The sequence below is a fragment of the Cupriavidus necator genome (assembly GCF_013141915.1).
Classification (GTDB): domain Bacteria; phylum Pseudomonadota; class Gammaproteobacteria; order Burkholderiales; family Burkholderiaceae; genus Cupriavidus; species Cupriavidus necator_B.
In genome coordinates this window covers 1-54,788 of record NZ_SROX01000026.1, presented here as the reverse complement: position 1 = coordinate 54,788, position 54,788 = coordinate 1, and the positions used below count along the sequence as shown (strand labels likewise).

Below are 54,788 nucleotides of genomic sequence, written 5' to 3'. Positions count from 1 at the left end.
GCTTTTTTGTATGCAACACATCAGAACAGCGACGGTTGCGGTGTGGCGGCCTGCTGCCAGGCCATCCGGCCTTCGGGCGGCAGGCTTTCGAAGGGCACGGCGCGCGCGCATAGTGCGTCGACGTCGTATTCCAGCGTGAGGCTCAGTCGATCCTTGTACGCGGTGCGGCGGGCGATCTCGTCATGCTCGGCCCTCTGCGAATGTGACAGCGTGAGACACCCATACTGAGCATACCAGCGGTAGCCTGCAGTGACCTGGCCCGGCGCGATGCCGGCGTCATGGACGTCCAGCAGCCGATCAAGCTCGAACTCGGCAATCAGCAACGCCGCCTCCGCGTCGACGGAGAACTGTTGGGCAGTGGGCAAGGCCCAGACCACGCGACCATTGGTTGTCGCCTGCAGGGCAGGACCGCAGGCGGCGTCGGCCGTGAAGCTCTCCAGGTAAGGATCTCGCAGGCCCGACCATTCCGCCGGCGCCGCGGTATCGTCCCATTCCTTCCCCACATGCAGGAAGCGCGCCGCCGGCACGGCGGTCTGCGGCACCTGAGGCACCTCGGGAATGTCGTACCGGAGGCCCCGCAGACGAATGTCGCGCCAGTCCGCCCAGACCGCGAAGGGTCTGGCGAGCCCATTGAGGGACTGCAGCGCGTCGACCGCGATCAGCAGGTCAAGCGGCAGCAGCTCGAACTTCGGACGCTCTCCTGCCCGTTCAGCGCGGCACTGCTCGTCATAGTCCAGCTGCAACATGTACCGGACCAGCTCGCGCAGCATGGCGGGGTGGTAGGTATCGGGTTGGATCTTGATGAAGCCGCCGCGAATCGTGCGCCCTACCCAGTGCCGCCGCTTCCAGTCGAACCGGGTATGGCGAATGAACCGATTGAGCCGCTGAAGGCCTGCCGCATAGGCGTAGCGCGCGTCGTACTCGACCATGTTGGCCAGGCTCTTGTCCTCGGCCATCTGGCAGACGTGGCACCCGAGGCGCGCGCCGCATTTACCTTGCCGCCGCGAACCAGCGCCCTCGAGGATCGCGTCGGCCACAACGGCGCAGGACGTTCCAACGGCGTGGGCGTAGATGCGCCGCATGTCCTCGAAATCCGAGTAGCTGGGACGTCCTCCGCTTCCATACAGTGCGATGCCTTCCCAGATATCGTCGTCCTGCCAGTGACAGACCGGGCTCAGCACCAGGTCTCCGTCCTGATTGCGCGCCGGCTGAATCGCCGACTCGCCACGCTGCCGCATGGCCAGGTTGCGGCGGGTACTTTCCCCATACCGGGTCCCAAGCAGCGTTACCGGCTCCGCGAAGCCTTCCTCAACCAGGGAGCGAAAGAGGCTTCGCCGGAACGCGCGTTGCGGGAGGATCTTCAGGTCGCTGCTGCAGTCGCCATGGGTTCCGGGGAAGCTCGGCAAGGCCCGGCCGGACAACACCTTCACCTGGAAAGTGGCGGCCATCGCCGGTTCGACAATGCGGGTGATGATGCGAACGCCATGCCGGGCACCGAATTTGCGCATCCGGCCCAGTTCATTGCGGTAGTGCTCTGCCACCTCTGGCGATTCCACCAGCGTATCGCCGGTGGTGACCACCACCAACGGCTTGCCGCCGGCGGCGCGGTGCTCGACAGCGGCATGCAGCGCGAGCGCTGCAACCATGCTGCTGTCCTTGCCGCCGCTGTATGCGATCACCAGCGGATGACCAGCCTCGAGCAGTCGCCGGATGGCCTGGATGGCTTCGTCCGCCCGGTCCTCGATGGAATCGAGCGCGCCGGCGGGAAAAAGTGAAATTGTTTGCATCGTGTCCCTTCGGGAATGGGACACGGCCCCAACGGGGGCTGTGCCCCCATGGGTTGGTAGAAAGTCCGGCTCAGAGATCGACGAGATACGCCACGCGGCTGCAGTCGTCCTGCGATCCGGCAATGCGCTGCCCTTCCGGGCACGTCGCAAAGTCCGCGACATTGGTCTCGAGCTCGTCGGCGATTTGACGAAGCCGGCGTGCCGCCTCGGCGGGACCACCGGCGCCGCGGAATTCCGGCGCGTGCAGCGAAATGCTAACGATCAAGTCCATTCGCCCTCCCGGCTGCACCCAGTTGCGGGCACCGCTTGTGCAGGGCCTTCTGGTTGGTGTCGATGTACGTTCGCACGCCGTCCATCATGACGGCAAGCTGGTGCTGCAAACAGGCGGCGTCTTGCGAGACTTCCACCTCCTTTGCGGTCTCGAAGGCAGCCAACACCTTCTCGCGCGCGACATCAGCGCCCATCCAGGCCATCACGCGGATGAACGTGTGCACCTTCTTGCCGCGTGGTAGCAGCTTGGCAGCTTCGGCCGCCGGGATCATGATCTTTTCCATCGTCTACGGAACCAAAAAAAGAAATGCCCTCCGAAGAGGGCGATGAATGGGGCGGTACCGCTCAGAGCCAGGCCGGACGGACCAGCTTCATCACGCTGCGGGTCCTGCGAAGCTTGCGCACACGCGACGCGAACCACAGCATACCGATCAGCGCAATCGCCAGACCACAGCCGAAAAGCTGAAGCCGCAGCAGACCTGCATCCGGAGCAGTAACAACAAAGAAGAGCGCGACGAACAACACGGCAACGATCGCGAGAACCGCACCGGCAGACGTGCGAGACTGAATCACCATGGCAAGACTCCTGTGAGACGGAAGCCTTGCCCATAGGGACAAGGCCCCTATGGGTAAAAGAGAAAGCTGTGCTGGCAAGGCCAGCAAGGTCGATGCGTCGAAGACGCGGTAAGCACGGCCATTCTAGCGCCCAATTTCTGTTGGTTCAAAAGAAAAATGCCCGCTCCCCTTTCGGGGAAGCGGGCGTGGGCAAGGCTTAGGCGTGTGTGCAACTACTGCGCGGCCAGGGCCACGACATCGATGACGCCGTCGGCGTCGTCAACGAGCTCCGGCGTCTGGGAGATGAAAAATTCCCGCTCATAGCCGCCGACCCGCAGCACCTCGCGCTTCATCTTCATGAAGGCACGCTTGCGCTCCGGATCCAACGGCCCGTCCGCCTCGTCGGTGAACAGCGTCTGGAAGGCATGCTGCGCGTGCTGCGCCCGGTAGAGTGCAATGCCGCGCGTGAGGCATTCGTTAATCCACACCTTCTGGCCCCCACTGATTACGCTGAATTCCTTCGAGCTATCGTTTTCAGCATCCAGCACAGCGATGGAAAAGCTCTCCCGAGCTTCGCCACTGGCAAGTGTCGTCTGGGTCTGGATCGCGATGGTGAATCGCGGCCCATAGCAGGCGAGCAGCAGATCATTGACGATGCCGGTAATGACTGGTCCCGCGTCGTCGATCGACAACGCGATCAAGCCGTCGTTGCCAAGGCCCTTGCCGAGCAGCTTCCACTGCGCGATCTCGTCGGACAGGCGCTGAACCTGCGCTTCAAGAGCGGGCAGACCGGCGAGCTCGCGTTCGATGCGGTCACGATCGGTGGCCAGCGCGCTTTGTCGGCGGATCAGCGTTTCGATCCTGCCGTCGGCTGCACTTACCGCCTCACGCACCCCCACAATACTGCGATCCAGGTCCGCAATCAATGCCGTCACGTCCGTGATGGCCAGCGCATCCACCTCCCGCTGCACCGCGCCCAGTTGAGATTCAACGTCTTGGACGTCCCGGGCGTGCCGGCTGTTCCGTTCAGTCTCCTCCTTCGCCAGCACAGCCATGTCGCTGCGAGCGCTCTTGAGCGCGGCCGCGGCAGTGTCGAGCAATGGTCGCTGAGCCGCCAGAGCGGTCAAACGCTGCAGTTCCTGGTTGTCCCGCGTGATATCGCGCTGCAGGACCGCCACCGCCTCCCGAGCCGCGGGCAAACGCTGTACGCTCACTTCCATGGGCTTCAGGGCTTCCTGCTTCTCCCTGTAGCTGGTGCGCAGCTTCGTTACGACGACAGCCTGTTCCGCATACTGTCCCTTTGCCTCGCGGGCCTGGGCTAGCAACGGGCATTGGCTGTGCATCGAATGCCCGGTGCAAGGCACCGTGTCCATCACGTCGGTCTGGGCCTTGAGCGTGCGGGCCAGCTGCGCTGCCACCGAGCCCCGCTGTTCCATCTCGCGAAGCTCTGCTGCCAGTGTCGCGTGCCGCGTTGCCACGGCCTCCACCTCGGCAAGTTCTCGCTGCCTGTCGGCAAGTTGCGCTTGCCGCTGGCCAAGGGCCATCTGGACAGCGTCGCGTTGTGCAGCCGCTTCGGTAATCGCCTCGGATTTGGCAACGGTCGCCTGGTGGGCGGCCGCGGCCTGTTCAAGTTCCCGGCGGCGCATCGCTGCCTTGGCGGCTGCCGCACGCTCATCCGCAGCCAGCTGCTGACCACGTGCCCCTAACTCCCGCTTGCGCTGATGCAACTCACGCAATCGGGCCTCGGTACCGGCTGAGGCCGCCTGCTTGGCCGCGAGCGTCGCACGCTCCTGCTCCAGCTTGCTGCCGCGGCTCAACTGCTCCGCGCGCAGGACTCGCGCCGATTCGAGCGCCTGGTCAATCTCGCGAATCTCACCAGTCATCGCCACCGCGGTGTCACGCTTGCCCGACAGCACAAGCAATTCCCGCTGCAGCGTATCGAGCGACCGGCTCAATGCCTTCGCCACATCGCCAGCCTTCGCCGACAACTCGCGCAGGTGGTCGATGCCAAGCAATTCCGCCAGCAGCCGCTTGATCTCGGTCGGCTGGTAGCTGGCCAAGGGGCGACGGTTCTGGGCGGAAAAGACGCTGGTAAAAAAGGCTTCGGCGGAGCCAAGCACCGCGTCGAGGCATCGGCCGTAGGTGTCGGCCTTGCCATCGGACACGGTGCCGTCGGGCAGCTGTACGGGATTCCAGGCGCCGGCGGCATCCTTCTCGAACAAGTAGTACTCCGCCTTGCGGCTCTTGCCCGGGTTGCGAAATGCGAACGCTGATCGATACACCTTGCCACCGTGCTCCCACTCCAGGTCCTTCTCGGCGCGCGGGGCGCAAAGGTGGTCCCAGTACGAGAATGCATCGGCCGACATCTTGCTGGCGTGGCTTGGCATGATGGGATAGGGATGCAGATTGTCCATGATCGTCGTCTTGCCGGCGCCATTCGGGCCAACAATCGCAATCAGGCCGCCTGGCAGATCGGTCAGATCCACCGTCACGCTTTCCCGATGCATGCCATCGCGGATGCCGTGAAAACCTGCGAGGGTCAGTTTCAGTGGGCGCATTCGACAACCTCCGCTCCGGTGAAGGAATGAAGGTAATCAGCCGGCACCTCCATCGGTTCGCCCTCGAATACGGTCAGCTCAGGCACATCCGGCACGTCCTCCTCCGGGTGGCCAGCCATGGCGCGCTCGACAGAGCGCACCGCGGCAGAGAACTGGCTTGCGGCCATCTCGAGCAACGCCTTCCAGTCATCCAGACCGGCAATGGCCTTCAGCTCCAGGGCGCTCCACTGCCCGGCAAAGCCGTTCGAGAACGACCAGATCAGGTCTTGCAGCTCCTTGGACGGTGCGACGGAGAACCAGGTGTTACCACCCTCGGCGCCGATCGTCATCACCAGCATATGCCCGCGTTTGGCGATCACCGCTCCGCGATCGCGCCCGAAGGGTTCGTACAACATGCACGGCGTGAAGCCGTGTTGATCACATAGGCGCTTCGCCAGTTCGGCGCGCGTCAGGGCAGACTCGGCGACATGGACCCACGAAGGGCCGGCGTGGTAAAGGATCATCTTGCACTCCAATGTATGGGCGGAGCGCGCCCCTGACGGGAAGCACCCGCCAGGGTAAGAAGAAAATGGATACTGCTGGGTCGATGCGTCAAAGACGCGGGTGAAACCGGGTTTCGACAGCCCTTGCGGCTGTCGGAACATGGCTTGCGCATGCTCTAGGGGTTAGGCGGATTGCTCCGCAAACAGGTCATCGGTCAGCCAGTCCATGCTGGATTGCTCCGGCGAAGGGGTCTGGGTGATTCGCGAATCAGCCGAACTGCTTTCGACAACGATAGGGGCCTCATGGATACCTTGTGTTGCCTCGGCCGGCACAGCACGTAGCTGCGCCAGCACCGCATCGGCGATCGATTGCGCATCGAGCGTCTCCAGCATCGCCAGGCGGTCCGACAACGGGCCCGTGTCCACGCCAGTCAGCTCACCCCACCGGGCCAGCTTTTCCGGCAGGCTCGCGGCACGGCTGATGCCTTCAGCACGGCTGCGCACTGCCGGCAGAACCCGTGCCTCGATCTTGAGCTCAGCGCTGCGGGCGAAGAGTGCCTGGATGGCATCGCGGTCGACCAGCTGACGGTGCTCTTCGTTGACGGTCCAACGCACCCGCACGAACTTGTCAGCCGCTTGTGCAGCGACCTCGGCCAGCTTCGTCATGTCCGGCGGGCCGTCAAAGTCCACGCACACCGTCTCGCGCGCCGGCGTGGCCACCAACGACGCACTGGCGCGGCCGGCGGCCACTTGCCATTGCAAATATCCCTTCTCGCCGATCTCGCCGTAGTGGAATCGCCCGATGGAGCCCGGATAGGCCACTATCCTGCCCTCCCGTTCCCATTGCTGGGCACGGTGAATATGACCGAGCATGAACCCGTCGCATTCCGCGTCGAAGAGCGCGCCGATGGTGAACTCATGGTCAAAGCCAGCCATCGGCACGCCATGCTCAGTCTGGCAGCCATTGACCGTGCCATGCGACACACCGACCGTTGGCACACCTTGCGAGCGCCACTGCCGATTGACGGCGCCGGCGGCGGCCAGGTAGTTGGCCAGATAGTCGCCAACCGCCGTCGCTGCATGGACGACGCCCACAGCGGCCGCGAGAACCGCCTTGTTGACGGTTGGCACGCAGGTGAACACAACGGTGGGCATGCCACGCTGCGCCAGGATCGCGTCAATCTCAGCGCCGGAAAAGACCGGCCCATCCGACGGTACGAACTGCCCGTTGCAAAGCGCTACCTGATGGATGCGGTCTGCCACGTAGACCGGATACTGCGCCCCGATCAGGCGGAACAGATCCAGCGTGCCCTGCGGTTCATGGCTGAACGTGCCTTGGAGCATCAAAACGGGCATGTGAGCCGAAAGCAGATGGATGCGGCGCGCCAACGCCGACAAGGCCGGCGTGTGCGCGTCCAGGCGGTGATCGGTGGAATCTCCCGACACCACCCCCACATGACAGCGCGATGCAATCGCGTCGTCGACCGCAAAGCCGAAGCAGCGGTCCGCCTCGGCCAGATGGCCGGGCGAGTAATGCAGATCTGAGAAGTGTCCCAGACGCAGGCAATCGCCTTCGTTGAGCATGCTACCTCCTTGAAAATGGGTTGCGCCCGCGCAAGCGCTGGCGCGTGGAAAAGAAAAAGGACGCCACAAGGGCGTCCATGAAGTGAGCCAGTCGGGAAGTCCGGCTCAGGGGGCAATCTCTGCCGCGATGGCTTTGACCTGTTCGCGATAGGCAACCGGGTTGTTCTCCAGCGCAACACGCATATCGTGAACGACCTGCCGGACCGCGGCGGGCCGCTTGGTCCAGCCGACGCCGAAGCTCTCCTGCAGAAAGGCGCGAAGATCCTTGCGATCCGGCTCGTTGTCGAAGCCCAGCCGCGCGGCCAGCTCGTTGAACGCTGCGGCCAGGTCCGCGGTAGCCGAGGTGTCGGCACGTTGCTCCAACGGCAGGCTTGGCTCCTCGTTGTCCAGCGGAGGGGCACCGGCCGACTGATCCGGCGGAACCTCGGGCGCGCTTTCGAGCGCCGCGACCGCCTGCTGCGCGGCTTCGACATGCGACAGCCGCGGCCGATCCGACCCGTCGAGAAGCCCGGCCAGGTCAAGATCGGCGTCGAGCGTGATGAGCCATTGCATCTGCCGCACCGGCTTGCCGGATTCGGGATCGATACGGCTGATCTCGACCTCCTGCTTGCTCACGAAGAACTGGACGCCGACCAGGCGGCCGCGCGCCAGCGCAACCGTCTGCATCGCGGCGTGGGCCTTCTGGAGCACGTAAATGGAGGTGGTCGGCATCTGGATCAAACCGAGCCCCCGGGTCGAAGGAACCGCAAAATAGAACGCCGCGGAGAGGTTGCAAACGCCCTGCTGGTACTGCGGGCAGCTGTGCGGGTCGCACCGTCCGTCGGGGATGGCGTCATCCTGCCGCAGAATGATCGGGCGGCCGCCCCACACGCGTTTCGCTCGGCTGGCGCGCGCATCGCGCTGGACCGGCGCATACGTCTTGCAGTAGCGCAAACCGTCAGGACCGTACTCGGAGAAGTACTGCTTGCCGCTGGCGGTGTAGGTCACCAGCTCGTTGGGCATGTTGCGCAGCCAGTCGTCGAAGGCAAAGACCACGGGAAAGCGCCACAGCTTGTGGCCATTGCCGTCGCCGCGGTCTTCGCCGTAGCGCTGCACGATCTCTTCGGCCACCGCTGGGTTGGTGAAGTCCGACCCGCGGCAGGTGAACCACGGCACGTTCTTCGGCACCAGCGCATTGCGCAACTGGGTTCTGCGCTCGATTTCCAGGCCGATGGCTTCGTAGGAGTGGCCCTGCGCCACCATGGCGTCGTGGATCCGCACGGCTTCGGGATTGTCCCGAGCCTTGCGGGTCAGGACTTTGATCCCCGGGCGGATCTTGCCGATGATCGGCGGGCGCATCGGCCGCTCTTCTAGCAGGCTTCTGGGTCCGTCGAAGCCACCGTAGGTGATGGGTGCATGCATACGTTCAATCTCCTTTCAGAGAGAAAGCGAACGACGCTCGCCCGGATGGACGCAGCATGCTCCCGAAGGCGCAAGGCTGTGTCTGCCCCGCGCTGGGTCGTTACGGTGTTGAGGAAGGCCGCTCGCGCGGCTTCCGGAAGAGTGGCGACGTGTGCCGCCTCACAGAGGTTGCGCCAGGCTGCCGGCATATCCTTGTACAACGGACGTCGGCGTTCCAGCGTTGCCGCGATCACGGCGCAAATCTCGGAATCCTGATGCATGGCAGCTTCTCCCGAAACGGTCTCTCACAAACAACAAAAGCCCGCGTCCCGGGTACGCCGGAAAGCGAGCTTTGCTAGAGAGACCTGGATGCCACGCCCCTTCCGGGGGCGTGGCACTCAGGGAGCCGCGCACAAAGCGCGCCGCTCATGCGGAGGACGTAAAGTCGTCCTCGTGCAGCATGATCACGCTGCACAACAACCCATTTCGCGAACCCACAGGTTCGGCCGCAGGTTCACGGATCGGCTCGACGTCAGCCGTTCTGCCTAGGAGGGGCCTGGAGAGAGACGCCACATGGTCCCAGGCTCGAACGGTGTCCGGCGTGCACTCATGAAGAGGCACAGCCAAAGACGCGTATTACGAGCTGATGAGGGAAGTGCTCGGCGAAAACACTTATCACAAGGAATATCCACACCGGTAGCCAACCGGTCGGCGCGTGCGCAAGGTGCACGACTTGAAGCAGAAGATGGACTCTCGGGGAGTCAGGGTCGATGCGTCAGTGACGCGAGGTGTGAATGAATTGTGGCACATCGCTAGCCGCGCAAATGGCAGAAAGCTCGCGAATTTGGCACCGCTTTCTCCGAGCATGCCCGGTGCAATGTATCTCACAATTCCATGTGAGAGAGATTCCACAACATGACATGGCCGAACTTTTCCGTCCGCTCCCCGATGGCGATTCGCGTCCCATACCGCCAGTTTCATCCCTGGACGCGCCCCCAGACAGCTCGGATGCCAACGCTGGCCCGAAGCCTATTCGGCGCATGCTCAGCGAGGGACGCGTTGCAAAAATTGTCCCGCAAACGGACAGCGGTACTGAGGTGTCGTATTGCACTGACTTCGTGCGTAACTTCTTACGTAGCGACTACAACTACATCACTTCCAAGTTCTCGGTGGCCAGCAAAGGCAAGATCATTGCGCTTGACGAAGCCTTCCGGCTGGCACAGGAATGGATGGATGCGAGACTGCAGTGGATCGAATCCAAGCCCCGGCGCCATCTCAGCTTGAAGTTCGACCATCGGCAGATCGTCGTGACGCACTCTTTGTCAGGCCGGCTCATACGACTTCTGAACCAGCACGACAGGCTCTTCCATCGCACGCTCGGCGCATACATCGCGCAATCCATTTCGGATACGGAGAAGGACGACGCAATCGTCGGCGCGGCCAAGCACATTCGTGCAATCCATCACCTTTGCATCCCTGACAACGATCGGTTCGCCCCAGACGGCCAGCTGATAGAACAGGCCTGAAAACCGCTCCAGAGACCGATATGGACATTAAGGAAATTGAGCGCCTGCACGCGCAGTACGCGGCCACTCCCGTGACTATTGAGATGGACGCCTCTGGAAAAGCCAGTCTTGATGCAGCTGCACCGGCCGCAAGCCAGCTACCTCCCGATCGTAACGCGGCGATCGTGGCGCACATCAAGCCGATCCACTGGCAATGCCTCGGGATCCTGGCCGTTGCCGTTCTGGCGTTCGGCGGAGGGCGCTGGCTCGCATCCAGCGACGCGCGCAAGCCACCCGAGAAAGCTGTAGCCGCACAGCCGGAAGCCGCCGGCTCGCGGTCCGTCGAAAACGGCCATGAATGGCCTGCGTCACAGCCATCCGTGTCGCAGCCGCCAGCGGCATCGGGTACGCCAGCACCGTCCGCAGCCCCTGTCGCCAGCTCCGGCGCATCGGCAAGCACGCCCACAGCGGCTGCGCCGCAGAACGTTGCCAAGTCTCAACCGCCAAAGGCGCAAACGCCAAGGCAGCCGGCCTCCGTCTCGACAGCCACACGCCAGGCGCCAACCACTCCCGCCCCAATCCATCCGCCGGCACCGGCGGCCAGCCGCGGCAACGAAATCAAACTGTTCTGATCCCGTCATGAATGCCCCTCGAAACTTCAGCTTGATCCAGGCTGGTCTAAGCATCCACGGACACGTTTCCTCCGATCACGGCGTCAGTTGCTTTGGCCTGGTCGACGGCGATCTGCGCTCTTCCCGTGGCCTCGTCCATATCGGTGCCGAAGGGTTGGTCCGGGGAACCGTGGAAGGTGACCATGTGCTCATCGATGGCACCGTAGAGGGGGATGTTGCCGCTCGAATTTCGCTCCATATCAACGGCCGCGTGAAGGGCCGGATTGCCTATGCTGGCACCATCCGGCTTGGGAGCTCCGCAGCCCTGGAGGGCACGATCGCGCGGATTCCGGCCCTCACCTTCGGCGACAGTCCCGCGCCGACAATCGAAGAAGCCGTCACCCCGAGAACGGAAGCCGACGTCACGGTGTCAGCTTGAGCATGCTCAGGGTGTATATCCGGAAAGCCAACATATAAGCATCGTCTTTTTGGTTAAACAGAAGAAAAAAAGGGCCCGCCGCTGGATAGCGTCGGGCCCTTTTCTATGGCTGGTCTGGCAGCTCTCGCATGCTCACCATCTCTTCGATGGTGAAGAGATTGATCACGGTAATCCACGCTCCGCGGTAGCCGCGCTCATCAATGAAAGCAACGAGTGGAACTCGGCCATCGATGATGCAACGAAATTGCCTGACTCCGCGCACGGTATCTTCGATCAAGTATCGTTGGCCATGCCGCAGCTCAAATTCGACATTACCTTGCGACAATCGCATGCCAGGCGCAGCGGATGGCGCGGGCGACGCCACAACCGCAAGCCAGTCATCAAAAGACTGCATATTTTCGTTGCGGACATCAGAAAACCACTGGTCCACACGCTTCGCGATTCCCTGCCGTGGCAGGTTGTCGACGTTCATCAAAAGGAGTTGGGGTTCCAAAGCTCGCTCCTCTGGAGCCCCATGCCGGCAACACGTGCTAGCCCTTCGGCAGCGGTCTGGCCGGCGGTCGCCCGTTTCCTCCAGGAAAAAGTTCCGAATTATTGTTTCGGATTTAGCAATGTTTGCCGACATGGGAATCCAAAAAGAAAAAGCCCCGGGCACGCCGGGGCTTGAGCCTGCTACGACCACCACTTCAGTACCTACCATCGGCACTTCCATGGGTCGCTTGAGGCTGGTTATAGAGAAGTGACAGCGAAAGGAACGACTTAGCTGTCAGGAGAAAACCGCATAGGCGTACCAGGTCCCGCTCACGTGATCACTTCGACACACTCGCCAAACGGCGGTGCGGCGATGCGATCCAAGGGCGTGACTGAGCCCCACAGGACGGGATATGCCGGCGCCGCGGGCGGGAATCCGCCGTCGAGGTCCGTCAGGTAGACAAGGAACGCTGGTGCAATGCCTTCGCTCTCAAGCCATGCGAAGGGCGCCTTGAAGCTGGTGCCACCGCCACCTTTCAACGGAGCAAGATCAACTACCTCGTCCCGCTCAAACGTCTGGACCTGGGTGACTCGGGTATCGCAGTCGATCACGATGAGCCGGGCCGGCTGCAGCTGCTGGTGCACCGCAATAATCTCCGCGGCAAACTGTCGCTGCGTCTCGTCAAAGACCGAACCGCTGGAGTCGCGCACGAACACCGCGTCCCCCACCGCCTCGGAATGCAAAGACGGCAGGTAGAGACCCAGATGCGCATAGCGGCGGTTGGGTACCTTCCAGCTGTAGTCGGCGTGCGCTGCTTCAGCGGCGAAGCGATGCAGCACAGCCCGCCAGTCGACAGAAGGCCGCTGTGCGGCTTCCACCAGGTGTTCGAGATCGCCAGGCAAACCGCCGCGCATCTTGGCCGCTTTCGCGGCCTGACTGACGGCAACCCGCCATTCGCTCTCGACGGCCGGCTTGTCGGCGCCGGTGTACTGGCGCACTTCGCCACACCCGTTCGACTCCGGCGGAGACGGCTCCCCGTCCGACGGATGCGGCGCTGAGCCTGCTGCGCCGCCGGCAGATTGCTGCGGCTGCTGCGACGATTCCTCCTGTCGTAGCAACGCGTAGATCTCCTCCGCCGACTTGCCCAGGTAGCGGCCATCGAGCAGGACCCCTTGCGGCAGCTTGAACTGCGCATTGAGCACCAGCGGATTGACCGCATAGTCGCAGGCCTCGTTCCAACGACGCTGATCCCGTGCCCCCATGCGCCAGCAGTGACCGTTGGCCACGTGCAGCACCTCATGGGCCAGGACGCCGCGAAGCTCGAGGTCATCGAGCTTGTCGACATACGCCGGGTTGTAGCCCAGGCTCACGCCGTCAACCCACATCGACTCGCAGCTCGTGTCTTCGACGATGGCCAACCGCAGGGCCAGCGCGCCGAAGAACGGCTGCGACAGCACCAGCGCTGCGCGCTGCTTCACGATTCGATCATGCATGGCGACCTCACGCGGCAAGCAACTGCAGCATCGGCATGTCGCCCGCTTCGCGCGTCAGCGTCGGCGGCGGCCCACCCATGAATGCAGCCATCTGCGCCTCGATCTCCATCGCGCGCTCGGCCACGTTCAGGCGAAGCAGCGGGTCGTCCTTGAGCTGCGCCCCGGTATAGCAGGCAAGCTGCTCCTGGGTCTTGGCGAGGATCTCCGTCAGGACCGGATCATCGGAGAAGTTCAGCCGCGGCAACAGCGCGCTGAGTTCACGCACCTTGTCGGCGACGTCAAGCCGCACGTTGCCCTCGCCATAGAGACGATTGGCGAAGTGCTGCACCGCTTCGTAAAGACGGCCGACCAGGTCGTTGTTCGCGGTCTTCACCGCACCCAAGACCTTGGCGTCCATCTCTTCGCGGATGCCGTGCAGGACGTCGGGCGGCAGGTCGATGCCGAACTGGCTGGCATCGGGGAACGGCAGCACGGAAAAGCGCACACCGAACTTCCGGCGCAGCTCTGCCTCGGTCGGATAATCCGCCTCGTCAAAGAGCCCATTGAGTGCGACACGGGCCTCGTCCTTCAGCCGCGGATAGTCGGCCAGGAACTGCGCCGTCGCCACTTCGAACTGATCGCGCATGGCACGCAGCTTCTCCGCGACGTCCATGTAGACAGCCGTGGGAAGCAAACGCACGCCGAGCTGGTCATAGTCCAGCGAGTGGCTATCGAAGAGCGCCCGGGCGCGGTTGCCGATGGCGCACACCTCCTTGTACGACGTCGCGCCGTCGGTCAGCAGCCGCTTGTTGAAACGGCCAATGTCCTTGGCTTCGTGCTTGGCCTCGACTTCCTGCGTGGCACGGGTGTCGAAGCGGCGCGCGCGCCAGACCGAGATGTTGAGCGTGGCAAGCATGACGCGGGACGTCAGGTTGGTAATGTTCATGATGGATCCTTGGAAGGAATCGCCGCGCGAATGCGGCAAAAATGAAAATGGCCGGCTCGGGTGAAAACCCGAAGCCGGCCGGCAGATGTGGTGATGCGGGACAGGCGGCCTACTGGCCACGGATGTGGGCGCCGATGGGGCCGCCCTGCGCCACGATGAACGCTGGGGTACTGGCAATTGACGCGTCGCGTTCGACGGCGTCTCGCACCAACAGCACGGCAAACTCACCGAGCCCCGCCTCATGCAGTCGATTCGCGTAGACCATCACGCGATCGAAGTTGTTGGTATTGGCCAGGCGCGCCAGCGCCGTGGCGATTCCGTATTGCACAGCGACGTCGGTCGGAATCGGTGCCGAGGACGGTGCTGCGAGGACGCCGTCGGGGGAAGGCATCTGTTGGAAGAGGCGCTTGAATGCGACGAATTCCGTCGCAGCGCCCTGCCCAACCGCGCCAGCGAAGGCGACGTGCTCCAGGTCGGAGGGCACGACCTTCGACAGCTTGCCTACCATTCCCCAGGAACGCGGGCTTGGCAGGTTCTCGATCTCGCGGGTGCGATTCGCGGACAACAGCAGGTCCGGGCGGAAGCGCAGGAAGGCAATCAGCTCCGGCGGCTGGTTCGTCGCAACGGCCCAGCGCGTCCAGTCCTCGATCGACGTGGTCAGCTCTACGATGGTCGCAAAGCGTGACTTCAGCGGATCAAGAATGTTGGAGACGCCGGCGTTGTCGATCCGCCGATTGGTCGCAGCAACGAAGGTGACATGCGGCGGCAGCACGTGCTCGCCGATCTTGCGGGCGAGCAGCAGCTGCATCTTGGCGGCCTGGACTGCGGGTGTCGCCTGGCCCAGGTCGTCGATGAACCAGACCAAGGGGCGGCGCGCGCTGAGCGCGCGTTCCAGATCGCCGAAAGGCAGGAAGCGCGCATTCGCACCGTCGGCAGATGGAAAGGGCAAGCCTTTCGAGTCGGTTGGGTCTTCGACCACCGGATGCGAGATGAGCAGCTCGTAACCAGCGTCCGCAGCGGCTCCGGCGACGATGTCGCTCTTGCCGATGCCGGGTGCGCCGGTCACGAGGACCGGCAGCATGGCCGGAATGCAAGCAGCGAGCAGTTTCTTCAGTTGGGAGGGGTTCAGTTCCATGGGATTCCTCAGGAGGAAATCCCACAGGCCGTCCCCACAGGGAGCGGTCCCTGTGGGAAGGTTCAAGAGATGGCCGGCATGCCGGCGTTGGGGTCGATGCGTCAGCGACGCGGGTAAAACAGTGTTTGGACTGATTCGGACCAGTGCAAACACCGCTTAGATGGTGACAGGCTACCGCTGCGGCCCTCTTGCGATAGGGACGAAAGCTCGGGAAAAATACACGTGATTCAAAGAAGCGCCCCGGCCCCGAAGGGCCAGGGGATCTCCATCAAGCCGCGATGGCAGCCGGGACGGCCGCCTGGGCGAGTCGTGCCCGGGCGTAGGTCAGCGTTCCGTCCTTGGCGCGCAGCGGGCGCGACATGCCGCGTCGCGGATGGCAAATGCGATAGGCGCGCGCGCGGCCGCGTGGCGTGTCGATGATCTCCGAGAAGCCCTCGGCGATGCAAAAGTCGACGTACTCGCGTCCGTTCAGCACCTTGCCGCTCTCCAGCCTCCAGCTGGAGGCCTCAGCACGCTTGCGGGCGTCCTCAATCTCCCGCGTGGCAGCGCGGTCAGCCTTCGCTGCGGCCGCTTCTCGCTCCCAGCGCTCCTGCTCTGCGGGCGAGAACCCGCACAACTCGAAGATCCGCCGGCGGCGCTGCGCTGCAGTGCACTGCAGCAGATCGACACCGGTCTCGTCACGCAAGGCGCGCTTGGTCTCGGTGTTCCAGTCCTTGGGGCTGTCGAAGATCTCCAGGACCGCCGCAACGTCTCGCTGCAGGACCGCCAGCGCGACCTTGTTGGCCCAGTCGTAGCCGGCGCAAGTGCGCTCGGCGACCGCACGCCGCGCAAGATCATCGAAGTGCCGCTGGCTGATTTCCAAGGCTTCGCGCTGGGCTTTGGCTCGCTCCATCGTGGCGTTGAAGCGCCGTTGCGTCGCGAGCGAGTGGATACGCTGCGCCAGCGGGGACACAGGGGTAGCGGCTGGTCCTTGCGCAGCCTTGAGCACCGGCGCGGTCCGCGGCTGCAGAATGCCGGCTCCGAACAAGGCATCGTCGACCTCCACGTCTCGGCAATCCGCGGGCAGCCGTCGTACGATCGCGAGCAGCTTCCCTACGTTGCCTGCCGTGATTGGCAGATGCTCGTGCCGCATGACATGGCAGAGGCCCTGCAACTGCGCGGGCGATAGCGCGCCACGCAGCGCGGGCACCTCGATCAGCGGCCGCAACCAGGGGAGATCGTGCTTGCCGATCTCCAGGTCGTCGCGGTAGGCGCTCAGCACGCATTCCCGGACTTTCTCGCCGCGCAACAGGGCATAGGCCACATGCAGTTCATGGCGCGAGTTTGGGCTCGCGCCTGGTGCATACGCGGGTCCCTGCCGACCGTAGCCGAAACGTCGACGGAATTCCCCGTCGACGAACGCTGCGATGTCGAAAGGCCCTTGGGCCTCAAACAGATCCCGGGTATGCAGCAGCGGGCCTGCCTCGGCAGCGGCCATATCGATGGCTTCCTCGGGGAAGAAGGCGAGCCGGCTTGCCGCAACGACCGCGCCCCAGGAGGCGCGGGTCATCTCATGCGGGCGCAGGACCTTGCCGTCCAACCGGACGAGGTACCGCTCTACCTCATCGAGGACTTGGGTCAGGATCGACCGGGCCGTGCCGCGCGGGCGCACCGCGATCCGACCGGACTTCAGAAGATGCACGGCGATATCCCCGCGCTCGACGTGCCGTACGGTAACGTCGTCGGGCCGCGGTGCGGCCACGCCGCGTCGGTCCTGGTTCAGGTATTCCAGCACGCCGGCGAGCGTCGTGCGCATTTCGGATCGGGCCGATCCTATCGAAATTACGTACATGATGTGCTCCGGAAACGGAACACGCCCCCTCGGGGCGTGCCCCGAGAGGGTTGGAAGATGCGCCGTGGTGCTACACCAAGGCGGCAATGCGATGCGCAGGCCTGCGGCGTTCGACGACCCGAGCTCCTGCGAGCTGCGACAGCAGTTCGGGGCAATCGATGCGCCAGATCGCCCCGCCTTCGGGTAGGTCCGTCGACAGGCGGCCCGTGTCCGCGAACTTGCCAGTGGCCAACAGCGCCGCTTTGAGATCCGCCGGGAGGTTCCAGTCGGCAGCGACGCAGAATTCACCGTCGAGCAAAGGCGTGCCCGGCAAGTTCACGCTGAGCGAGGCATACGGCATGCCATCGTCTGCGCAGATCAACTGAATAGCCGGGCGCAGGGTCGAGTCGTAGAGCCCGACGCGCAGCTGAACGCCGGGGGGATAGCTGGCCAGGCCAGCGCCAATTACGTTTGAGTCCATCGGGGGGTCCGAGATAGGGAGCCGCCCCGACGGGACGACGCCCGTGTGGGTGTGGAAGCGAAAAACGCACCCCTGGGGTGCGTTCCGCGGTGAGCCGACTGATCGGCTGAGGAGATTGAGGTGTCCAGCCCTTACAGGCCGACCAAGCTGGCACCCGCTTTCAGCGAGTAGCCAATATGGCGCATAGAGCACTCAATCCTTGTGTACACGCCGGCCGTTGCGGTCAGCCCAGAGCAAAAACGCCGAGATGGCACCCCCGACGATCAAGACAAACAGACCAAGAGTCATCACTCAGTCTCCTTTGGAAAGAACTGCACCTACGAGAAATAGTACAACACCGACGCCGATGAGGCTAAGAACGTCCGTCACAGCGCCCAGGTTCCAAGCGCGGCTGGACCCGACGTATCCGCTCGCGCCAATCAGCGCAGCTGCGGATAGCGTATGAGCGAAGCGACCCGACTGCTGGCGCTGTTCCTTCGTGGGCGCCGTGACAGCCTTCCAAGCCTGTTCCAACAAGCCTTGGCGTTGTCGTCGAGAGCGGTCGAGCTGGTAGACACCGTTGTCAACCGGTTGCAATGGGTAACGGTATCCGTCTTCGTGCGCAACGATGGCGTGCCCGTCTCCCGACGCTTTGGCGCGCTGTACGAAGTCAAGCATGCGCGATGGCAGAGTAACGATACCGGACGCCGGCTCATACAGCGCCTGACCGTGAATTTCTTCGCCAGCCGTCGAAGTGAACGTGACCTTGATCAAGATCGTCATCGCCACTCCTTCAGCTGCGCCGCCCGGCCACCACGCGTAGCGTGGATACCAGTTCGGAATAGCCACCCTGGGTGGCCAGCGACTCCACGCTGACGGTATTGTCGGGCCCCCTGCCATGTCGTTGCGGCCGCGGCACGTCCGGTAGGACATGCGAATTCCGGCGGCGCCGGGCGGATGCTGAATCTCGACCAGCAACGAATCCGTCTGCAACGCAAACACGTTGACGTCGCGCCGGCGCTGGCGATGCTCGCGGATCGTGTAATCGCCCGGTCGCAATGCCATGTCACCAGCGAACCGGCGCAGCACGCGACAGGCGTCACGGCGCAGTTCCTGGCATGCGGCCGGGTTGTTCGGAAAGGGTGCGAAAAAGGACTTGGGAAGTTTCATGGATATCCTCTGGATGGGTGGGGACATCCCTTCCCTGCCGGGACGAGTGTCCCGCAAGGGTTGGTCCGGCGATGCCGGACGATAGGTCGATGCGTCAATGACGCGGGTAAAAGCGGCTTGCCGAACCCCGAAGGGTTGGGCAAGCCCTTTCGGGCTTGCGAATGGGATGGCCTGGACTCAGGCGACATCGAACATCTTGCTGATCGCACGAACGCTGTCCCAAGCTTGACGCTCGGTCAACCACTTGCCGACCAACAACTTCTGCACGGTGGTGGCCGCGGCAGTCGCATCGCTGTCGTAGCCGATGCGATCGACGTGGATTGCCCAGCCTTCGGACCAGCCGCGATGCACCGAGACGGCGAGCCGTTCACGAGCACCGAACTGGGGCCACTGGCGTGACGACTTGGGGCCGTACAGCGCCTCGTTGTCGTCATCCATGAAATTGCTCGCGTTGAGCCACTCCGGCTCTAGGCCGGCAGTGCGCAACTGACGACGGATGTCATCGGCGACTTCGAAAATGTACTTACCTTTCGTTTCGAGCGGGGTAATGGTGATAGGGGTTGCTTCTGCGACGTCGAACATGTGAACTGCTCCTGTTCGCGACAGAGCCCCCACGCGGGAGGCCCGCGCGGGGAAGATTGGAAGGGATGAGGCTCCGTCTGGAGCCAGGTCAGCGAGTGAGGCGAGAACCGCCGGCACTCGAGACGAGATACAGCCGCTCGCCAGTGACGAATTGCTGATCAGCGTCTTGCGTAACAACGATCTGGCGGCCACTGTCCGTACGGACAATGACCTCCACGCCGCTGCGGCGGCTCAGGTGATTGGCGGCCGTCTGAGCGATCACCGCGGAAACGGTGCCGGACAGCGCGCCGGCCAGGTAGCGGCCATTGCCGTCGCCGATGACGCGTGCACCAAGCACCGCGCCAACAACGGCACCGAGAACGCCCGGCACGCCGGTGTTCGCAGACATCATGCCGTCGGTGTCAGCAATCGTGACCGGGCGGACCCGGACGACTGTGACAGCTTCAGCAGTACCCGGGCGCAGCGCTTCGGAACCCCGGTAGGTGTTCGGCGAAGTCGGCTGGGCGGCGCAGCCAGCGAAGACGGCGCAGCAAAGGAAAAGCAGGAGAAAACGCTTGAACATGTTGGCCTCGATGAAAAGCGGGCCAACATACCCACGGGCATGAGGCCCGTAGGGGGAGAAGGAAATGTCCGGCTATACAACCGGAAGGGTCGATGCGTCCGGGACGCGGTAGGTTCAGCAATGTTAGCAGGGTCAGCCGCAATTGTGGAGAGGGCTGGTTGGCTAGCTACCTGCTACCACGTTAAGGTAGTCCGACGGATCAACGAGTTGCCAACACCAACTGTCGCCAAGCGAGTACAGGTGCAGCTCTTCGCCGCCCGCGACTTGCGGTGCTGCGTGGAACCATTCTGCCTCGCCGTTCTCGTCGAACAGGAAGGCCTTGCGAGCCTCGACGTATATGAGGCTCGGCATCACTGCACAGAGACTTACGGCGTCCTGGTGCGAAAACAGCGGGACAGCAAAACCGTTCCACATTGCGCCGTTCCAATACGCCCACACGACAGCATTGTCTGGCAGCCAGCTGCCCGTCACGCGAACGCGACGCCATGCATGGTTCGTACCGCTTTGATTAGGGGAATCGTTCAAAGTGTGCTCCGAAGAAAGGATGGAGCACGCCGCCAGGGCAGCTGCCCCAACGGGTTGGAAAAAATGGTGGCGCGCGGCCACTGAATCGATGCGTCTGAGACGCGAGGTGTCGCCAGATGCTAGCAGCGAGGGGCTCTCCCTTGCAAGGTCGCTACTCAAGAATCTCCTGGGCGGTTCTCGGGCATGCCCAAGAGGAGAACGTCCGAGATCGCCCATGAGCGGTCGTTCGACGCATCACGCAAATCTACGACAATTAGCGTTCAGCGATGTCGAGCAAATCTTCAGCGACATAAGCCCTTCCCGGGATCGGGGGAGCCATTTGACCATTTCTATTCTCTTCTGTTAGCTGTCACACAGACAAGCAAAACAAAGGTGAGAACTTCACGGCCGATCGACCTACGCTTTCCTCACTGCGTGCAGAAGGGATGCTGCCGCAATCGAACAAGTAAGCGTCTGGAACGAGGAGCCAATTATGCGCATAACTACATACTCGAGGGCTATGTGGAAACACATTGCATTCGCCATCATTGGCGTGACTGTCGCGCCACCAGGTTACCCCTGCGGTGGCATCTTCGACGTCGACTGCAATCTAAGACACGGTGGGCTTAGTCCGGGGAACATTCAGAGGCAAACGGGAAAGGCATTAGGCGACGTCGCAGCCACTGGACGCAAGGCGGTGCAAGACGTCGCTAACGCCCTGAATGAGCTTCAGGCAAGTGCGCTGTCGGGGCCCACGCTCGAGGCAGCGATTCAGTCATCGCACGATTCTGCGCAGACCGGCGCTCAACCCATCCCGCCTGCCATGAGACAGCAGCTCACTGGGTACGCGAGCGAAGACTCGATGAACCGCGTGCGCTACAAGGTTGGAGACAACGGCTTCGTGAATCTTGCGCGATTGCTCGAACAGGGCGGCGCTGCAAGGGCGGTCACGCTGATTGATGTCGTTGTATTCCGAACCAATGAAGATGCACAGGATCCAGCAACCTGGGCCCACGAACTGATGCACGTCGACCAGTACCATGAATGGGGCCTGCATAGCTTCGCCGTCCAATACGCTAGAAATGCCAACGCTGTTGAGAATCCAGCGTACGCCAAAGAGAACGGCTATGACGATTGGGTCCAGCAAAACCAGCGCACCGCGGCAACGACCCCGATACCGGCGGCGCCTCCCCTGGTGGTCGGGGGAGACAATGGGCGCTTCATTTCGGGCGCCCAGATTCAGCAATGCGGATGTTGGGGGCCGACCACCGGCATAAATGCTGACAACAGATGCACGAGAGGCGCTTCGATTGCGGTGGCATGCCAAGGATTCTGCGCTGCCGGCGGCATGCCATACAGGTGGATTTGTCAGTAGGCCCAAGCCCTCAGCCAAACGGCAAAATGCCGCTTCTGCCGCGGAAGTTTTCCCGGTGTGACCGCAAGCGCCATGCTGCTGATGAAGACCTTGCCAAGGACCTTGAGTGATACTGTTGTTGACCATGGGCCACACTTCGTCTGACGCTTACGCTTCGCGGGGGGAAGGGACAGCGTGCTCTTCGATGTCTGCTTTTCGGCTACCCCTTGAACGGCCGCGTTAGAGAAAGCTGACAGGCCCGCTCTGGGTCGTTCTGAGACCATCCCTAGGCCGCTCCAATCGGCAAGCAGAAAATAAAAAAGCCATCCCCAAACGTCGGGGATGGCGGGCTTCAGTCGGCTTGGCGAGGAGCGCGCGTGCCGCGCTGCTTCGGCTCAGGTAGAACGTACCCGAATCTCGCCCAAGCCTGTGGGTCGATCGGGAGCGGGTTCGTGCGCCCCGCTGCCAGATTCACAAACGCGCCGCAGTACTGCAGGGTGCCCGTGCGGAACAGCGTCCACAGCAGATTGTACGCCTGCACCGCGATCGCCTGATTGATCACCAGCGATTGCCTGCTGAGCGCGTCGGCCATCGAACAGGAGGGCGCCGTGTCCTTCTTGTCCCCTTTCGGGTCCAGAAGTTCGGGGAACAGGTCGCCCACATGGGGCAACCGTTCCGCTGCTTTGCCACGGACCTGTCCCAGAATGACCTGGCCGCTGTCCGATTCGTTGCCGCAGTCGAGGTAGTAGCCCCCGCCGCCGCGCGCCATTGCCCCCAGGATGGCTTTGCGGGCGCGCCGCGTATCGACGCAACCGATCACCATGTCACAGCGAAAGCGGTCCCGACTGTCAACGCGACTGACCTGCGCTTCCCAGCGCGTGCCCATCAGGTTGTTCAGCCGATTCACCAGCAAGGTTGCCTTCGGTTGCCCAATATCGACCGGATAGAAGCCCTGCCGGCCGACATTGGTCTCGCTGACGAGGTCATCATCGTAGACGGTGCATTCGATACCGCCGGGGTGGCCCAGCTCCAGCATCGCGTGGTGCAGGCGCGCCAGATTGGGAAGCAGCGCGCTGCCCGTGCCTCCGGCACCAACAACAACGACGTTCCAGGCGCGCCTGGTCATGGCTGTGGGAATGCGATGCTCGATCATGCGATCGCCTCCCTACTGGCCGCGGCATACCAATCCGCCGGCACCTTTTCCACCTTCTCGAAGATTCCCTTGGCACACAGCCGCAGCGCCATCGAAGGCACGGCGGATGCGCAATTGCCGATCACGAACGCGAACTTCACGTCGTGCCGGTCATCGCCATCGTCTGTGGCGGAGAAGTACGCCGGCGAATGACCATGGGAATGGCAGTCGACGACAAGCACATCCTCTGACCCCAGCTCCGGCCGCTCATACTTCAGGTGGCCAGCGCCGTGCTCGAGGATACCTACCGGAACGAGGCGGAACGCCGCGGTAGCGGCATTCCACACGATCCAGGCGCCCGTTTCCTTCGGATTAGCCGCGCGAGCCATGGCTGCAAAATCCCCGATCAGCTTGGCCGGGATACGCCCACAGACCAGGTCCGTCTCCTCCCGCGCGTCGCCGTACGGGACTGCGGTGCGGTGCTGGAACTGCCCGAGGCAGCGCACCAGCCTCAGCCACGGGCGGGCGATTTCAAGAAATACACCGTTGGCGGCAATGAGAAGCCGCTCGCCGGCCCGGGACATGGGCTCGAGCTTGGAGAAGCGCGGCACCATCACCGACGGGAACGACTGTTGCAGGGTGACATCAGCAGGATGCATGGTCATTTATCCAGTTTGCCGGCGATCAAATCGGCCAGCGTACGTTTCATGGGGATGAGGACTTGCTTCGGGTAGTCGGTGAACCGGCCGTCGAGCATGTCCTTCCAGAAGGCATAGGGGCCGCGCTCGAATTTGACGCGCGGGTTCCCATGGTTGGGGTGGGTGAAGGCAGAGTCGAAGAAGCCCGATTCCCATCCGGCAATGGAGGCAACGTCGATCTGCTTGGGCACGTGTGCACTGCCGATGCAGATCTTTCCGTTGTCCCAGGTGTTGAAGTACGGCGGCTCGTGCAGCACCGACGCCGGTACCGGCCGGTCCTCGCCAGACAGCGCGAAGACGCGGAACCCCGTGTGGGCTGCCTGGAAGACCAGACCCGGATGCGGTACCACTGCACTGCATTCGCCAAACTCACTGCACTTGAAGAACACGCGGCGATGGCCTGGCGGGCACCACCACGTCACCGCGGTAGGGCTGATCGACAGCACATTGGGCGTCAGGAACTCACCCTTGGGAAGGGACGCTTCCGCAACCTGCCGCACCGCCTGGATCAGTGCCTGGCGATTGAGCGGCGTGCCCGCACCGATGACGGGACGGCCGGTCTTTGCGTCGGGCTCGATCCGATGCGCGGTGGCATACGAGAACTCGGCGACAGAACGGCCATACAGCAAAATGGCGCCTTGCAGCGCCACGTCATGCGACCGCGTCGCGGTCAGGATCTCAGCCATTAGGCCCTCCTAGGAAGAAATGAGTGTCAAGACACGGTCAAGCGCGCCGATGATCCGCAGCATGTTGGCCAGGTCCTCGAACTGCTGGCGGATAGCCTTGCGTTCCGTCGCGATGGGAATAAAGCACTGGAACATCGTGGCTTCGCCACTGTTGTTCGCGCACTCGAAATGGTTGTCGAGCACCTCCGACACATAGTCGCTTTCGCAATACGCGATCGTGGCTGCGGAATAGGCTGGCTCGGCCCATTGGGCGCCGGCAACTGCTGATCGGTCACCAGCTCTTGCCAACGTCAACCGCAGGTCGGCCAACGCCGCGCAAGTTTCGGCCAGCCACGCATCTTCCGAGCGCGCCATGGCGCGCAAGGTGCGTGGTGAAAGCTCGCGCAGCTGGGACGACCCGGGCAGGACATGGGCATACCGGGGCAGAGTGTCATCGGGCGCAAGTTCCGGCCGCACGACGGAGGGCAGATAGCGCTCGATGTCCGCGTCGTCTCCGCCCCAGTTCTCCTTCAGAAATTCCCGCGCACTGTCGTCGTCGGCCAGGGTGGCGTCGTAGTCCCAGTGCCACCGGGCGAACTCGTCCAGCAACACATCGGGCGTGCGAACGAAGAGTGACTTCGAGCATGCGGCATTGACCAGGCTCATGGCCGTGAAGAGCAGCGATGGGTCTGCGGCACGCAGGGCTTGCGCTCTGGCTCTACCGATGCCATACACTTCTTCACCGGGCAGCTCGATCGCCAGATAGAGCGGCGCCTGCAGCCCGTCCTCCCAACCAAACTGCATGATCTGGTCCGCCGCGGCGGCCTGGTCGATCAGCGCAAAGCCAAACTGCAGGCGCTGACAGTGCGGGATACGCGGGTTCAACCACGCGAACATCGCTTGGGTGAACGCATCGCCGGCCCCGGTGGGGTCGGACACATCGCTCGCACGCAGCACGCCTGCCTCGAGCTGTGCGATCACCAGGTCGGTGATTTCCAGCTCGTCGGCGTAAGTCACGCGCCCCGAAACCGGCACGGAAGGCGCGACCCCTGGCAGGGTCAGAAAACCATGGGCAGGTCGACATCCGGCAGCGGGATGCCGTCGGTGTGGCGTCCATGCGGGTTGTTGCTCTGCATCGAGCTCAGGAACAAACGACCGAGGATCGAACAGCATTGTTGGGTCTCCTCAGAATGAAAAAAAACCGCCCTTTCGGGCGGCTCCTGTTTGATGGCGGCGAACTGTCCAGTGGACAGTGCCTTCATGAGGTCAGATTTGCGCATGCGCGCCCTTCGCGCCAGCGGCGCGGACGAACGTGAAGCGCGCGATATCGCCCTGGTGGTCCGGGCCATCTACCGCGGCGGTAGTGAGTTCCGGATACTGGGCCGAATAGACGTCCTTGACCTGCTCCGGGGTGAACTGAGGACCGGGGTCCATCAGCGTCATGCCGTTGTAGGAAAACTCGCGCGTGAGCTTCTTGACTTCGATTGCCATGTCAGCCTCCTTCAGAGCAACGACGCGAGATCGGTACCGCCCGAAGCCGGAGCGCTGCTCTCGACTTTCGTCGAGGCCTCGCCGCCAGCTCCGCCTTGCGGGTTGCTCTCGTCTTCGCTGTCCTGCTGCGAATCCGACGCATCCGATGCATCCGACGGTGCCGCAGCCTTGGCCAACGCCTTGGTGGCCTTGCTCGACTGCGAGGACTTGGCCGCTTCCAGAATGGACTTGGTGGCTTCGGCCTGCTCTGCCAGCGACTGGCGGGCAGCGGTGACGCCGGCCAGGGCTTGCGCGAAGCCCTCGTCCAGCTCGGCGGGCGTGGCCGACAGCGCCAGCGGCGTCGTCAGCGCAGCATCTGCCGCATTCTTGATAACGGGCACAACAACGACAGACATCAGGTCGCCCTGCATGGTGAGCGTGACGACCACTTTCTCACTCGCGCGCACGAGCGCAGCCAGTTCAGTGAACATAGGTGAATCCTTTTGGGGAAATGGAGTGACGGGCGGCGCGCAGGTGGCGCCCCCCCGAGTGAATGGATCAGTAGACAAGGACCTTGGGGACCTTGCCGTTGTAGTCGAACCCGTCGACGGCCAGGAGGCCAGCAACGACTTCCGGCTTCGACTTGCCGAACAGCTTGGCAAAACCATCGCCCAGCACCTTGCGGATACCGAGCTCGTCTGCCAGAACCTTCATCTCGGACTTGGTCAGCATCTCGAGGAAATCCTGCGACTTCTGCAGGTTCCAGTGATTGCGCAAGTCGAGTTTGTGGTACCGGCACAGCTCACGGAGGTTGCTCACGTCCATGCCGTCGATGGCCGCTACGGTCATGCCGATCGTCAGCTGCTGCCGGCGGCCGGCGTCCAGGCCATGGACAGCCGTGAGGCAGCCTTGAAGGGTCGATGACGGCTTCTGTTCCGTGAGCTTCTCGAAGAACTTGCCCATCACGTCGCCGCCGATGTTGCGCGACAGCCCGTGCATGGCGATCGCCAGCAAATAGGCATTGGCCTGGTCAGCGTTCTGCGCGACCTCCTTGCGCAGCGCCTTGCGCCAGAGTTCGGTGCGGTATTGCTTCACCTTCTCCGACTCGCTGATCACCGTGACAGGCTTCTCGGCGGGCGTGGAGGACTTGTCGCCCTTCGTTACCGTGGCCGGCTTGCCACCGCCCTGCTTCACGGCAGGTGCCTTGGCGGCATCACGTTCAGCCTTGATCCGGGCTGCCACCTTTTGTTGGTTGCACGCCGTATCGAAGCATTGGCCGCTGAACACCTTGCCCATGGAATCCGGCAGGCCGCTCACCGCGGCACCGAAGTTCTGGCAGGCATGGCATGCCTTGGCCTGTTCCTCGCCTACGCCGGTTGGACCATCCACCTTCAGCTGAATGCGGGTATGGTTGTCGCCGGCGCGGACGATGCGCACGATCGGGAACTCTTCCTTGAGCCCGTAAGCAATCCCTTCGAGCTTGCGATCGGTCTTTTCGGTGTAGCAGGCCCGGTTGGTGCAGTTGCCAGTGGCAATCGCCTCGCCGAACATCTCCGTCTGCAACGAAGAATTGTGCGGGCACGCCGTGCAGTCGGACTTGTCAAAGATGGCCGATTCCAGGCTGCACGCGGCCGCCTCAATGGTCTTCTTCAACTCCGACACCGACTTCTTCTCGCTGACGATGACCGGCAAGAGCTTGTCTTGCTTGTCCTTGGCTAGCGTGGCCAGCAGTTCGGCATGGCCGAGCTGGATGACACGGGTATTGAGCGCGTTCAGAACCGCATCGCTGCAATTCATCAGCGCCAGGCGCTTGTCGAGCGTTGAGCGCGACCAGCCAAGGACGCGGGCTGCTTCATCGCGGTCGCCGTTCAGGAGACCAACGATGCGCGATGCCGCCACGGCCTCCTCGGACGGGGCCATATCGGCACGCTGCACGTTTTCGATCAACGCCAGACGGTCTGCATCGGCGTCGGTCAGCACCTTCAGTGTGATGGGGATCTCGTATCCATCACCATGTGCAGCCAGTGCGGCGCGATAGCGGCGTTCACCGGCAACCAGTTCGTACTCATGCCCATTCTCATCGCCCTCGATGGGACGAATAAGAATCGGCTGGACGACACCATCCAGGCGAATGGATTCGGTCAGTTCAGCCATCTGGACAGGATCGAAGTACTTGCGCGGATTACGGCCAGGACGGATCTTGCCAATGACAACAGTGGGGTTTTGCATTTTTGGGTTCTCCGAGACGGAATGGGGAACCCGTTGCCGCACCGGGAACAGGTTCCCGGTGGGATGGAAGGATGGACTGGCCCGGCAAAGCGGGAGACCACCGTACTGCAGTAGCTGGCCCCAATGGGGCGAAGGTCGATGCGTCTTGGACGCGGAAAGCAGTAAAAGGATAGCCGAATTCGCCCTCATCGATCAATAGCCCACGCTCCGCCGCCGGAATTGGAGGGAGAGAGAAGCGCCGACTCGCTGATGCTCTCTACCGCCGACGGGAGAATGCTCGCTCGAGCAAAAAAAATGCCCTCCGCGTTTGGAGGGCTGAGTGCATCCGAGAGGGTTTCCGTAGCGGGCGCTACGGAAACCATCATAAGGGCTATGTCGCATCGGCTGAGGCCAGAAAGCTAGCCAATTCCGACGTCTTTTGACCGGGAAATAGGGCCGGAGCGAGTAACATCCCAGCCCATCCCCCTACGGCCTGACGCGTTCGGTCACTGGCGTACATGCTGGCGGGGCCCAATGGGTCGCGACAGCAGCGTAGTGACTGCACCGGCAACCTGCCAGCCGTCCAACTCCGATTCAAACATTCCATGTACCAACCGGTCCAGGCAGATCACTTCGATCCCCTCTGCCTCGACTGTACCGAGGATCCTTGCCACGGTGGTGCTACGGGTGCCGCGGCGCTTGATCGTCGCGAGGCCATCGCCGATCGCAATCTTGCAGTCTTCAGTCTTCATGCCGCCTCCTTAAGCAGCTCACGTTGATCCCTGGCCTGGCGACCATGCAGCTGGGCGAGATCGTCAACAAAATGGTCTAACAGCGTGTCCATGTGCAGGAAAGCCTCGTCTTCAAGTACCGGCGTCGCCCAGTCCAGGCCCGCCTCCATGGCGTCCCGTTTGTGCGCGACCATCTGGTCCTGATAGATGTCGATGCTCCCCGGCAAATGGAAATACACCACCCTCAGCTGCCCTTTTCGGTTCCACCGCAGCGCGCGTCGCATCGCCTGATACTCGATGCGCCATGTCCACGAGCGGTCATAGAAGAGGACATAGTCAGCATTAGGCAAGTTGTAGCCTGCCCGGCCCGATGCCTTGGTGCACAGTAGCGCTGTGGCATTGCCGGCGACGAAACGCTTGTCCTTCGCCGCCACGCGTTTGGATATCGGAATGCCCCCATGGAACGGCACCGCCTCGACGCCCTTCTCCTTCAGCTGCGCGCAGATGAGATCGATGACGCCCGGGTTCTCGGCAAACAGGATGGCCTGCTTGCCTTCCTTGGCAATAGCCTCGAGCCGTTTGATCACGGCACGTTGCTTGCTGGTGAGTTGCGCGAGCCTTCCGACGCCGTCCACCCCATGCTGCGGGTAGTTGGCGGCGAAGTGGACAGCGCGAATCCTGGCCAGGATGGCAATCAGATTGTTCCGGCGTCCGTCTTTTCGGACGTCCCGGTACCAGTCGGAAAACTCGTCTGCTGTACGCAGGTAGAGCGAAAGATGAGCACGGTCCCAGTCAGTCTCCACCACCTCTACTGCCGGTGGCTCGATCCGAATGTACCGTGAAACATCGGGCTCGCAGACCAAGCGGCGCTTGACATGCGGCGCCAGCATCTGGCGATACATGGGCAAATTGCCGATCTTCGGGACCTCACGCTTTGCCCCCTCCTGCAGGCTTTCGGCGAATTCCCAGGTCACCCACTCCAACACAACGAAGTCGTTCCGAAAGCGGTCGATACCCCGCATAGCATGCTGTGCAGACGCCAGCCAGTTCGCCTCGAGATACCCACGCCGGTAGCCATACGGCTGCGCGGCGGTGCCGTCGCCCCCCGTGAACGCGATCAGTCCAAAGATATCGCGCGGATAGTTGGCGATCGGGCTGCCGGTGAGGACATAACGGCGCTTGGCGGACAATTGCCAAAGCGCGCGGCTTTGGTCACTGCTCGGGTTCGACAACCGCTCCCCCTCATCCGCCACCAATAGCCCGATGCGACGGCGCAGCCGATGCGCGTAGGTGACGCGCAGCGACGCGTCCCGGCGCACCGGCATGCGTAGCCGTTCATAGGCGATCAGATTGATGCGTCCGAGCTTGTCCAGATCCTCGGGTGCCTGGATCACATGAACGTCCGAAGCCGGTAGGATCTGCGCCAGTTCCGCACGCATCTCGGGTACCAGCCTGGCTTCCACCACAATCAGACCATGATGGACCCCGGACAGCAGGATCAACGCCGCGGCAAGCCGTGACTTTCCGCAGCCTTGCTCCCACGCGGCGACCGCACCGTTGGGCTTCAACAGCAGCTCAACCAGGTCTTCTTGCTGGAATTCCCAGTCCAGCCACTTGTGAATCCCCAAGGCCAGCAGGCGTTTGCGCAACTGTGAGGCCTGCATGGGATAGCGGCGCTGCAGACCTTCGTGAACCACTTCCCAGGCCTGCGCTGACTTCTCGACGCTGTAACGGCTGGTGATCTCGTCCAACGAGACAACGTAGCGCTTGCCACTTACCTCGTACGCGTACCGGCCATCCGCTTGGCGAGCAAACTGAACGGCCTGGCCAGCCTTGATTACCGGGCTGCCCCACACCGTGGTGTCCACCAGATGCGTCTTGTTTGCGACGGCCACCAGCTGGTCTACAGAGCCAACACCGGTTGTCCAGACGGCATGCCGCAACGGCAGTGCCTGCCGAAGGCTGCGCCGCATCCGTCGCCGGAAATGGTCCAGAAAGCCCAAAGCGAACTCGGGCTCGCCGCCGGCCTGCTTCACGAGGCTCACCAGCTTGCCCAAGGCGGCGACAGGATCCGCCTGAACCAGGTAGGTCTCCAAGTCCAGCCGGCCCGTGCCCTCGTAACGAAAGCCGCTCGGCAGCCGCTGCCCTTCCAACGACACGATGCGGCGCTCCAGCACACGATTGAGCACCATCGCTTCGGTGAATCCGCACTCGAAGCCAAGGATAATCCGCCGCCCGTCGTGCGAGATGCGTACCCGTTTCTGCGAAGTCACGGGCCGGGTGATAGCGGGCCCATCATCATCCAGCAGTTGGTGGGCCAGCTTCGGTTCAGCATAGCGACGTTCGTCCCACTGCAGCTCGAGGCTTGGCAGCGGCGTCGCGAGATCCTTGACCAGTCCACGTAGAATGCCGCCCCTCAGACGATACCGACCGAATACGGCGATGGAGGTGCGCACTTCTGCGCCTTCCTCGCGAAACGCGCTTGCCGGCAGGTCAAAGACCCCAACCAGACGACTCGCCGCGCCGCTGTATGGTTCGCCATGTGGCAGGCATGCGTCGGCAAACTTGTCGACAAACGTGGTCGGCAACAAGGCAACAACGACCTGCGCGGCGTCCAGTGCCTGAGCCAGCGCATACTCATGGCTCAACGCGCTGGTACCGGGCCCGAAGCGGCCCCAGGTCGTGCAGTCGTAGGGCTGAAGATGGGGAGATTCGAGGTGAATCGAGAACGGCGGGTTGATGAGGGCGATATCGAATCTACGCGGGTGGATTTCCTCCATTCCCGCATGCAGGAAGCTGCCGTCGAAGCCCGCATTCTCGATGGCCTGTTGTACTGCAGCAATCGTTGGCTCGTGCACATCGACGCCGAACAAGCTGTGCCGCGCCGGATCTGCAAACTGCAGCAGGCGACCGGAACCGACGGAATTGTCGAGGACGGACACCTTCCTTTCCGGCCGCCAGTCCACCACTACACCCCACATCAGCCGAGCGATAGCATCCGGCGTGAAGAACTGCGAGAGGTGGCGCTGACGTGCTGCGTGCAACTCGCCCATGTGGGCAATCTTCTCGGCTTGGGAACCGAGGCTGACAATTGCCCGTAGGGGCTCATACCAATTGTTCATGAAGGGGTCTCGAAAATGAAAATGCCCCGCTGTTCAGCGGGGCATGTCAGTGGAAACGTGGCGATCATCGTGCGCCAGGTCGGCGCGCGATGACAGCCAAATGCTTGCCGTGTCAGGATTGGTCTTCCATGAAGACCGCGCCGTATTCGCCAATGAACAGCATCAGCTCCTCCGCGATCTGGTGCGAAAACTTAAAATCCCACGCGTCCTTGAAAAAGACGACGTCGAGCCCCGGAAAGCTTCGCTTCTCGCGGTAGCTGTACTCGAGGGTATGGACGTTCAGGCGCCCGAGACCGATGGCCAGTGCCTGATGCCCCGCCTTGGCCGCAAACGCCATAAGTCCCTGCAGGCAATCTGCGGCATGCTGACAGCTGTAGTAGCCCAGCTTGCGCGCGGATCGGCCGTAGCAGCCTTCGGATGTCGCACGTAGACGAAGCACCACCGCGGACGCGGTACGCTGTACGTCTTTCTTTCGATTCAGACCGAATCCCTTGATGATGCGCTGAGCGGCTTGCTGGTACGCCAGTTCCTTGCCGCCATCGCCGCCATAGCGAGCGTGAAGCGACGCCCACAGTCCATCGATGTCGGGGACCCGACCCGCATCGAGTGCCTCACCGATGTTCAGGCCGGCATGCTCCCGCTCTGTGGCGTCGTCGATGTCCAGACGCGTGCCCGCCGGAGCGAACTCACGCCTGGCACGATTGACCACGTTGCCAGCAAGCGAGATGCAAAAACTCTCCAGCTCCCTGTGCGTACTGTAGTCCGACCGGACGTCAACCGCGTGGGCGTGCTGCGCAATGCCAGCCAAGGTTTCGCGCTCAAAGCTCGCCACGGAGCGATAGGCTGCGCCAGCGGATTCTTGAGCCTTGATAAAGCGCTCGACGATCTCGTTGTACATGCAAACCTCCGTCAGTGCAGGGTGAGTGCTGGACCAGCAGGCAACGGCGAGAAGCCCATCGCCCACCATGCCGAGACCGGATGATCGGGGAAATCCGGAATGGAGCTGCGGCAGAACGCAACAGGTACATCCGCCAGGTCCACGGTACCGGCTAAGAGCTGCTGGCGCCACTGCGCTTGCAGACGCAGCCACGTAAGCTCCGCCCGTGCAATCGCATCCCAGCACGTCGGAACCGTGGCCTCGTCGAAAATTTCAGCCCCTGCAGCCGTCATGATGGCCACCACTTCATGGTAGCGCCCGAGCTCATGCGGAAAACCGCGACGCTCGAATGAGAGCGTAACGGGATCCGGGTTGCCAAAGGCGCGTTGCAGTTGGCGGATGAAGACAGCGCATTCGAGGCGCGATTGCGCTTCATAGTCGGCTTGACCGACTTGGGCGCACGATTCCTCAGCGGGAACCGGTCCTACCTCAATGGTGAGGGTCTTGGGTGAGAACATGGCGTTTCCTTCTGAAAAACGGGAACGCCCCCATCGGGCGTTCCCCGACGGGTGATAGGAGGCCGGGGAACGCATCCCCGGCCGGTAGTGGAATGGCCGGTGACCTCGACAGGTCAGCCGGCAGTGGCAGGCTTCGGATCCAGACTCAGCAGCTTCGCGAGAAGCCAGCTGATCAGAACCAGAAACTCGATTTCCGCAACGATGTGCATTTGCATTGCTGCAAGGCGATCGTCACCGGTGGTCACAACGAAATACAGCGCCGCGAACAGGTTCAGAACCGTCGCAAGGACGGCCAGCGTGCTGGTACGGGAGGAGATAAGCATGGAAAGGCTCCGGAAATGGAGCCTTCCCCATTGGGAAAAGCTCCCAATGGGTGGAAAAGCAGATGGCCGGTACGCCGGCAGGGTCGATGCGCTGAAAGCGCGGAGAATCGAGCGGATATTACAGCGAATTGACGCCGGTGGACAAGGCCCCGGCGCGATCAACCTGCAGCGCGTCGCTGCCGGCTCGCTTCGCGCAAGCGGTTGATCACGTCCCAGCGGCGCAGGTCGACCTCTTCCGGGTTCTCCAGGTTCGAGTGGTCCAGGATCGGACCGTCATCGCCGAACGGCGTGTAGTCTTCGGGCAGCTTGCCTTCTTGCTTCAGTCGGGCGGCCTGCAATTTGGAGAGCCCGTGGCTGGTTTCGCTGATCGCCACGTAATCCCAGCGCTGCGGCACCGCGTCTTCGGAAAACCAGTCTTCGCCCTCCCCCGTCGCAACGAGTGCGACGACATCGTAGACACTGCCCGTCGACGAGGGCACCGCCCTGACCTCGAAGCGAATGACCTCCGGCCGCGGATGCCAAAACACCCGATCCAGATAGCGCTTGAACGTAAAGGCGTCCAGGCGCGCGATCTCCCCATATTGCGAATCTCCCGGAGGGATGAACTCGCGCTCGCCCGCAGGCCGGGTGCCGAGGGACACTTCGCGAAAGCTGGTGGTGCGCGACGCCATGACGATTTCCGTGAAAGAGGGGGTCAATTCTATAGCTTTCACAGCCAAATTCTGCCGGCCGGGCCGGGACAATAACGGTTGGCGAACCTCGCCGGCCGGCTGCCTTGACTTCGCATCGGCGCCGGTATCCTGGTTCGAAGACCTCTCGATACCTTGCAGCCATGCGGTTCACTCGCTTCGAACGATACACCCCGATCGATTTCAACACCCGCCGGCAGGCGGCGTTCGCACGCAAGCAGCAGCGCGAACGCGACCGCTATCCGCTCTTCGCCGACCACGTCGCCGGCGAGCAGCACACCTTCGACGAAGAAGTCCTGCGGCGGCAGCGCGACGCTGATCGATTTGAAGCCGGCCAGCGAGCGTTCCAGGCGCGCGTATGGCGCAAGGCCCGTGCCCGCTTCTTCTCGTTGCCAGAAACCATCAAGGTCCAGATCCGCGCGAAGTGGCTAACGTGGACCGGCCCGACCAACGCGATAACCTTCAGCTATATCGTGGATGAGTTGAGCGGCGACCAGGCACGCCGGGTGGCGCAGGCCAATGCGGTCCACGCTGCCATCCGCGAACGCGTGCGGGCGTCTATGGGCATTCAGACGGCACTGGAGGTGTCGTGATGACACCCACCGACGAGCAGAGCGCCGTCGTCGCCGCTGTAAGAAGCGGCGATCACCTCAAGGTAAAGGCATACGCCGGCGCGGGCAAGACCTCCACGCTCAGGCTGGCGGCGGATGCACGCGGCCGCGCCCGCGGGCTTTACCTCGCCTTCAACAAGGACATTGCGACGGAAGCTGCCAGCAAGTTTCCGTCCAATACCCGCTGCCGCACCGTCCATTCGATTGCCTACGGTGCAACCCGTCCCGAAATCACCCGCAAGCTTAAGAATCCGGTCGAGCCGCCCCATCAGCTGGCCTTGCGCTACCGCCTGGGGCCGGTTCGCCTGCCCACCACCATCGGCAAGGACCTGGAACTGAGCGCCAGCAAGGTCGCACGGATGGTGATGGACGGCGCAGCGCGCTTCTGCCGCTCCGCGCAAGGCGAGCCGCTCGCCTGGCATATCCCCGTGGAGCCGATCATCGGGGAAGAGGAAGCCGAGCACCTGCGCGAATACCTGCTTCCGCATGTACGACGGTTATGGCAGGAATACTGTGACCCCGCGGCACCGTCGGCAATCACCCATGACGTCTACGTGAAGCTATGGGAGCGAAGCCGCCCGACGATCGGCGCCGACTTCATCCTGTTCGACGAAGCCCAGGACGCCGACGGCCTGATGCTGTCGGTGTTGCGCGCCCAGCAGGCGCAAGTGGTCTATGTCGGCGATCCGTACCAGCAGATCTACGAATGGCGCGGCGCAGTCAATGCGATGGACCACATTCGAGCGCCCGAGCGTTCGCTCACCGAATCGTTCCGGTTCGGCCCGGCCATCGCCCAGCTGGCGAGCCGGGTACTCAGCCTGATGGAAGAGGACGTGCCCGTCCGTGGCCAGGACCACATCGAGTCGCGCATCCTGCACGACTCCACGCCGGGACACGATCGCTTCGACGCCATCCTGTGCCGCAAGAACGCCACCGTGCTGACCCACCTTGCTCAAGGCATTGCCCGCGGCGACAAAGTCGCCGTGCGCGCCAATGTCGAAGAACTGAAGGCATTCGCCGACGGTGCCGAGCTGCTGATGCGCGGCCAGCGCATTGGCTATCCCGCGTCACTGGCGCTGTTCGAGACCTGGGAGGAGGTTCAGGAATATGCCGAGTCGTTTGCCGGCCGGGACCTGCAGCCGCTGGTAAAGCTGATCGACAACGAGGGGGTCGATTACCTGCGCCTGATCCTCGCACGCGTGTCGCCCGAAACCGAAGCGGACTACATCGTCAGCACCGTACACCGGGCCAAAGGCCTCGAGTGGGATCGGGTTCACCTTGCAGGCGACTTCAAGTTCAAGACCAACGACGAAGGCGACTTGAGCATGTCGCCGGAGGAAATGCGGCTCCTGTATGTCGCGATGACCCGGGCCAAGGTCCTGCTCGACATCAGTGAAATTCGCCGCGATCTGTACACGATGTTCCGTGACGCCGCCGTTTAGGAGAAGCCAATGATCACCGTTCGTGTTGGCAACAGCGAGTTGCCACTTGAAGATGTGCTGGAAAACCCAGGTCGGCATTCCCGCCTGTTGGAACGCGCGAAGACGACTCAAGGCTTTGCCGAGTGCGGCTGCACGTCCGGACCGCCGCGCCCCAAGCTGGTTATTCGGCGCCACCGAGAGATCTTCCTGCTCGCGCGCTGGCCCGAGCAGGCGCAACTGCACGGCGACAACTGCCCTTTCCAACGCCGCAACACCGGCAAGGGCGGTGCCGGCACCGACCTGGACCCGTTCCGCTTCCGCAACGGCGCGCTGGATATCCGGCTCGACGCGAGTCTAAAGATCAGCAGCCGCACACCGGCAAAGCCGGTGAAATCCAACCCCGAAGGCGAATCGAAGAAACCGCAGCGCCGCACCGCGGGCCTGCTCGCCTTCCTCGAATTCGCGTGGGAACAGGCGGGTCTGAACCTCTGGACCGGGTCCGGCAGACGGGGCTGGAGCGCTTGCTGGTCCCAGCTGAGCGCCGAGCTGGCGGACTGCCGCATCAACAACCGGCCCGCCGACAAGACGCTCCATATCGTGGAGAGATGGGACCCCTCGCGCAAAGCCGAGATCCTGGCAGAGCAGGATGCCTGGCTGGCAAGGCTCACGCCCACTGCAGCGGGCAGCCCGCGGGGCCTGCTGGTCGCTGAGGTTGCGGCGCACGAGCCATCGCAATTCGGAGCAAAATTCGTTCTCCGGCAAACGCAGTTGAGGTGCTTCATGAGCAGCGCGCTATACGAGCGCCTGCAGCGCTCCTACGGTCCGGCCCTGGCCGGTGCCGGCCAGCCGAATCAGCGGTGTGTCGCCATGCTCCTGGTCGAGAAGCCGGCAGACAGGAACTACCTCACGATCGTGGATGGTGCGGCTATGCTGACGAACGCGCAATTCCTGCCCTGCGACTCCACCTATGAAGTGGCCATGGCGGATCATCTGGTCACGCTGCGCCGCGCCTTCCGAAAGCCGCTGCGCCACATTGGCAATGCACCGGTCCACCCGGATTTCGTGCTGACCGACACCGCGGCGGAGGTCATGCTCGAAGTCCTTGGGCTCACCGGCAACCCGGAGTACGACGCAAGGATGGCGTCCAAGCGCGAGCACTACCGCGCCGCCGGCGTGACCGTGGTCGAGTGGGACGCGCCCACCCAGGACCTGGACTCGGTCCAGCTCCCGCCGCGGGCGGCACGCCGATCGGAGGTGGCCCATGGAGGCTGATGACGCAGCGCTCACCGACGACCTGTTCCACCAGGCCGTCGAACTGGTCCACCAGCATCGCGCGGCGTCGACCGCGCTCATCCAGCGCCATCTGCGGATCGGCTGGCGTGCTGCTGAAGCACTGCTGGAACGGATGGCGGCCGAGACGATGGTAGTGCGCAAGATGCAGAATGGCCTGTACCTCTACATCCACGGCCCGATTGGCGAGGAACTTGCGCGCCTTACCAGCTTCACTCGGGAGGTGTTGAGCGCGCTCACCACGGATCGTGTCGACGCAGACCAGCTGCGCGCGGCCGCGATCCGACACGGGCTTGCGAAAGAGACCACGGTCTCCGCCCGTTGCGGCGAGGCATGCGCATGCGCGACGCTGTTTGAGTTTCCGGTCGTGTGCTTCAGGCCGAGTGCGGCCGGGGGTTAATGGCGACCGGGCATCCCATCCCTTGACTTGCCTGTGTGCGCGCTACGCTGGATCGCATCCAGTTCAAGCAACCCAAGCGCGTCTTCGGCCTGCATGAAGGCGTCGCAAGGGAGGAGATTCGATCATGCCCCTCTTCAACGTAGAACTCGTATACCGCGCCGTCATTCAGGCGGACAACGCCGAGGCGGCGCTGGCCGTGGCCAGGCGCGACCGTCGGGACATCGAGGGCGATTGCGCCGAGCCACGCTACGACCTGGCCGGCCGCGTGCGAGCACCAACTGACCTCAAGGATGGCTGGACCGAGTCCGATACTCCGTACGGTGGTGACGGGTCGGCTTCCATTAGCCTGCTGCTTCAAGCCGCGGAATGCCCACCCGACCGCGACACCCGTACCATCGACATGTTTGAGGACGTCCCCGCATGAGCGATAACACCCGTATCGAGTGGGCAGACCACACCTGGAATCCGTGGGAAGGCTGCCAGAAGGTCGGGCCGGGCTGCGACCACTGCTACGCCGAAGCACGCAACGCCCGGTTTGCCGGAGGGATCGCCATCAACTGGGGTCCCGGCGCGCCGCGGCGGCGCACATCAGCAGCCAACTGGCGCAAGCCGCTGCTGTGGGACGCCCGACATGCGGCGTTTGCGACCATCCATGGCCGCCGGCAACGGGTCTTCTGCGCGAGCCTGTCCGACGTGTTCGACAATACGGTGCCGTTGGAATGGTTCGTCGACGTGCTGGAAGTCTGGCGCCAGACCCCGAACCTCGACAAGTTGGTCCTGACGAAGCGCATCGGCAACGCTACGCGTCGGCTTGAGCAAGCACTGGACTACCTCATGTCGACAAGGAACGGCCGCGAGAGCAGCGCGACGGTACAGTGGCTGGCCAGCTGGCTGGAAGGTAACGCTCCCGTCGACATCTGGCTCGGCGCCACCGTGGTCAATCAGTTAGAGGCCGACCGGGATATCCCGAAGCTGCTGCGCGTCCCGGCACGCATGCGGTTTCTATCGATGGAGCCGCTGTTGGGCCCCGTCGACGTGTTCTCCACATCCGACCCCTCGATCGACTGGATCATCGTGGGTGGAGAGAGTGGGTCCGGAGCGCGCCCAATGCATCCGGACTGGCCTCGTTCGCTGAGAGACCAGTGCGCCGCAGCGGGGGTGCCGTTCCTATTCAAGCAGCACGGCGAATGGGCCCCAGGCTCCGGCGATTTCGGGGCCGGCCGCTACGAGACTGCGGCAGTGGCACGCGACGGCCGCGTGGTGAACGGTGGATTCACCGCCGCTGGTTATCCGGCCGGCGCCTCCAGCGCTGATGGCTGGTCGATGGTCCACCGCGCGGGAAAGCGTCAAGCCGGCCGTCTACTCGACGGCGTGCAGCACGATGATTTCCCGATCAGCAGCGCCGATATCGCGCAAGCTTGTCGGCAGGTCCTTTACAAGGAAACCGCCTGACGCGGCGGCCAGACCCTCAAAGTAATGCACTCAACAAAGGAAGCAATGCAGCATTTCGACAACGACCCATCCGAGTACCCCGAGCCCGAGACCGTCCTCGCGATCCGGGGCGCGATCGCCACCGGCAGGATGGGAGGGCCTATGGGCGAGCCGGGTCACTGGCTCAACGAATTCTGGCAAATCGGCCGCGCCCTTCGCGAGCACAGCGAAATGCTCCAGGGCTTCCAGGGCACGGCCCGCCGTGGCTTGCTCACCACCTCCACGCGCTACCTGGCCATCAACGAGCCGGTATTCGAGCAGTCCGACGAGCTTTGATGACGGCCGGCTGGCGGCGCAGGGCATAATTCCGGCTTTTCCACCCCGGATCCCCGCCATGCCAACCGGCCTGCTGAACTGCGCCCACTGCGATGGCGCCGCCCTATTCATCGCCGGCCGCCTCCAGGCCGTCGTCGTCTGCGAGGAGTGCGGCATCTCGACCCCTCCGATTCGCCTCGAATCCACCGACAGCGACACGGCCTTCGCGCAACTGCGCGCCATCTGGAATACCCGTGTGGAACACCGGCCCGCCGATGCGCAAACCATCTCCATGCTTGCCCGGCGGGAACTGACCGCCTCAGATATCCCGTATTTCCTAAACCTGCTCGCGTCCACCACAGGGGACTGGACGTCGAATGGGCCGAAATTCGCGGCCATGGCCGCGGCGCTGGCACGGCCAGGCGTCGACTTCAAGCATGTCTCCCCGCCCGAGACAGTGCTGGAAGATGCCGGCCGGTACCGCAAGCTGGTGCGCCGCTCCAAGGTCATCTATATAGATGGCGCGCCCATGGTCAGATTCGACCACGTTCCGGCACTGGCCGCCGCGATTGCCGAGGAAGCCAAAGAAGACGATCCATGGCCCTTCCCCATCCTGGAGGAATTTGTCGCGCGCGCCGTGGACAGCCTGCCGGATAGCGCCGAACCTTGACTTCCGGCTCGTTGCGGCAAGCTGGAATCTCTACTGCTCCGGAGCATTCCATGCTGCGCACCCTAACCGCTTCCGCCCTCGCTTTCGTCCTGTGCTTCTCCGCCGCGGAGGCGAGCGCCAGAGAGCCATCACCGTCCGCATGCTCGCGGGTCTTCGCCGATGGCCGACCACCTGGGATCAGCAGGAGTGCCGACAACCGTCTCCTCTGCTTTCGCGCCTATGCGGTCCTGCATTCGGCGCGGACGCGCACGGCCGTCTGGTCGGCAGAGCATCTGAGCCGGGCTGCAGTGGACGCGGCCCGTGAACTGCCGCGCGACAGCGACTTCTACGAGGAGCCGAGGCTTCCCCGCGACGAGCGAGCCAGTCTGATCGACTACGGACGCGGCGCCGGATTCGATCGAGGACACCTCGCGCCCAGCGGCGATTTCGGCGACAAGGAATCGCAGGCGGAAAGCTTCAGCCTCGCAAACATCATCCCGCAGCACCCCTTCTCCAACCGCCGGACGTGGAGCCACCTCGAGACATCGACCCGGCGCCTGGTACGCAAGGTCGGCGCCGCCTACGTCGTTACCGGGCCGGCATTCATTCGGAACGCCGGCACGCTGCGAGACCGCATCCGTATCCCGGACTTCGTCTGGAAGGCCATCTATGTGCCGGGCATGGGTGCCGCCGCCTACATCGCGCGAAACGACGCGACCCCAGCCTACAGCGTCGTGAGCATCGGCGAGCTGGCTCATTTTGTCGGTGTGGATCCGTTTCCGTCGCTGCCGGAAACGATGCGCATGAACCCGTTGGACTTGCCGCCGCCCACCCCGCACCCCGGCGAGCGGGCGGCAAGGAAGGTGTCTTTCGCGTGGCTGGCCAGCGCCGAGGCGACCACTTCTGTGCCAGCGGCAGAGCCACTGCAGAGGCTTGCCAGGGCGGCGAGCACCATGGTGGCACTGGCTGCGGCCTACGCACGATAACCATCGATCTTTTCACCGGCCGCCTCGGGGCCTTCAACAAACGACCGTGCGTGTAATGGGCAGGCTGAGATCATCCTCGAGGGAAGCGAGAAACTCCGGTTGCTGGCAGGCGGCCACCAATGCAGGCACATTGCTTCCCAGGAGCCAGCGCCCCAAGCGGCGACCCAACTCCGAGAAATTGAGCTCTTCGCCTGGCTCGCTGAACCCGATCATGGAGAAGGCTTGCCCGGTTTCGTCATTGTCCGCCCATGAAAGGCCGGCATCGAAGATCGCTCGATCGGGGTTCCCTTCCAGGGCCGCGCAGACCAAATCGCTCAAATAAATACCTGCAGACTGCCCTCCGCATCCAAGGTGCGGCAACTCCAGGTATGGGTCCTCATTCAAATATGCAGCGACCTCTACTACTGAGGAGCCTTCCGACTCGAGCGAAGCTACCACCTCGGCCACCACAACGCCCCACTCCATGCGCAGGCCGCGCCGTCGGCGCAGCACGCTTTCCAGCTCCTCCTGTTCAAACGGCCCCGAATCAGGCAACGCTACCCGATCCCTGGCTTCGGCAACCACATAGTCGGGCAAGTCAACCCAAGGCCAGCTGCTGAGGGCCTCTGGGGACATCCCGTACGCCATAATTGTCGCCACCTCGGCCATCGAATAAATCCGGTCTTCAAACACTTTTGCGTCCATCTCCATCACCCTTCAAGTAGTCGATACAAGCGTTGGCGTGAGATGCCCAACTCGCGCGCGGCTTTCGCCTTGTTCCCTCCCAGCGCCCCAAGCACTTCCATCGCCCGCTCCCGGCTTACCACAGGCTTTTCCATACGGGCCATCGCGCTCGGTGTGGAAAGGTAGGCCCCGCTCTTGGATGGCTTACTGTGCCCCGCAGCCAGGACAACCTCCTGAATCGCTTGACGATAGGTTTCAAGATCCGGCTCCTCGCCGCCCCTGACAGGCGCCGGTACGCCGGTCATTTCCTCGTATAGCGTCTGCATCCACCCGTGGCGAAGCCCGTGACTTGTCACACCGAGCCCACTCTTGCAGATGCCATACTTGCGCATCACCGAGTTGTAGTGGCTGCGCCAGCGCGCTATCGAGTACGTCGATGGAGTCGTAGACCCGCTAACGGGATCAACCAGGCGCGCGGCTTCCTCGAGGACATCCAACTGCATCCGTACCGGAACCTCACGCTTTCGTCCACCTTTGGTACCATCGACCACGCGCAGCGTATCCACGTTCTTGAGCGCGGTGAGAATCTTGAGCGAGAAGCTCTCTTCGATGCGCAGCCCAAACGCCGCCTGAAGCTTCAATTGCACGGCCACGCGCGGATGCTCTTCGGCGATCCGAGCGATCAACTCGGCCGGATCGACGCCATTCCCCTCCCAGGACTTGTCCTGCGTGGTGACATACGACCGCATCAAGCCGTTTGCGGCCCGGTCCGTGTACTCGCCCAACGGCCGAACAAGGTGGTGCTTTCCGATCCACTGGCAGAATGCCTTCAGATGGCTAAGCTTGTTTTCGATCGTTCCAGCGCTCTGTGCACCAGACACCCACCTATCCACCAGGGCCTGAACGTGCTTGTGTCGCAGCGAGTATGGGCTTTCAATCATGAACCCGAGCTCGCGAAGCTCGACCAGGGAGCGACACACGGTGTACATGCGCCGCTCCTGCGTCTTGATCGACGCGCTTTTCAGGCTGACCCGCGTCTGACTGAGAATCTTCTTCAGGTTATCGACTAAGACCTGCTCCAGTTCGGCCTTCATCCTGGTCGGCAAGCCGTACCGATTCAGCAGACCGCGTATGTCGAATACCGCTGCCTGTCGCATTTCCTTTTTTCCCACGGTTTGTTACCACGACTGGCGTCGCACGCAGCGGTGTGCTCCCCGTAGCCCACCTTTCGCTGTTGCGTTGTCGCCTTGCTTTGCCGTTTAGCCATCGGCGATGGTCCTGCCTTCCCGACCTTTAGCGATCCATTGGCTGGTCAGCCCTCACGCGGAAGAAACGTGCATGACTGTCCCGGCAGGTCCTTCCCATGCGCATTCGCGCTGAGAATCCCCGCTGGGCTACCCGGTTGCCAGGGGAATCGCACCCCGGCATGAACGCAGTGCGGAGCATTCTCCGTACTACGCCGCCCGCGTAACTCTTGTTGCGCTGTTCGTCTACGGTCGCGCACACCGTTCGTCATGGTTCCAGATCGTCCGATTGCTCGCTGCAATCGACGTCCCGCCCGTCAGGTAGCGACATCTGAACCGCGGTGTATCGGGTTCCAGTGTTCGCTTACCCCGCTGATAGCTGCTGGGCGTGTAGAGGGGATAGAGGGCCAAATGTGTCCGGAGTGTCCGCTTTACACATGTCCTCAGTGCGACCAATTCTCCCAAACCACCCGCAAAGCCAATTGGTATCGCGGTGTCCGGTGTCCTCAGTGTTGGCCAGTATTTGCTTGAGCCGATTGAAAAAAATGCCGCTTCATTGTGCGGCCTGGACAGGTATCACCATTGAGCCTTGGAAGCCAAGGTATGGGATAGCGGTATGCCGCGCAGCTGGCGGCGGGGTCGATGCGTCGGGGACGCGGTAGGTTCTCGAAGGATAAACCACCGCCCCACAGCGTTGCAATGTATGAGCGGGCAAATTCGCGAGATTTTGGCGACTTGACTTTGATTTTCCGGGGGTAGAGTGAGCTATGTCGATGTGCCACTGAGTCCTAGTTGATCGAAGCTGAACCGATCAAGTCCTAGCAAGTGCCAGATGAGCCGCCCAAACTGCAGGCCGTCAATGGCACTTGAGGTGCCCCAAGTCAGGGTATTTCCCAGATCGAGGTAGCAAGTGCCACTTACTGGGACTTTCGGGACTCGGAGCACATCGCAGCCATCCATCACTGATTTCCTCCAGGAGAAAACCAAATGAAGATCTCGACCGTCGCTATCGATGTTGGCTACGGCAACACCAAGTCCGCCTTCCCCCTCGGTTCGGAGGTCGCAACCAACATGTTCCCCTCGCTGGCGCCGGTTGCCGCCACGTCGTCTCTTACCGCACACGCCGGCGGCATGTTTCGAGCACGCAATGTCGTGAACGTCGAGATTGACGGCGCGCGGTATGAGGTGGGCCCCGATGTTTCGCTAAGCGCCGCCCACGTCAATACCGGCCGCTCGCTGTCCGAAGACTATGTCACGACGCCGAACTATGCCGCCCTGCTCGCCGGCTCGCTGCATTACGCCAACGCCTCCGAAGTGGATCGCCTGGTGCTCGGTCTGCCGGTACACAATACCCACAAGTACGCCGCATTCCTCAAGGACCGCTTCACCGGAAGCCACAATTTTGGTTGGGGGAACGTTCAGATCAACAGCGTGCTGCCGTTACCGCAGCCGCTGGGCACGCTGATCACCTACATCCAGCAGAGCGGCAATAACTACGACCCCGACAACGCCTATCTGGTCATCGATGTCGGCTACTTCACGACCGACTGGGTCGTGGCGCGGGGCTACACCATGGACGACACTCGCAGCGGTGGCGCGCCGGGCGGCGCAGCCCGGATCTACCAGCAGGTGGCGAGCCTGATCTCCGCTGACCGTGGACAACCGACCGACAGCATCGAGCGCATCGACAAAGCCATCCGCGACGCCAAGCCGATGGTGTTCTACGGGCAGGATCTCGACGTCTCGCCTTACCTCGCCGAGGCGATGGCCGTGACCCACCAGCCTGTCAAGGAAATCCAGGCCCGCGTCGGACGCACCGAGGACATCCGGGCCATCATCCTGACTGGTGGCGGCGCCCAGCTCTATGCACCGACGATCCGCGCCGCGTTTCCGCTGAATGTGATCCACATCATGGACGCCCCCTGCTTCGCCAACGTCCGCGGCTTCTTCTCCATCGGCTCCGCCAGGCAAGTCGCCAAGGCGGCCTAAGGACACCGGCCATGGACAAGCTCCAGATGACCGTGACGCTGTCCGCCGATTCGGCTCCGGACCTGCTTGCTTACCTGCAGCAGTACACCGGGGCCCGGGAGCGGGCATTCATGCTCAAGCTGCTCGCGCAGCGCGGGCTGCAGCTGGTACTGAGCGCTGGACCGGATGCGTTGTTGCGCCCGCCATCGGCAGCGCTCACACCTACCGTTGCACCTGTAGCGCCCAGCCCCCGGACGCTGGAACGTCCCGACCGGGCACCGGTAGCTCTGATGGAGGCGCAGCCCGACAGGGCGGTTAGGTTGAGCGCCCCTGTCCTCGAATCCCCCTCCGCTGAACCACCACCGCGAGCGGCGCCAAGCCCTGCGCCGACCTCGGTGCCCGCGCTGTCACCGGCCCCAACCACTGGCGCGGATCCCCTTGCGGGGCTTGACCTTGGCGCCCTTAACGAGGCCATGGCGCGCTTCGGCTAGTAGAATTCCCTTGCCGACCGGAGCTTGACAGGGGCACTTTCGATGGCAACCTTGTCTTGACGACAACAACAAGTAGGAACCAGACCATGTTCGAATACCTGTCCACCACTCACGGCATCAACCGCTTTGTGTTCACAGTCCTCATCGGCTGGTGCGTGCTGGAAGCGCTCCTGGTTGTTTACAACGGCGTCAAGGCCCGCAAGCGGCGCTGACTCACCGTTCCACGCGGACAAAAAAAATGCCCAGCGATCGCTGGGCATTTTGTTTAAGGGTTGGCGCGCTTCAATGAAGCGTCGGGGCAAGGCAGTAGTCAAGGGCCGAATCGAAGGATGGCATCCGGTCGACGAACGTCATGCTTCCCGACGGCTCTCGGCGGTACACATCAAAGAATTGCGCTTCCGACTGGCCGGCCTTGACTTCCGTCGCGGCCGCGCTGCGCATCGCGTGGATATGCAGCTTGTTGACGATGGCGGTGAATCCCTTCTGTGGCATTGTTAATCTCCTGAGAGAGCCTGCCACGGAGTACTCCCCCTGCGGGAAGAACCCACAGGGCAGAGGTTGAATATGGAGCCACCATGAGGTGGCGGTTAGGTCAGGCTGCGACCGCCTGACGGGACATGAGGCGCAACTGATACTCGGTGCGCCACTGATCGCAGAAGTCCGTGCCCCGAATCTTGGGGCGATGCAACACAGCACGTAGCCCTGCAGTGCGCAACCGCTTCTGGAGCGTCAATGCGTCGGCCATGCCGGGAGACTTACCAGTCGCTGGGTCAATCTGGTCGAAGTCCGCGAAGATGTGGACCGTGTGGATGCCTAGGTCTGGAGGTACCTCGAACTGGCTGAGCAAAACGCGATTCAGACAATTCCAGGTCGGCACCCCAAACAGCATGTAGGCTGCATACGCACTTTCCAGGCCTTCGGCCACGCCAACTTCGCCGGCGCGCGGTGACATCAGGCGCACCGCGCCGCCGGACAGAGGCAAAGCCGAGACATCATTGCGCTTGGCAGGCAGGATTTCGCCGTCCTCCGAGACAATCAACGCCTTGGCAGGCACCGAAGGATCCAACGAGGTACGGTGCACTGTCGCCATGCGTCCGTCTGGCAGCGCGAACTTCGCAAGGATGGTTGGATAACGGCCAATGATCTGACCGTCATGCCAGTAGTCCTGCTCGGCAAGACGCAGCGCGCTGGGACGAGGAGCATGCAACCCGGGCACGCGAGCAGCGAGATACCGCATCGCGTGATCGCCAGGTGCCAACTCAGCCGCGGCGTTCCACTTCTTGACGATGCGGCGCATCTTGGCGGCCGGGTCGTCGACTTTGCGGCGCGCCTCTGGACTTCGAGCTGGGCCAGGAGGTTCAATCGGAATGGATCCGTCTCCGTTGAGTTCAAGCTTTAGTTGCCAGTACGTCAAGCCCGTGAAGCAGCGTACAAGCTCCAAACCGTCGCCGGCCTTTGGACTGCCCGCATTGCACTTGCGGCACACCCAGTCGCCGCGGCCGCGCTTGTTGTCAAAGGTAAAACGGTCATGGCCACCACAGAGGGGGCAACGACCAGGGCGTCCTTGCCAGAAGTTGTCCGTCAGGACTTCAGCTGGCAGATACCGCTTCAGCAGACCTTCCCATTGAGCGGGCGTCCAGCTTCTCACAATGTCACTCAGTTGCTTCATGGGATGGCTCCGTTGGGAGGATGGGTCGATGCCTGAGACAGGCGATAAGACGCTTGCTCAAAGGACATCCCGGCTTTGGCCAGAAGGTCTTTTCAGCATGGCGCTTTGTGGGGAAGGAAGCCGGCAGAACTGCCGGGAGAAGACAACTGCGACCGCCGAAGCGCTCGCAGTTGTGAAGAAGAGTTTCAGCGGACGGACTGACGCACTACATCAGGCGCCGTCATACCGAAAGGGAATGCCGTCCAGCGCTGCGGGGCGCTGGAAGGGGATGTCATCGTCGAGGTCAGAGAAGCCGCCGCCGTACTGCGCGGGGGGCTGAGCCGCCCTGCGTTGCTCTTGTGGCGCAGCGCGTTGCGCAGATCCATGTCCCCGGCCGCCGCTTTGAGAGCCAGCGCGACTGTAACCATCGTCGGACGAACCTTCATCAGCACCGCCACCGCTGCGGCCGCCAAGCATCTGCATCTGATCCGCGACGATCTCGGTGGAGTACTTGTCCTGGCCGGACTGGTCCTGCCATTTGCGAGTGCGGATGCGGCCCTCGATATAGACCGACGAGCCCTTGCGCAGGTACTGGGCGGCAATCTCGGCCAGCTTGCCGAACATCGCCACGCGGTGCCATTCGGTGGCTTCCTTCATCTCCCCCGACTGCTTGTCCTTGTAGCGATCGGTGGTGGCCAGGCGAAAGTTGGTGACGGCATCGCCGCTAGGCATGTAGCGCGTTTCCGGGTCTGCACCCAGGTTGCCAACGAGAATGACCTTGTTTACGGATGCCATGATCCTTCCAATTCAATGTACGAGATTAATAGTCCAGACCCAACGATCCCAGAGCTTTTGTTCTCCGGTCGTGCGGTCCATGATGGGGGAGCCGCTCTTCTTGTCGAAGGCCGGCACTTTTTCCCGATGCAGTCTCTTGACGGCAATCCGGTCCCCAAGCTTGCAGCCTGCATCGGCCAGCGCATCCTTCAGGCCTTCGCCCTGGAGGATCTTCTCGCCGGTGGACGTGGCCAGTTTCAAAGCGAACGACGTGTAGGTACGCGGCCCGCCTGGCTTTCGACTGGGGAACGTCATTTCGCCCCACTCAAGCAACTCGCCCACGGTGTAGGCCGAGGATGAGGCCGCGTCGGAGGCAACATTCCCGGTGCGGGTGGTCGCCCCGTCCTGTCGAACAGAACGCTGCGCGTCGCGCGCCGAAGCCGTTGGTCGCTCGCGGCGGCGGATCTCCGCACCGTCACCAGATTGCGAAGGCCGCGGTGCATCGTGCTGAACGCCTTCCTGAATGACTTTCGCAGCCACTTGTTCCAGGGACGTTCTCGGGTACTCACCGACCTTTTTCCACCGCGGGAAAACCTCGGGCAGCAGCTTGTCGCCGAACTGGGTGCGTTGAAGGCGGTGTTCGAAGACACCTACAAAGTGAACCACGCGATCGGCTTCCTTTCGGAAAAGATGGGGGACACCGTGAACATAGAACTGCCGCTCACTCGGGTCGCCTCTTCCAACTGGAATCGGATCGGAGGTGTCTGGTCGCCGCTCGGCATTGAGGGCACCAGCTACGCGCTTGATGAGATTGAGCCAGGTCATTGATCAAAGAAGTGAGCCACAGCACTGGCGACGGACCGCTTCCAGGTCCTCACGCAACCGGCGATGGTTAAGGATTACGTCTTGCAGCGTCTCGGGATCAACCCCCGATACAGCACAGACGTAGGTATAGGGCAGCGCGCCGTTCCAGTATCCAAAGATCCAGCCCAGCGTCATGGAGTAGTCCTCGATGTCGAGGGCGCGATTGCGCATGCGGGCACGCAGCATCTCGGCGCAATCGATCAGGGACTCCGGCATGTTGTCGCCCCGCCTGCTGTCGCAGGCCAGGCTTATCAGGGCGTCGACCATTTTTTCCCGCACGGTCTCACTCCATTGAGACGGGTCGGGCAAGGGGTCGAGCTTGGGAGGCGGCACGACGATAGCGGCTGCTTCACCAAAGAAGTCCAGCTGCCATCCGGCGGTTGTTGTTTCCATGATGGTCTCCGGGTCGGGCACCCGAAAGACCCACCAGCCGGCGGGTATCGGATACCCGCGACAGGTGAAAAGCGCCGCCCAGAGGGGCGGCTTGGGATCAGGAACGGTCGTGTGTTCCCGTCCGACGAATCGGCGTTACCACAGCCGAGCGCTCGTACTGCCGCTCGGGCTCCGCCGTCAGCTCAACATCCGGCTTCGACTTGGACACGTCGTCCGGCATCGAAACCTTCGGCGCTGCAGGAATGGCTTTGGTCCAGGCAACACCCCTGTGATACAGGAACGAAAGCCCGACGACGGTCACAAAGGCACCGACGATGAACGACTGCGAGGCCATATACAGCACCATGCAGAACATGAGGAGTTGGAACGGACGCTTGATGAGGTTCGTGACAAAGGATTCCACGGTTTCTCTCCAGAAACAAAAAAAGGGATTTCCTGACGGATGCCAGGCGATTATTCGATGCTCGGTCGAGCAAGGAATCTCTGGAGGAGAAGCTGCAGCGCTTCAACGTACTTGCGTCATGCGGTAGCGCATGGCGGAAGCACGCTGACGTGGATGAACGACTGCTGAAATGGAGCGCCAGGAAGGCCCGCGCTCATGTCGATGCGTAAAGGACGCTGAAGTTCTCTCAGATCCTAATAGGACTCTGACGCCCGCAACCGCCGGAAAGACCAACAAAAACACCTCGCTTTCTGGAAAAAAAGCGTGAGCATGCTCACCAGTTTGGCGCCCCGCCGCCCCCGGGCTATCCAGCAGGCGAACGCCCGCACCTGCCCCCTACTGATATTAGTTCCATTTACTACTGTTGTTAGTTCCGCTTAATTCGACCCCGCACCTTAGGGGGAAACCCCTACATTTCGTCGGTGCCTTGGCGATATGGATTGCATAAGCAACCTGCTTTCTGCCCTTTCCGACGAAAGCCACCCCTAAAAGAGGCGATTTCTGGGAACAACGCGGCTGTCTCGTTTCGTACTCTCCACGAGGCCACTTGACAACGTTTTTGGGTCGTTACGCTGGTTGTCAGGGTCCATTTCCGAGAGCAAAGATGCCGCAAAAAAAAGACCAGCCGAAAGAAACTCCGGCCGTACAGGCTGACATCGTCAACTTCCCCTTGCAACCGGAGGCGTCGCGTGCCGAATTGGCATTGCGCAACGCACTCGGCGGCGCACCGGTGGACGCGGACGCGTTCAGCCGGCTACTCCAGTGTGTGCGCAATCTTCAGCGCACGAGGGACAAGATTGAGCGGCTGCTGCGCGACCAAGGCGCAGATCTCCAACAGATGCATGACCACACCATGGACATTGCCGTCGCCATGTATGGCGACACGAGAGTCGCACGAACGCGTGCGTTGGAGATGTTCTACACGATCGCGGAAGAGGTCCTGCACCTGACACGAAGCCAAGCTCATTTGCAGCTGAACCTTTACCGGCGCTTCCTGCAACATAACGGCGCGCTCACGAAGCTGAACATCGGTGAGCTGATGATCCTTCGCCGGAGTGATTACACCGCGGAGGAAATCGACGCGGTGATCGAATTCAAAGAAAACGATCCTTCCTATCGACGCAAGGACATTCGGGAGTTCGTCGAGCGACTGCGCCGCAAACAGGAAGAAGTCTTCGATGTCCAGTCCAAGCTCGACGTCGCCACAGCCGAACTTGCAAGCACCATCTCCGAGAACGCCGACAAGGACCATGAAATCCGTCGGCTCAACACCGAGCTCTCCCGCTTGACGGCCGAACGCGACACCGATCGTCTGACCCTTACCCAGTTGCGTGAGGAGATGACCAGGCAAAACTCGAGTTACAGCGCACTCGGAATGCAGGTTGCCGACTTGGAACGAGAGAAGCGTGAACTTCAGGAACGCATCGCTTTTGCAAAGGGCAACGTCCGCCCTGAATCTATCGAAGTGCCTGTTGTTCCGCCCGGCTATGCCACCTTGGAAGACGCATTAGCCGCCAAGAACGAAGAGCTTGCGACCGCCAAGACCGAGCTGAACAACGTCATTTCTCAGCGTCAGAGGATCGAAGAAGAGATCGCCGAACGTACTGCGGTTCTGGACAAGCGAGCGCGCGCTCATGACGAACTGGCGAAGCTAGTCGAAGCGTTTCGACAGGCGGTCTCGAGCTTTGCGTCGGCCCAACTGACTGTGCAGATGGCCGGCGACATTTCCGAATTCCGCCCGACTCTGACAGTCCTCGACGGCATCGTCGGCCGCCTTCAATCTGAAATCCGCTCGGCCATCAAAGCAAAATAGGAGCAACGACCCATGCAACCGCATTCCCCAACCGCAGAGTTCGAGCGTCTGCAACTCACCCGGATGACGTGCGACCGTATTCGCTCGGCAAACTATCACCTCACCGATCACCTGGCCGAACTCCTGGGGGCCCACCCCGAGCTGGAACAGCCCCTGCACATCAGCAAAGCGGCCGTCGACAGGGTGCGCAAAGCTGAAGCGACGCAACGCGATTTGATGGGCACGCCGTTCCTCGTTGTCGTGCCGACGCTGTCCGAAGTACAGGATTGGCGCTGCCTCACAGAGAACACCACAACGACCCTGGCCGTCGACGCATTGCGATCGCAGCTGCCCGTCTGGAGCAACGACGACAAGCTCCGTTTGTTCTACAACAATCGCCATTACATTTGGCTGATCGTTGAATTGCTACACGTTAGCATTCTGGCCGCTCCTCTTCTCGGAATCACCAAGGAGCTTGCAGAGTATCTTCGATCTCTCCCACAACATGTGCTCGACATGGCCATCGCACGGGTAGATTTTCCGATCTTCCGCTGGCGCCTGCACAGCAAGACCTTCTGGGTAGACTTCGACTCGAAGCGGCTCGGACCAGATTCCAATGGGCACCATTTCCTCGCCTCTACCCCGATGCGTGCCGATCGCATGGCAACGAAGCATAGCTGGACCAACCTCCGGTTGGAGCCCCTTCAGAAGAAGGTGTACAGCGAAATGATGGTTCGCAGCCACTGTCGAGCATCAACCATCACCTCACTGCTTGGGATTACATCCACGCGCACGAGAACGCTATTTCAGCAGATTCACGGCAGATCCTCTCCATCAGGCCAGCTGCCTACCTCGACCGCCTGGTACTTCGAGCACCCGACACACCGACTCCAGGCAACCATCATGGTTTCGCTCTACCGTATCGCATTGGCCTTCGGAGCGAACGTGCCAGAGGCTTTCATCTCGGCTTATGACCTCTTCGACAAGTTCTTCGGAACTACCTCGAAGATCTCGGCGGACCGCGCGTGCCACATTTGTCGCACCACGTCCACCGATGCGCAGCTGGAACTAGCACCCTGCAGGGTATGCAGAACGCCCTACCTCATTGCGAATACAGCACCGCGCATTGAACTCAGCCATGCGTTCTCCTGCCCGGGCTGCAGCGGTACTTTAGGCGGGCCCAATGGCTCAGTGCGTCGTCGCAAGTGACCGAGGGAAACTGAAATGCATACCTCCATTCTTTTCGTCTTGCTCTTTGTAATCCCCCCGATCCTGGCATACCGGCTGGCTCGACGCTGGGGTAGGAGCGGATTCAAATGGGCGGCGATTTGCTTTTGCACGCACTACTTTGGACTGCTCCTGCTCCTTTTGCTGCCATCAAAGGCGACGCCGACGCTTCAACGCTACCGACTGGACAATCCTCAATGCGCAACGAAACACGGCATGTCCTGTAACTCGTGCGGCTCGCGAAGCATCCGCATCTGGCGCAAGCAGTGGATGTTCTCGGTGAAGCAGTACCACGTCTGCAATCACTGCGGACAGTCGCTCTACACCACCTGAGACGATACCCCCCAATCAGGGGGTCAAGTTCCGGCTGCCCGTGCCGTCCTATCCAAGATCCCTTCGTGTATTCTCACGCCCGGCTGGGGATTGCCGGTACTTGACTTCTCGTGCCCGCCTGTAAGCTAAAAGTAACGGTCGATCCCCGGCCGGTCCAAAGTCAGAGGAAGAAGAAAACATGCAACAGTCCAAACTCGCTCTCTCGGCCCTGGTCACGGCCATGACGCTTGCTCTCGCCGCTTGCGGTGGTGGTGGTGGTGGTGATGACGGCGGCTCCAACCAGCAGCCCACCACGCCGACAGTGCCGACGACCCCACAAGGCCCCACGTCGGTGCCGCCGTCGACGAGCGTTACACCGCCGACGTATGCATCCACGGATGCGCGGTTGACTACCTTTAATGACCTGAACAACTATCGCCTCAAAATGGGCGTAGGTGCGCTGCGTCAGGATGCTGCACTCGATAAGGCCGCGGACAATCATCTCGCCTACCAAGCGGCAAACTCTGATTTCGGCCACGATGAAACTGCCGGCAAGCCAGGGTACACCGGAGCCACTCCTTACGACCAGGCGGTTGCTGCCGGAGCCATCCCGAACCAATGGGTTGCGCAGGTATCTGATCGCTCGGCCTTTTGCGTTGATAGTTTCAAGAATTCGATCTATCACTTGCAATCGATCACAAGCAATCAGGAGACCATCGGCATTGCAAACCGCGACAGTCTCTGTGTCATCAATTTTGGTGTCGCTACTGGAGCCAACGGAAGTGGCTATGGACTTCCAGCGTGGGGTGGGCAACAAATGCCCGAGGCGACCTTTGCATACTCTCCTGTCGATGGCGAGAATGTCTGGGGTACGTTCATTCCTGCCGCAGAGTCACCAAATCCTGCGCCAGATCTTTCCGCTGCAGGCCACCCGATCATGTTCCGTGTTCCTGCTGCGAAATCGACCGACGTACTGACAGTGTCCAGCTTCTCGCTTGCAGGGCCGGGTGGGGTCGCTATTCCCGTGCGCATTCTGATTCCGACTAACTCGAAGTCTGGATCCGTAGCTACCGCCATTGAGGACGCCCGCGTCTATCCAGGTGTTGCATTCATGCTCCCGACGCAGCCGCTTCCGGCTGGAACATATACGGCTACCTTCAGCGGCGCTCGCAACGGCGTTCCCATCAACAAGTCGTGGAGCTTTACGGCGTTCTAATCCGGCAATGCAAGACTGAGCGCAGCAAGAGAAAAGCCCGCATTGAACTGCACCCCAAGAGTTGGACACCGATCCAACCCTTGGGGTGTTTTTCATGGCGAGACACGACGAGCAACTGAAGCTCAAGGTAGTGAAGCGATATTTAGCCGGAGGTATCGGTTATAGGGACCTGGCGCGGGAGTATGGAGTGGCCCGTACATTGGCCCGGCAGTGGGTTACCCAGTATGAGCTCCATGGTAAGCAAGGGTTACGGCGCAAAGGGCACACCAAATACAGCGCAGAATTCAAGCTCGCGGCGCTTGAGCGCATGCGGCGAGACAACCTGTCGCAAGCTCAGGTGCAAGCGATATTGGGGATTCGTGATCCGGGGGCCATCGGCCGCTGGGAACGCCAGTATCATGAGGGTGGTCTGTCTGCACTATCGCCCCGTCCCAAGGGACGCCCCCGAAAGATGCCGAAATCTCTACCGCCCGAACCCATCCCACCGGCCTCCGAGCCGGATGAGCGCACCCGTGAGCAGTTGCTCAAGGAGAACGAATACCTGCGCGCGGAGGTGGCGTACCTAAAAAAACTCGATGCC

Annotated in this window: 61 protein-coding genes; 20 read left to right on the top strand and 41 right to left on the bottom strand. The window is 62.3% G+C overall.

Going from position 1 to position 54,788, the window contains the following annotated elements:
- Positions 1-20: 20 nt before the first annotated feature.
- From E5S69_RS30285 to E5S69_RS33030, 9 genes are all read right to left on the bottom strand, one after another.
- The gene (locus E5S69_RS30285) at positions 21-1,787 is read right to left on the bottom strand and encodes a phosphoadenosine phosphosulfate sulfotransferase (RefSeq protein ID WP_115737177.1); all 1,767 of its coding nucleotides are present in this window, start codon (positions 1,785-1,787) and stop codon (positions 21-23) included.
- Positions 1,788-1,857: 70 nt separating this feature from the next.
- Positions 1,858-2,058 (bottom strand): cell division protein ZapA, encoded by a 201-nt coding sequence (locus E5S69_RS30280; RefSeq protein WP_115737176.1) that lies wholly within the window; start codon positions 2,056-2,058, stop codon positions 1,858-1,860.
- On the bottom strand, positions 2,042-2,341 hold the full coding sequence (locus tag E5S69_RS30275; protein WP_115737175.1) for a hypothetical protein: 300 nt from the start codon (positions 2,339-2,341) through the stop codon (positions 2,042-2,044). The genes E5S69_RS30280 and E5S69_RS30275 overlap by 17 nt, the downstream gene beginning before the upstream one ends.
- Positions 2,342-2,402: 61 nt before the next feature.
- Positions 2,403-2,633: a hypothetical protein gene (locus E5S69_RS30270; protein WP_115737174.1), complete on the bottom strand. Its 231-nt coding sequence runs from the start codon at positions 2,631-2,633 to the stop codon at positions 2,403-2,405.
- Between the two features lie 212 nt (positions 2,634-2,845).
- The gene (locus E5S69_RS30265) at positions 2,846-5,170 is read right to left on the bottom strand and encodes an AAA family ATPase (protein ID WP_115737173.1); all 2,325 of its coding nucleotides are present in this window, start codon (positions 5,168-5,170) and stop codon (positions 2,846-2,848) included.
- Complete coding sequence (locus tag E5S69_RS30260) at positions 5,158-5,673, bottom strand: hypothetical protein (protein WP_115737172.1); 516 nt, start codon at positions 5,671-5,673, stop codon at positions 5,158-5,160. The genes E5S69_RS30265 and E5S69_RS30260 overlap by 13 nt, the downstream gene beginning before the upstream one ends.
- Before the next feature lie 162 nt (positions 5,674-5,835).
- The gene (locus E5S69_RS30255; protein ID WP_115737171.1) at positions 5,836-7,236 is read right to left on the bottom strand and encodes a metallophosphoesterase family protein; all 1,401 of its coding nucleotides are present in this window, start codon (positions 7,234-7,236) and stop codon (positions 5,836-5,838) included.
- Between the two features lie 105 nt (positions 7,237-7,341).
- Entirely contained in the window at positions 7,342-8,637 is a 1,296-nt protein-coding gene (locus tag E5S69_RS30250) for a hypothetical protein (RefSeq protein WP_115737170.1), read from the bottom strand.
- Positions 8,586-8,825 (bottom strand): DUF7696 family protein, encoded by a 240-nt coding sequence (locus E5S69_RS33030; protein WP_420890189.1) that lies wholly within the window; start codon positions 8,823-8,825, stop codon positions 8,586-8,588. The genes E5S69_RS30250 and E5S69_RS33030 overlap by 52 nt, the downstream gene beginning before the upstream one ends.
- 711 nt (positions 8,826-9,536) lie before the next feature.
- Between E5S69_RS33030 and E5S69_RS30245 the strand changes: the two genes are divergently transcribed.
- The 3 genes from E5S69_RS30245 to E5S69_RS30235 are packed head-to-tail and all read left to right on the top strand — an operon-like array spanning position 9,537 to position 11,171.
- A complete protein-coding gene (locus E5S69_RS30245; RefSeq protein WP_145987312.1) occupies positions 9,537-10,142 on the top strand; it encodes a hypothetical protein in 606 nt (201 codons plus the stop codon).
- 20 nt (positions 10,143-10,162) lie between these two features.
- Positions 10,163-10,753 carry a hypothetical protein gene (locus tag E5S69_RS30240; protein WP_145987311.1) on the top strand — a complete coding sequence of 197 codons (591 nt, stop codon included), beginning with the start codon at positions 10,163-10,165 and terminating at the stop codon, positions 10,751-10,753.
- A gap of 7 nt (positions 10,754-10,760) precedes the next feature.
- Positions 10,761-11,171: a bactofilin family protein gene (locus tag E5S69_RS30235; RefSeq protein WP_115737167.1), complete on the top strand. Its 411-nt coding sequence runs from the start codon at positions 10,761-10,763 to the stop codon at positions 11,169-11,171.
- Positions 11,172-11,274: 103 nt separating this feature from the next.
- Here the strand turns inward: E5S69_RS30235 and E5S69_RS30230 are convergent, their stop codons facing one another.
- The 10 genes from E5S69_RS30230 to E5S69_RS30180 form a co-directional block, all read right to left on the bottom strand.
- Complete coding sequence (locus E5S69_RS30230; protein WP_115737166.1) at positions 11,275-11,664, bottom strand: hypothetical protein; 390 nt, start codon at positions 11,662-11,664, stop codon at positions 11,275-11,277.
- Between the two features lie 308 nt (positions 11,665-11,972).
- The gene (locus E5S69_RS30225) at positions 11,973-13,136 is read right to left on the bottom strand and encodes a DUF2201 family putative metallopeptidase (protein ID WP_115737165.1); all 1,164 of its coding nucleotides are present in this window, start codon (positions 13,134-13,136) and stop codon (positions 11,973-11,975) included.
- A 7-nt stretch (positions 13,137-13,143) separates the two neighbouring features.
- A complete protein-coding gene (locus E5S69_RS30220) occupies positions 13,144-14,061 on the bottom strand; it encodes a hypothetical protein (protein ID WP_115737164.1) in 918 nt (305 codons plus the stop codon).
- A 109-nt stretch (positions 14,062-14,170) separates the two neighbouring features.
- Positions 14,171-15,196, bottom strand: coding sequence for an ATP-binding protein (locus E5S69_RS30215; protein ID WP_115737163.1), 1,026 nt, complete (start codon positions 15,194-15,196; stop codon positions 14,171-14,173).
- Positions 15,197-15,464: 268 nt separating this feature from the next.
- The gene (locus E5S69_RS30210) at positions 15,465-17,027 is read right to left on the bottom strand and encodes a hypothetical protein (protein ID WP_115737162.1); all 1,563 of its coding nucleotides are present in this window, start codon (positions 17,025-17,027) and stop codon (positions 15,465-15,467) included.
- A gap of 70 nt (positions 17,028-17,097) precedes the next feature.
- Positions 17,098-17,487, bottom strand: coding sequence for a hypothetical protein (locus tag E5S69_RS30205; protein WP_115737161.1), 390 nt, complete (start codon positions 17,485-17,487; stop codon positions 17,098-17,100).
- A 291-nt stretch (positions 17,488-17,778) separates the two neighbouring features.
- A complete protein-coding gene (locus E5S69_RS32545) occupies positions 17,779-18,636 on the bottom strand; it encodes a hypothetical protein (protein WP_232348058.1) in 858 nt (285 codons plus the stop codon).
- A gap of 177 nt (positions 18,637-18,813) precedes the next feature.
- Entirely contained in the window at positions 18,814-19,218 is a 405-nt protein-coding gene (locus E5S69_RS30190) for a hypothetical protein (protein ID WP_115737286.1), read from the bottom strand.
- Between the two features lie 88 nt (positions 19,219-19,306).
- Positions 19,307-19,780 carry a glycine zipper 2TM domain-containing protein gene (locus E5S69_RS30185; RefSeq protein WP_115737285.1) on the bottom strand — a complete coding sequence of 158 codons (474 nt, stop codon included), beginning with the start codon at positions 19,778-19,780 and terminating at the stop codon, positions 19,307-19,309.
- A 162-nt stretch (positions 19,781-19,942) separates the two neighbouring features.
- On the bottom strand, positions 19,943-20,305 hold the full coding sequence (locus tag E5S69_RS30180) for a hypothetical protein (RefSeq protein WP_145987319.1): 363 nt from the start codon (positions 20,303-20,305) through the stop codon (positions 19,943-19,945).
- Between the two features lie 472 nt (positions 20,306-20,777).
- Between E5S69_RS30180 and E5S69_RS32725 the strand changes: the two genes are divergently transcribed.
- Positions 20,778-21,659 (top strand): eCIS core domain-containing protein, encoded by an 882-nt coding sequence (locus E5S69_RS32725; protein WP_115737283.1) that lies wholly within the window; start codon positions 20,778-20,780, stop codon positions 21,657-21,659.
- Positions 21,660-21,990: 331 nt separating this feature from the next.
- Here E5S69_RS32725 and E5S69_RS30170 read toward each other — a convergent pair whose 3' ends face one another.
- The 14 genes from E5S69_RS30170 to E5S69_RS30110 form a co-directional block, all read right to left on the bottom strand.
- Positions 21,991-22,791, bottom strand: a complete 801-nt coding sequence (locus E5S69_RS30170) for a PRTRC system ThiF family protein (RefSeq protein WP_115737282.1) — start codon at positions 22,789-22,791, stop codon at positions 21,991-21,993.
- Positions 22,788-23,429, bottom strand: a complete 642-nt coding sequence (locus E5S69_RS30165; protein ID WP_115737281.1) for a PRTRC system protein A — start codon at positions 23,427-23,429, stop codon at positions 22,788-22,790. Before E5S69_RS30165 ends, E5S69_RS30170 begins: the two co-directional genes overlap by 4 nt.
- 2 nt (positions 23,430-23,431) lie before the next feature.
- Complete coding sequence (locus tag E5S69_RS30160) at positions 23,432-24,154, bottom strand: PRTRC system protein B (RefSeq protein WP_115737280.1); 723 nt, start codon at positions 24,152-24,154, stop codon at positions 23,432-23,434.
- Between the two features lie 9 nt (positions 24,155-24,163).
- Entirely contained in the window at positions 24,164-25,150 is a 987-nt protein-coding gene (locus E5S69_RS30155; protein ID WP_232348060.1) for a PRTRC system protein F, read from the bottom strand.
- A gap of 41 nt (positions 25,151-25,191) precedes the next feature.
- Entirely contained in the window at positions 25,192-25,395 is a 204-nt protein-coding gene (locus E5S69_RS32540) for a hypothetical protein (protein ID WP_232348061.1), read from the bottom strand.
- A gap of 4 nt (positions 25,396-25,399) precedes the next feature.
- Positions 25,400-25,624 (bottom strand): PRTRC system protein C, encoded by a 225-nt coding sequence (locus E5S69_RS30150; protein WP_115737278.1) that lies wholly within the window; start codon positions 25,622-25,624, stop codon positions 25,400-25,402.
- 11 nt (positions 25,625-25,635) lie between these two features.
- Positions 25,636-26,094 carry a PRTRC system protein E gene (locus tag E5S69_RS30145; RefSeq protein WP_115737277.1) on the bottom strand — a complete coding sequence of 153 codons (459 nt, stop codon included), beginning with the start codon at positions 26,092-26,094 and terminating at the stop codon, positions 25,636-25,638.
- A 67-nt stretch (positions 26,095-26,161) separates the two neighbouring features.
- Positions 26,162-27,832: a PRTRC system ParB family protein gene (locus tag E5S69_RS30140; protein WP_115737276.1), complete on the bottom strand. Its 1,671-nt coding sequence runs from the start codon at positions 27,830-27,832 to the stop codon at positions 26,162-26,164.
- Between the two features lie 485 nt (positions 27,833-28,317).
- The gene (locus E5S69_RS30135; RefSeq protein ID WP_115737275.1) at positions 28,318-28,563 is read right to left on the bottom strand and encodes a hypothetical protein; all 246 of its coding nucleotides are present in this window, start codon (positions 28,561-28,563) and stop codon (positions 28,318-28,320) included.
- Complete coding sequence (locus tag E5S69_RS30130) at positions 28,560-31,664, bottom strand: DEAD/DEAH box helicase (RefSeq protein ID WP_115737274.1); 3,105 nt, start codon at positions 31,662-31,664, stop codon at positions 28,560-28,562. The genes E5S69_RS30135 and E5S69_RS30130 overlap by 4 nt, the downstream gene beginning before the upstream one ends.
- 112 nt (positions 31,665-31,776) lie before the next feature.
- The gene (locus E5S69_RS30125) at positions 31,777-32,562 is read right to left on the bottom strand and encodes a hypothetical protein (RefSeq protein WP_115737273.1); all 786 of its coding nucleotides are present in this window, start codon (positions 32,560-32,562) and stop codon (positions 31,777-31,779) included.
- A gap of 11 nt (positions 32,563-32,573) precedes the next feature.
- On the bottom strand, positions 32,574-33,059 hold the full coding sequence (locus E5S69_RS30120) for a hypothetical protein (RefSeq protein WP_115737272.1): 486 nt from the start codon (positions 33,057-33,059) through the stop codon (positions 32,574-32,576).
- A gap of 113 nt (positions 33,060-33,172) precedes the next feature.
- The gene (locus E5S69_RS30115; RefSeq protein ID WP_115737271.1) at positions 33,173-33,382 is read right to left on the bottom strand and encodes a hypothetical protein; all 210 of its coding nucleotides are present in this window, start codon (positions 33,380-33,382) and stop codon (positions 33,173-33,175) included.
- 158 nt (positions 33,383-33,540) lie between these two features.
- On the bottom strand, positions 33,541-34,053 hold the full coding sequence (locus E5S69_RS30110) for a hypothetical protein (RefSeq protein ID WP_115737270.1): 513 nt from the start codon (positions 34,051-34,053) through the stop codon (positions 33,541-33,543).
- A 161-nt stretch (positions 34,054-34,214) separates the two neighbouring features.
- Between E5S69_RS30110 and E5S69_RS30105 the strand changes: the two genes are divergently transcribed.
- From E5S69_RS30105 to E5S69_RS30065, 9 genes are all read left to right on the top strand, one after another.
- Positions 34,215-34,664, top strand: a complete 450-nt coding sequence (locus E5S69_RS30105) for a hypothetical protein (RefSeq protein WP_115737269.1) — start codon at positions 34,215-34,217, stop codon at positions 34,662-34,664.
- Positions 34,664-36,124 (top strand): 3'-5' exonuclease, encoded by a 1,461-nt coding sequence (locus tag E5S69_RS30100; RefSeq protein ID WP_115737268.1) that lies wholly within the window; start codon positions 34,664-34,666, stop codon positions 36,122-36,124. Before E5S69_RS30105 ends, E5S69_RS30100 begins: the two co-directional genes overlap by 1 nt.
- A 9-nt stretch (positions 36,125-36,133) precedes the next feature.
- Positions 36,134-37,375, top strand: a complete 1,242-nt coding sequence (locus tag E5S69_RS30095; RefSeq protein WP_115737267.1) for a DUF1173 family protein — start codon at positions 36,134-36,136, stop codon at positions 37,373-37,375.
- Positions 37,365-37,793 (top strand): DNA translocase FtsK, encoded by a 429-nt coding sequence (locus E5S69_RS30090; RefSeq protein ID WP_115737266.1) that lies wholly within the window; start codon positions 37,365-37,367, stop codon positions 37,791-37,793. The genes E5S69_RS30095 and E5S69_RS30090 overlap by 11 nt, the downstream gene beginning before the upstream one ends.
- A gap of 124 nt (positions 37,794-37,917) precedes the next feature.
- Positions 37,918-38,217, top strand: a complete 300-nt coding sequence (locus tag E5S69_RS30085; protein WP_115737265.1) for a hypothetical protein — start codon at positions 37,918-37,920, stop codon at positions 38,215-38,217.
- On the top strand, positions 38,214-39,245 hold the full coding sequence (locus E5S69_RS30080) for a phage Gp37/Gp68 family protein (RefSeq protein ID WP_115737264.1): 1,032 nt from the start codon (positions 38,214-38,216) through the stop codon (positions 39,243-39,245). The genes E5S69_RS30085 and E5S69_RS30080 overlap by 4 nt, the downstream gene beginning before the upstream one ends.
- A gap of 45 nt (positions 39,246-39,290) precedes the next feature.
- Positions 39,291-39,560, top strand: coding sequence for a hypothetical protein (locus E5S69_RS30075; protein ID WP_115737303.1), 270 nt, complete (start codon positions 39,291-39,293; stop codon positions 39,558-39,560).
- A 58-nt stretch (positions 39,561-39,618) separates the two neighbouring features.
- Positions 39,619-40,209: a hypothetical protein gene (locus tag E5S69_RS30070; protein ID WP_115737263.1), complete on the top strand. Its 591-nt coding sequence runs from the start codon at positions 39,619-39,621 to the stop codon at positions 40,207-40,209.
- 50 nt (positions 40,210-40,259) lie between these two features.
- Positions 40,260-41,174 carry a DNA/RNA non-specific endonuclease gene (locus E5S69_RS30065; protein ID WP_115737262.1) on the top strand — a complete coding sequence of 305 codons (915 nt, stop codon included), beginning with the start codon at positions 40,260-40,262 and terminating at the stop codon, positions 41,172-41,174.
- A gap of 33 nt (positions 41,175-41,207) precedes the next feature.
- Here E5S69_RS30065 and E5S69_RS30060 read toward each other — a convergent pair whose 3' ends face one another.
- Together E5S69_RS30060 and E5S69_RS30055 are read right to left on the bottom strand one after the other, a co-directional pair.
- Positions 41,208-41,858, bottom strand: coding sequence for a hypothetical protein (locus E5S69_RS30060; RefSeq protein ID WP_145987318.1), 651 nt, complete (start codon positions 41,856-41,858; stop codon positions 41,208-41,210).
- Between the two features lie 5 nt (positions 41,859-41,863).
- Positions 41,864-42,994: an integrase domain-containing protein gene (locus E5S69_RS30055; protein ID WP_115737260.1), complete on the bottom strand. Its 1,131-nt coding sequence runs from the start codon at positions 42,992-42,994 to the stop codon at positions 41,864-41,866.
- A gap of 1,074 nt (positions 42,995-44,068) precedes the next feature.
- Between E5S69_RS30055 and E5S69_RS30050 the strand changes: the two genes are divergently transcribed.
- The 3 genes from E5S69_RS30050 to E5S69_RS32720 all read left to right on the top strand — a co-directional run bounded on the left by E5S69_RS30050 (position 44,069) and on the right by E5S69_RS32720 (position 45,752).
- A complete protein-coding gene (locus tag E5S69_RS30050; protein WP_115737259.1) occupies positions 44,069-45,070 on the top strand; it encodes a PRTRC system protein D in 1,002 nt (333 codons plus the stop codon).
- A gap of 11 nt (positions 45,071-45,081) precedes the next feature.
- On the top strand, positions 45,082-45,540 hold the full coding sequence (locus tag E5S69_RS30045) for a hypothetical protein (protein WP_115737258.1): 459 nt from the start codon (positions 45,082-45,084) through the stop codon (positions 45,538-45,540).
- Positions 45,541-45,626: 86 nt separating this feature from the next.
- A complete protein-coding gene (locus E5S69_RS32720; RefSeq protein ID WP_272871751.1) occupies positions 45,627-45,752 on the top strand; it encodes a hypothetical protein in 126 nt (41 codons plus the stop codon).
- A gap of 70 nt (positions 45,753-45,822) precedes the next feature.
- On the opposite strand, the gene E5S69_RS30040 is transcribed toward E5S69_RS32720, so the two are convergent.
- The 6 genes from E5S69_RS30040 to E5S69_RS30015 all read right to left on the bottom strand — a co-directional run bounded on the left by E5S69_RS30040 (position 45,823) and on the right by E5S69_RS30015 (position 49,622).
- A complete protein-coding gene (locus tag E5S69_RS30040) occupies positions 45,823-46,032 on the bottom strand; it encodes a hypothetical protein (protein ID WP_115737257.1) in 210 nt (69 codons plus the stop codon).
- 100 nt (positions 46,033-46,132) lie between these two features.
- Positions 46,133-47,209 (bottom strand): primase-helicase zinc-binding domain-containing protein, encoded by a 1,077-nt coding sequence (locus E5S69_RS30035; protein WP_115737256.1) that lies wholly within the window; start codon positions 47,207-47,209, stop codon positions 46,133-46,135.
- 210 nt (positions 47,210-47,419) lie between these two features.
- Positions 47,420-47,983, bottom strand: coding sequence for a single-stranded DNA-binding protein (locus tag E5S69_RS30030; RefSeq protein ID WP_115737255.1), 564 nt, complete (start codon positions 47,981-47,983; stop codon positions 47,420-47,422).
- A gap of 12 nt (positions 47,984-47,995) precedes the next feature.
- Positions 47,996-48,787: a hypothetical protein gene (locus E5S69_RS30025; RefSeq protein ID WP_216621498.1), complete on the bottom strand. Its 792-nt coding sequence runs from the start codon at positions 48,785-48,787 to the stop codon at positions 47,996-47,998.
- A gap of 3 nt (positions 48,788-48,790) precedes the next feature.
- The gene (locus E5S69_RS30020) at positions 48,791-49,219 is read right to left on the bottom strand and encodes a hypothetical protein (protein WP_115737254.1); all 429 of its coding nucleotides are present in this window, start codon (positions 49,217-49,219) and stop codon (positions 48,791-48,793) included.
- A 97-nt stretch (positions 49,220-49,316) separates the two neighbouring features.
- A complete protein-coding gene (locus tag E5S69_RS30015) occupies positions 49,317-49,622 on the bottom strand; it encodes a hypothetical protein (RefSeq protein ID WP_115737253.1) in 306 nt (101 codons plus the stop codon).
- A 643-nt stretch (positions 49,623-50,265) separates the two neighbouring features.
- Here E5S69_RS30015 and E5S69_RS30010 point away from each other — a divergent pair.
- From E5S69_RS30010 to E5S69_RS29995, 4 genes are all read left to right on the top strand, one after another.
- Positions 50,266-51,474 carry a hypothetical protein gene (locus E5S69_RS30010; protein ID WP_115737252.1) on the top strand — a complete coding sequence of 403 codons (1,209 nt, stop codon included), beginning with the start codon at positions 50,266-50,268 and terminating at the stop codon, positions 51,472-51,474.
- 12 nt (positions 51,475-51,486) lie between these two features.
- Positions 51,487-52,662, top strand: a complete 1,176-nt coding sequence (locus tag E5S69_RS30005; RefSeq protein ID WP_115737251.1) for a FlhC family transcriptional regulator — start codon at positions 51,487-51,489, stop codon at positions 52,660-52,662.
- A gap of 529 nt (positions 52,663-53,191) precedes the next feature.
- Positions 53,192-54,208 carry a CAP domain-containing protein gene (locus tag E5S69_RS30000; RefSeq protein WP_115737250.1) on the top strand — a complete coding sequence of 339 codons (1,017 nt, stop codon included), beginning with the start codon at positions 53,192-53,194 and terminating at the stop codon, positions 54,206-54,208.
- Positions 54,209-54,302: 94 nt separating this feature from the next.
- On the top strand, positions 54,303-54,788 hold a 486-nt coding region (locus E5S69_RS29995), incomplete at its 3' end, for a helix-turn-helix domain-containing protein (protein ID WP_216621497.1).

Excerpts from the sequence above, each read along its gene's own strand:
- E5S69_RS30285 (WP_115737177.1), bottom strand. The coding sequence starts at position 1,787 with ATGCAAACAATTTCACTTTTTCCCGCCGGCGCGCTCGATTCCATCGAG.
- E5S69_RS30280 (WP_115737176.1), bottom strand. The coding sequence starts at position 2,058 with ATGGACTTGATCGTTAGCATTTCGCTGCACGCGCCGGAATTCCGCGGC.
- E5S69_RS30275 (WP_115737175.1), bottom strand. The coding sequence starts at position 2,341 with ATGGAAAAGATCATGATCCCGGCGGCCGAAGCTGCCAAGCTGCTACCA.
- E5S69_RS30270 (WP_115737174.1), bottom strand. The coding sequence starts at position 2,633 with ATGGTGATTCAGTCTCGCACGTCTGCCGGTGCGGTTCTCGCGATCGTT.
- E5S69_RS30265 (WP_115737173.1), bottom strand. The coding sequence starts at position 5,170 with ATGCGCCCACTGAAACTGACCCTCGCAGGTTTTCACGGCATCCGCGAT.
- E5S69_RS30260 (WP_115737172.1), bottom strand. The coding sequence starts at position 5,673 with ATGATCCTTTACCACGCCGGCCCTTCGTGGGTCCATGTCGCCGAGTCT.
- E5S69_RS30255 (WP_115737171.1), bottom strand. The coding sequence starts at position 7,236 with ATGCTCAACGAAGGCGATTGCCTGCGTCTGGGACACTTCTCAGATCTG.
- E5S69_RS30250 (WP_115737170.1), bottom strand. The coding sequence starts at position 8,637 with ATGCATGCACCCATCACCTACGGTGGCTTCGACGGACCCAGAAGCCTG.
- E5S69_RS33030 (WP_420890189.1), bottom strand. The coding sequence starts at position 8,825 with ATGCCGGCAGCCTGGCGCAACCTCTGTGAGGCGGCACACGTCGCCACT.
- E5S69_RS30245 (WP_145987312.1), top strand. The coding sequence starts at position 9,537 with ATGGCCGAACTTTTCCGTCCGCTCCCCGATGGCGATTCGCGTCCCATA.
- E5S69_RS30240 (WP_145987311.1), top strand. The coding sequence starts at position 10,163 with ATGGACATTAAGGAAATTGAGCGCCTGCACGCGCAGTACGCGGCCACT.
- E5S69_RS30235 (WP_115737167.1), top strand. The coding sequence starts at position 10,761 with ATGAATGCCCCTCGAAACTTCAGCTTGATCCAGGCTGGTCTAAGCATC.
- E5S69_RS30225 (WP_115737165.1), bottom strand. The coding sequence starts at position 13,136 with ATGCATGATCGAATCGTGAAGCAGCGCGCAGCGCTGGTGCTGTCGCAG.
- E5S69_RS30220 (WP_115737164.1), bottom strand. The coding sequence starts at position 14,061 with ATGAACATTACCAACCTGACGTCCCGCGTCATGCTTGCCACGCTCAAC.
- E5S69_RS30215 (WP_115737163.1), bottom strand. The coding sequence starts at position 15,196 with ATGGAACTGAACCCCTCCCAACTGAAGAAACTGCTCGCTGCTTGCATT.
- E5S69_RS30210 (WP_115737162.1), bottom strand. The coding sequence starts at position 17,027 with ATGTACGTAATTTCGATAGGATCGGCCCGATCCGAAATGCGCACGACG.
- E5S69_RS30205 (WP_115737161.1), bottom strand. The coding sequence starts at position 17,487 with ATGGACTCAAACGTAATTGGCGCTGGCCTGGCCAGCTATCCCCCCGGC.
- E5S69_RS32545 (WP_232348058.1), bottom strand. The coding sequence starts at position 18,636 with ATGAAACTTCCCAAGTCCTTTTTCGCACCCTTTCCGAACAACCCGGCC.
- E5S69_RS30190 (WP_115737286.1), bottom strand. The coding sequence starts at position 19,218 with ATGTTCGACGTCGCAGAAGCAACCCCTATCACCATTACCCCGCTCGAA.
- E5S69_RS30185 (WP_115737285.1), bottom strand. The coding sequence starts at position 19,780 with ATGTTCAAGCGTTTTCTCCTGCTTTTCCTTTGCTGCGCCGTCTTCGCT.
- E5S69_RS32725 (WP_115737283.1), top strand. The coding sequence starts at position 20,778 with ATGCGCATAACTACATACTCGAGGGCTATGTGGAAACACATTGCATTC.
- E5S69_RS30170 (WP_115737282.1), bottom strand. The coding sequence starts at position 22,791 with ATGATCGAGCATCGCATTCCCACAGCCATGACCAGGCGCGCCTGGAAC.
- E5S69_RS30165 (WP_115737281.1), bottom strand. The coding sequence starts at position 23,429 with ATGCATCCTGCTGATGTCACCCTGCAACAGTCGTTCCCGTCGGTGATG.
- E5S69_RS30160 (WP_115737280.1), bottom strand. The coding sequence starts at position 24,154 with ATGGCTGAGATCCTGACCGCGACGCGGTCGCATGACGTGGCGCTGCAA.
- E5S69_RS32540 (WP_232348061.1), bottom strand. The coding sequence starts at position 25,395 with ATGAAGGCACTGTCCACTGGACAGTTCGCCGCCATCAAACAGGAGCCG.
- E5S69_RS30150 (WP_115737278.1), bottom strand. The coding sequence starts at position 25,624 with ATGGCAATCGAAGTCAAGAAGCTCACGCGCGAGTTTTCCTACAACGGC.
- E5S69_RS30145 (WP_115737277.1), bottom strand. The coding sequence starts at position 26,094 with ATGTTCACTGAACTGGCTGCGCTCGTGCGCGCGAGTGAGAAAGTGGTC.
- E5S69_RS30140 (WP_115737276.1), bottom strand. The coding sequence starts at position 27,832 with ATGCAAAACCCCACTGTTGTCATTGGCAAGATCCGTCCTGGCCGTAAT.
- E5S69_RS30135 (WP_115737275.1), bottom strand. The coding sequence starts at position 28,563 with ATGAAGACTGAAGACTGCAAGATTGCGATCGGCGATGGCCTCGCGACG.
- E5S69_RS30130 (WP_115737274.1), bottom strand. The coding sequence starts at position 31,664 with ATGAACAATTGGTATGAGCCCCTACGGGCAATTGTCAGCCTCGGTTCC.
- E5S69_RS30125 (WP_115737273.1), bottom strand. The coding sequence starts at position 32,562 with ATGTACAACGAGATCGTCGAGCGCTTTATCAAGGCTCAAGAATCCGCT.
- E5S69_RS30120 (WP_115737272.1), bottom strand. The coding sequence starts at position 33,059 with ATGTTCTCACCCAAGACCCTCACCATTGAGGTAGGACCGGTTCCCGCT.
- E5S69_RS30115 (WP_115737271.1), bottom strand. The coding sequence starts at position 33,382 with ATGCTTATCTCCTCCCGTACCAGCACGCTGGCCGTCCTTGCGACGGTT.
- E5S69_RS30110 (WP_115737270.1), bottom strand. The coding sequence starts at position 34,053 with ATGGCGTCGCGCACCACCAGCTTTCGCGAAGTGTCCCTCGGCACCCGG.
- E5S69_RS30105 (WP_115737269.1), top strand. The coding sequence starts at position 34,215 with ATGCGGTTCACTCGCTTCGAACGATACACCCCGATCGATTTCAACACC.
- E5S69_RS30100 (WP_115737268.1), top strand. The coding sequence starts at position 34,664 with ATGACACCCACCGACGAGCAGAGCGCCGTCGTCGCCGCTGTAAGAAGC.
- E5S69_RS30095 (WP_115737267.1), top strand. The coding sequence starts at position 36,134 with ATGATCACCGTTCGTGTTGGCAACAGCGAGTTGCCACTTGAAGATGTG.
- E5S69_RS30090 (WP_115737266.1), top strand. The coding sequence starts at position 37,365 with ATGGAGGCTGATGACGCAGCGCTCACCGACGACCTGTTCCACCAGGCC.
- E5S69_RS30085 (WP_115737265.1), top strand. The coding sequence starts at position 37,918 with ATGCCCCTCTTCAACGTAGAACTCGTATACCGCGCCGTCATTCAGGCG.
- E5S69_RS30080 (WP_115737264.1), top strand. The coding sequence starts at position 38,214 with ATGAGCGATAACACCCGTATCGAGTGGGCAGACCACACCTGGAATCCG.
- E5S69_RS30075 (WP_115737303.1), top strand. The coding sequence starts at position 39,291 with ATGCAGCATTTCGACAACGACCCATCCGAGTACCCCGAGCCCGAGACC.
- E5S69_RS30070 (WP_115737263.1), top strand. The coding sequence starts at position 39,619 with ATGCCAACCGGCCTGCTGAACTGCGCCCACTGCGATGGCGCCGCCCTA.
- E5S69_RS30065 (WP_115737262.1), top strand. The coding sequence starts at position 40,260 with ATGCTGCGCACCCTAACCGCTTCCGCCCTCGCTTTCGTCCTGTGCTTC.
- E5S69_RS30060 (WP_145987318.1), bottom strand. The coding sequence starts at position 41,858 with ATGGACGCAAAAGTGTTTGAAGACCGGATTTATTCGATGGCCGAGGTG.
- E5S69_RS30055 (WP_115737260.1), bottom strand. The coding sequence starts at position 42,994 with ATGCGACAGGCAGCGGTATTCGACATACGCGGTCTGCTGAATCGGTAC.
- E5S69_RS30050 (WP_115737259.1), top strand. The coding sequence starts at position 44,069 with ATGAAGATCTCGACCGTCGCTATCGATGTTGGCTACGGCAACACCAAG.
- E5S69_RS30045 (WP_115737258.1), top strand. The coding sequence starts at position 45,082 with ATGGACAAGCTCCAGATGACCGTGACGCTGTCCGCCGATTCGGCTCCG.
- E5S69_RS32720 (WP_272871751.1), top strand. The coding sequence starts at position 45,627 with ATGTTCGAATACCTGTCCACCACTCACGGCATCAACCGCTTTGTGTTC.
- E5S69_RS30040 (WP_115737257.1), bottom strand. The coding sequence starts at position 46,032 with ATGCCACAGAAGGGATTCACCGCCATCGTCAACAAGCTGCATATCCAC.
- E5S69_RS30035 (WP_115737256.1), bottom strand. The coding sequence starts at position 47,209 with ATGAAGCAACTGAGTGACATTGTGAGAAGCTGGACGCCCGCTCAATGG.
- E5S69_RS30030 (WP_115737255.1), bottom strand. The coding sequence starts at position 47,983 with ATGGCATCCGTAAACAAGGTCATTCTCGTTGGCAACCTGGGTGCAGAC.
- E5S69_RS30025 (WP_216621498.1), bottom strand. The coding sequence starts at position 48,787 with ATGACCTGGCTCAATCTCATCAAGCGCGTAGCTGGTGCCCTCAATGCC.
- E5S69_RS30020 (WP_115737254.1), bottom strand. The coding sequence starts at position 49,219 with ATGGAAACAACAACCGCCGGATGGCAGCTGGACTTCTTTGGTGAAGCA.
- E5S69_RS30010 (WP_115737252.1), top strand. The coding sequence starts at position 50,266 with ATGCCGCAAAAAAAAGACCAGCCGAAAGAAACTCCGGCCGTACAGGCT.
- E5S69_RS30005 (WP_115737251.1), top strand. The coding sequence starts at position 51,487 with ATGCAACCGCATTCCCCAACCGCAGAGTTCGAGCGTCTGCAACTCACC.
- E5S69_RS30000 (WP_115737250.1), top strand. The coding sequence starts at position 53,192 with ATGCAACAGTCCAAACTCGCTCTCTCGGCCCTGGTCACGGCCATGACG.